Source organism: Paenibacillus sp. UNC451MF, assembly GCF_000686845.1.
Taxonomy (GTDB): domain Bacteria; phylum Bacillota; class Bacilli; order Paenibacillales; family NBRC-103111; genus Paenibacillus_S.
Genome location: NZ_JMLS01000037.1, coordinates 1 through 42,262, shown reverse-complemented (window position 1 = coordinate 42,262; position 42,262 = coordinate 1). Strand labels below are relative to the sequence as shown.

The 42,262-nt window shown below is 46.5% G+C and carries 38 protein-coding genes; 7 read left to right on the top strand and 31 right to left on the bottom strand.

Annotated features, from left to right (window positions below):
- Positions 1-61: 61 nt before the first annotated feature.
- The 3 genes from BP97_RS0128185 to BP97_RS40390 all read right to left on the bottom strand — a co-directional run bounded on the left by BP97_RS0128185 (position 62) and on the right by BP97_RS40390 (position 1,390).
- Complete coding sequence (locus BP97_RS0128185; protein ID WP_028552109.1) at positions 62-343, bottom strand: hypothetical protein; 282 nt, start codon at positions 341-343, stop codon at positions 62-64.
- 224 nt (positions 344-567) lie between these two features.
- The gene (locus BP97_RS39440) at positions 568-1,119 is read right to left on the bottom strand and encodes a GrpB family protein (RefSeq protein WP_064745751.1); all 552 of its coding nucleotides are present in this window, start codon (positions 1,117-1,119) and stop codon (positions 568-570) included.
- Between the two features lie 25 nt (positions 1,120-1,144).
- A complete protein-coding gene (locus tag BP97_RS40390; RefSeq protein ID WP_156043368.1) occupies positions 1,145-1,390 on the bottom strand; it encodes a hypothetical protein in 246 nt (81 codons plus the stop codon).
- Between the two features lie 298 nt (positions 1,391-1,688).
- Here BP97_RS40390 and BP97_RS0128175 point away from each other — a divergent pair, with 298 nt between their 5' ends.
- On the top strand, positions 1,689-2,306 hold the full coding sequence (locus BP97_RS0128175; protein ID WP_028552108.1) for a TVP38/TMEM64 family protein: 618 nt from the start codon (positions 1,689-1,691) through the stop codon (positions 2,304-2,306).
- A 91-nt stretch (positions 2,307-2,397) separates the two neighbouring features.
- Here BP97_RS0128175 and BP97_RS0128170 read toward each other — a convergent pair whose 3' ends face one another.
- The gene (locus BP97_RS0128170) at positions 2,398-3,624 is read right to left on the bottom strand and encodes an oligogalacturonate lyase family protein (RefSeq protein ID WP_028552107.1); all 1,227 of its coding nucleotides are present in this window, start codon (positions 3,622-3,624) and stop codon (positions 2,398-2,400) included.
- A 143-nt stretch (positions 3,625-3,767) separates the two neighbouring features.
- Positions 3,768-5,171, bottom strand: a complete 1,404-nt coding sequence (locus BP97_RS0128165; RefSeq protein ID WP_028552106.1) for a family 4 glycosyl hydrolase — start codon at positions 5,169-5,171, stop codon at positions 3,768-3,770.
- Between the two features lie 221 nt (positions 5,172-5,392).
- Here BP97_RS0128165 and BP97_RS39170 point away from each other — a divergent pair, with 221 nt between their 5' ends.
- Positions 5,393-6,175, top strand: coding sequence for an AraC family transcriptional regulator (locus tag BP97_RS39170; protein WP_197035553.1), 783 nt, complete (start codon positions 5,393-5,395; stop codon positions 6,173-6,175).
- A 167-nt stretch (positions 6,176-6,342) separates the two neighbouring features.
- Here the strand turns inward: BP97_RS39170 and BP97_RS37675 are convergent, their stop codons facing one another.
- On the bottom strand, positions 6,343-9,513 hold the full coding sequence (locus BP97_RS37675) for a chondroitinase family polysaccharide lyase (RefSeq protein WP_051621018.1): 3,171 nt from the start codon (positions 9,511-9,513) through the stop codon (positions 6,343-6,345).
- A gap of 99 nt (positions 9,514-9,612) precedes the next feature.
- Here BP97_RS37675 and BP97_RS41235 point away from each other — a divergent pair, with 99 nt between their 5' ends.
- Complete coding sequence (locus BP97_RS41235) at positions 9,613-10,110, top strand: hypothetical protein (protein ID WP_028552104.1); 498 nt, start codon at positions 9,613-9,615, stop codon at positions 10,108-10,110.
- Entirely contained in the window at positions 10,008-10,694 is a 687-nt protein-coding gene (locus BP97_RS41230; RefSeq protein WP_231506463.1) for an ROK family protein, read from the top strand. The genes BP97_RS41235 and BP97_RS41230 overlap by 103 nt, the downstream gene beginning before the upstream one ends.
- Here BP97_RS41230 and BP97_RS39880 read toward each other — a convergent pair.
- From BP97_RS39880 to BP97_RS0128125, 4 genes are all read right to left on the bottom strand, one after another.
- Positions 10,642-11,463 carry a sulfatase-like hydrolase/transferase gene (locus BP97_RS39880; RefSeq protein ID WP_036746669.1) on the bottom strand — a complete coding sequence of 274 codons (822 nt, stop codon included), beginning with the start codon at positions 11,461-11,463 and terminating at the stop codon, positions 10,642-10,644. The genes BP97_RS41230 and BP97_RS39880 overlap by 53 nt on opposite strands.
- A gap of 156 nt (positions 11,464-11,619) precedes the next feature.
- Positions 11,620-12,237, bottom strand: coding sequence for a 3-keto-disaccharide hydrolase (locus BP97_RS0128135; RefSeq protein ID WP_028552101.1), 618 nt, complete (start codon positions 12,235-12,237; stop codon positions 11,620-11,622).
- 155 nt (positions 12,238-12,392) lie between these two features.
- Positions 12,393-12,668, bottom strand: coding sequence for a hypothetical protein (locus BP97_RS41780; protein WP_156043366.1), 276 nt, complete (start codon positions 12,666-12,668; stop codon positions 12,393-12,395).
- A 520-nt stretch (positions 12,669-13,188) separates the two neighbouring features.
- Complete coding sequence (locus tag BP97_RS0128125; RefSeq protein WP_028552099.1) at positions 13,189-14,928, bottom strand: Rieske (2Fe-2S) protein; 1,740 nt, start codon at positions 14,926-14,928, stop codon at positions 13,189-13,191.
- 306 nt (positions 14,929-15,234) lie between these two features.
- Here BP97_RS0128125 and BP97_RS41225 point away from each other — a divergent pair, with 306 nt between their 5' ends.
- On the top strand, positions 15,235-15,846 hold the full coding sequence (locus BP97_RS41225) for a DUF3892 domain-containing protein (protein WP_051621017.1): 612 nt from the start codon (positions 15,235-15,237) through the stop codon (positions 15,844-15,846).
- 696 nt (positions 15,847-16,542) lie between these two features.
- Here the strand turns inward: BP97_RS41225 and BP97_RS0128115 are convergent.
- Complete coding sequence (locus BP97_RS0128115; RefSeq protein WP_028552097.1) at positions 16,543-17,100, bottom strand: TetR/AcrR family transcriptional regulator; 558 nt, start codon at positions 17,098-17,100, stop codon at positions 16,543-16,545.
- 170 nt (positions 17,101-17,270) lie between these two features.
- Between BP97_RS0128115 and BP97_RS0128110 the strand changes: the two genes are divergently transcribed.
- Positions 17,271-18,755, top strand: coding sequence for a DHA2 family efflux MFS transporter permease subunit (locus BP97_RS0128110; RefSeq protein ID WP_028552096.1), 1,485 nt, complete (start codon positions 17,271-17,273; stop codon positions 18,753-18,755).
- A gap of 241 nt (positions 18,756-18,996) precedes the next feature.
- Here BP97_RS0128110 and BP97_RS37660 read toward each other — a convergent pair whose 3' ends face one another.
- The 9 genes from BP97_RS37660 to BP97_RS0128060 form a co-directional block, all read right to left on the bottom strand.
- Complete coding sequence (locus BP97_RS37660) at positions 18,997-20,436, bottom strand: DUF5050 domain-containing protein (RefSeq protein WP_051621016.1); 1,440 nt, start codon at positions 20,434-20,436, stop codon at positions 18,997-18,999.
- Between the two features lie 333 nt (positions 20,437-20,769).
- A complete protein-coding gene (locus BP97_RS37655; RefSeq protein WP_064745750.1) occupies positions 20,770-21,975 on the bottom strand; it encodes an MFS transporter in 1,206 nt (401 codons plus the stop codon).
- A 1,172-nt stretch (positions 21,976-23,147) separates the two neighbouring features.
- Complete coding sequence (locus BP97_RS0128090; RefSeq protein WP_028552095.1) at positions 23,148-23,441, bottom strand: hypothetical protein; 294 nt, start codon at positions 23,439-23,441, stop codon at positions 23,148-23,150.
- Between the two features lie 101 nt (positions 23,442-23,542).
- Entirely contained in the window at positions 23,543-24,340 is a 798-nt protein-coding gene (locus BP97_RS37650; RefSeq protein ID WP_197035552.1) for a phytanoyl-CoA dioxygenase family protein, read from the bottom strand.
- Positions 24,341-24,495: 155 nt separating this feature from the next.
- Positions 24,496-25,317 carry an AraC family transcriptional regulator gene (locus tag BP97_RS0128080; RefSeq protein ID WP_156043364.1) on the bottom strand — a complete coding sequence of 274 codons (822 nt, stop codon included), beginning with the start codon at positions 25,315-25,317 and terminating at the stop codon, positions 24,496-24,498.
- 503 nt (positions 25,318-25,820) lie between these two features.
- Positions 25,821-25,955 (bottom strand): hypothetical protein, encoded by a 135-nt coding sequence (locus BP97_RS41495; RefSeq protein WP_269321932.1) that lies wholly within the window; start codon positions 25,953-25,955, stop codon positions 25,821-25,823.
- 95 nt (positions 25,956-26,050) lie between these two features.
- Positions 26,051-26,560 (bottom strand): hypothetical protein, encoded by a 510-nt coding sequence (locus BP97_RS0128070; protein ID WP_028552093.1) that lies wholly within the window; start codon positions 26,558-26,560, stop codon positions 26,051-26,053.
- A 50-nt stretch (positions 26,561-26,610) separates the two neighbouring features.
- The gene (locus tag BP97_RS0128065; protein WP_231506461.1) at positions 26,611-27,153 is read right to left on the bottom strand and encodes a hypothetical protein; all 543 of its coding nucleotides are present in this window, start codon (positions 27,151-27,153) and stop codon (positions 26,611-26,613) included.
- A gap of 185 nt (positions 27,154-27,338) precedes the next feature.
- Positions 27,339-28,472: a glycoside hydrolase family 172 protein gene (locus tag BP97_RS0128060; RefSeq protein ID WP_036746667.1), complete on the bottom strand. Its 1,134-nt coding sequence runs from the start codon at positions 28,470-28,472 to the stop codon at positions 27,339-27,341.
- 143 nt (positions 28,473-28,615) lie between these two features.
- Here BP97_RS0128060 and BP97_RS0128055 point away from each other — a divergent pair, with 143 nt between their 5' ends.
- Entirely contained in the window at positions 28,616-29,491 is an 876-nt protein-coding gene (locus tag BP97_RS0128055) for an AraC family transcriptional regulator (protein ID WP_028552090.1), read from the top strand.
- A gap of 679 nt (positions 29,492-30,170) precedes the next feature.
- Here BP97_RS0128055 and BP97_RS0128045 read toward each other — a convergent pair.
- The 11 genes from BP97_RS0128045 to ppsA form a co-directional block, all read right to left on the bottom strand.
- Entirely contained in the window at positions 30,171-30,773 is a 603-nt protein-coding gene (locus BP97_RS0128045; protein WP_028552089.1) for a class I SAM-dependent methyltransferase, read from the bottom strand.
- 239 nt (positions 30,774-31,012) lie between these two features.
- On the bottom strand, positions 31,013-31,963 hold the full coding sequence (locus BP97_RS0128040; RefSeq protein WP_028552088.1) for an AraC family transcriptional regulator: 951 nt from the start codon (positions 31,961-31,963) through the stop codon (positions 31,013-31,015).
- 113 nt (positions 31,964-32,076) lie between these two features.
- The gene (locus tag BP97_RS37640; protein ID WP_197035551.1) at positions 32,077-32,895 is read right to left on the bottom strand and encodes an SDR family NAD(P)-dependent oxidoreductase; all 819 of its coding nucleotides are present in this window, start codon (positions 32,893-32,895) and stop codon (positions 32,077-32,079) included.
- Complete coding sequence (locus BP97_RS37635) at positions 32,834-33,541, bottom strand: SDR family NAD(P)-dependent oxidoreductase (RefSeq protein ID WP_036746665.1); 708 nt, start codon at positions 33,539-33,541, stop codon at positions 32,834-32,836. Before BP97_RS37635 ends, BP97_RS37640 begins: the two co-directional genes overlap by 62 nt.
- Before the next feature lie 13 nt (positions 33,542-33,554).
- Complete coding sequence (locus BP97_RS0128025) at positions 33,555-34,208, bottom strand: ThuA domain-containing protein (protein WP_028552087.1); 654 nt, start codon at positions 34,206-34,208, stop codon at positions 33,555-33,557.
- Positions 34,209-34,241: 33 nt separating this feature from the next.
- A complete protein-coding gene (locus tag BP97_RS0128020; protein ID WP_028552086.1) occupies positions 34,242-35,027 on the bottom strand; it encodes an alpha/beta hydrolase in 786 nt (261 codons plus the stop codon).
- A gap of 30 nt (positions 35,028-35,057) precedes the next feature.
- Entirely contained in the window at positions 35,058-35,819 is a 762-nt protein-coding gene (locus tag BP97_RS0128015; protein ID WP_197035554.1) for a sulfite exporter TauE/SafE family protein, read from the bottom strand.
- 54 nt (positions 35,820-35,873) lie between these two features.
- Positions 35,874-37,196: an ABC transporter substrate-binding protein gene (locus tag BP97_RS0128010; RefSeq protein WP_028552084.1), complete on the bottom strand. Its 1,323-nt coding sequence runs from the start codon at positions 37,194-37,196 to the stop codon at positions 35,874-35,876.
- Between the two features lie 461 nt (positions 37,197-37,657).
- Positions 37,658-38,473, bottom strand: a complete 816-nt coding sequence (locus BP97_RS0128005) for a tetratricopeptide repeat protein (RefSeq protein ID WP_028552083.1) — start codon at positions 38,471-38,473, stop codon at positions 37,658-37,660.
- A 428-nt stretch (positions 38,474-38,901) separates the two neighbouring features.
- Positions 38,902-39,168: a hypothetical protein gene (locus BP97_RS0128000; RefSeq protein WP_028552082.1), complete on the bottom strand. Its 267-nt coding sequence runs from the start codon at positions 39,166-39,168 to the stop codon at positions 38,902-38,904.
- Positions 39,169-39,350: 182 nt separating this feature from the next.
- The gene (gene ppsA, locus BP97_RS0127995; protein WP_028552081.1) at positions 39,351-41,960 is read right to left on the bottom strand and encodes a phosphoenolpyruvate synthase; all 2,610 of its coding nucleotides are present in this window, start codon (positions 41,958-41,960) and stop codon (positions 39,351-39,353) included.
- Positions 41,961-42,262 lie beyond the last annotated feature (302 nt).

The following is a 42,262-nucleotide window of genomic DNA, read 5'->3' as shown; positions in this document are numbered from 1 at the left end:
CATACCGAGGCGCTCCTTTTTTGACAAAGCCCATTTCTTAGGCTATACAGGAATGTTTAGCTTAAAGATCGGGCAGTGATTCAATATGTGCCTCGACTTCAAAAATAAATCCCTCAAGGTGTTCGCAGTCAAACCAATCGCTTTTTTTATTTATCTCATATAACGCATGGTATCCATGATGATTAATCAATAATTTCCAGCCTTCTCTTGAAATCATAGCTTCCAATATCTGGCAGTGATCAAATAACTTTTCAACCGTAGCTCTATTCAACAAATCAGTATAATGATATTCGGTTCCAATTGGCTCAGGATAGATTCGATATGCTAACCATTTCTTTTCCATTTTACACCTCTATGAGTTTCAAACGAATTAATCTAAATTCTATATTCAACGATTTACAAATAGTTTCCTGCACTATCCTGCCAGTTAGTTCAACAAAGACAGCCGATCGTTGTGACCGGCTGCCGTCGTGTCTATATTCAGCTATCATACCCCCATTAGCTTAGCAAAAATAATTGAGTGAGGTGATGTTTTCAGCGATAAAATTTACCCCTGTTTGTCAATGTCTAATGGCCAGAATTATTGTGCCAAACTCGTGCACGTTCTTTCATCTCCTCTACAAAGGAGCGCTTGTAGTTCTGATATCCTAATAAGCTATTGGGTGATATTTGTTCCGCTGCTTTCTTAATTGAAGCATAAAAACAAACTTCCTCGGGATGTGTACGCAGATAATCACGAAATAATATATTATCTCTCCACAAGTCACCATCAAACGGTACAATACTTATGTTAAAATGATTCAGCTCTCTTTTTTGGAAGAAAAATCGACCAGGTCTTCGCCCGTCTTCGCCTAAAAATTCATAGTTTAGCTTTGCAAGAGCTTGAATATGAGCATCTGTATGACGAGCACCAGATTGTGTTCCAACCAGAATATCGACTATAGGCTTAGCATCCAACCCAGGTACTGAAGTGCTACCGAAATGTTCGATTGAGCTAACGATTTCAGAAATTGCATTTCTTATGCTGTATGCTTCTTCGGCAAATAAAACGGTCCATTTAGGGTCATAAGGAATTACTCTGACTTCCGTTTTTTCGACCTTGTTCTGTTTTTTTGACACTCGACATCAATCCCCCTACAAAGTATTATCCCATTACAATTATAATAGAAGCACCAACTACTCCTAAATCAAAAGAATAAAATCCGGTGATTCCCTGTGTTTCGCGGCAAGTCCTATCTATTCTTCTCTTCTCAGCGGTAATTGGAACGCACAGATCGGCAATCGGAACAGATTGTTGACATACAGAATTGACAAGAATTTGTTCCGATAAAATAAAAAAGCCGCAGCTTCTGCGGATTTTTATTGATCTATACTCTTTGATACTCGGCATCTGGGACTCCCTGTCTACCAAGCAGTGTTGCTAGGTTAAATCCGAATAATAATGTTGTAGATTATCCCCATTGAACTATCATTCTTCAATTGTTGAACAGGGCTAATACTTTGCAGTTACAGACTTCCAATAACTACTATGTTTATGTACAATTTCAAACTGTGCTTTGGCTAACCCTATCTCTTCGCACGAACTCGTCGAGCGGACAATATACCAATGAAGAATGTTTGTGTGTTACACTAAGTATGATCAACACGGCCAGAAGAAAGACTCAGACCAAGGGAGACATCTTAGCAAAATGAAGAAATGGTACACCATCGGTATGTATCTCGTGCTCATAATCATTGTCTATGTATTCAAGGATGAAATTTTACATTGGATGCAATTTGGGGATGCGCCCGTTCTGCTTATTTTTGTGGCTGCGCTCGGTTTTATTATCATACCGGTTATCCCCTACAAAATAGTTATCGGCATGCTCGGGTTTATGTACGGTCCATTGCTTGGCGCTTTGATCAGCTGGACTGCTGCTTCCGTTGCGTCTGTCATTGTTTTTTTGGTGGCACGCTACTTGTTTCAAAAGCAGGGCCGTGCTTACTTGTCCAAGTACGAAAAGCTGGAAAAGCTCCAATCCGCGATTGAAAAAAATCCGTTTCTTACTATTTTATTGGCTCGACTGATCCCGGTTATCCCTCAGGCTGTCGTTAATGTCATTCCTGCCATTACTTCTATTCCGGTCGTTACATTCGCCGTTGCGTCCGCATTGGGCAAAATTCCTGCTATGCTCCTGTTTGCGTTTATCGGCAGTAATCTGTTTGCAGGCACCAGCAAGCTCGTTTTGTCCGTCGGCGTGTATGTTCTTTTTTTGGCGTCTGTCTACGTCGTTTACCGCGTCTGGCTCAAGAAGCGATGGCTTTAAGCAGCCGCCTGACATTGATCCAAGAATAGCTCAGTAACATTCCCAATAAGAGATTTTTTGAAGTGACTGTCGTTACCCGCCAGAAGCTTATTTACATATCGTTCAGATCAACGAGGTATAAGTTTCCTTTTGTTCGCTCGTTATGAGCATCCGAAGTAAACAAGACGTATCGGTCGTCATGACTGAAGATCGGATGCGCGTGTACATCCTGAACGGTGAAGCTGCTGTTGTGACGGCAGAGGAGTGTCATATCCAGCCCAAGCCGCTGCCAATCCATTCGGCACAAGTGGATGCTGTAAGCATCAATAATCCCGTCAGTTACGAGCAGCGATTCGTCTGTGCTTGCCGTAAAATGTCCGTAAGCCGTCATCTCCGGCGAAAAGCTCAACTCGGCGCACTGTCCGTCTCTCGTGTCCATGTACCCGACAAAGCTGACGATTTGGCCTTGTTCTCTTGAGCTATCTTTCATCGCCGGGTCGTTTGGTACTCCTCGGGTCCCGTGATAGATGACCGCTTTGCCCACGCCAGCCCACATCTCGTGGCAAATCCATAACGACGGTCCGCCATCCGATTGATCCCTTACTCTGGTGATCGCACCATGGTCATATAGCCAGATGCGCTGCTCCACCATGCCGCCCTCGTGATTAAACAGCACGATGTTCGGATCGTGCGGGTGAAACTGCACATGCGTTACCCAGCCTTGATGACTAAACGAATACAAGATCTCTCCCGTGGTCGTATCGACAACGACAATATGAGAGCTCAACTGCTCTTTCTTCACATTATCCCGAATCAGACCAAACGGATTCCCCTCTCCAACCTCGAACGCATCCGCATCGATATATGGAATGCACGCATATCGGCCGTCGCTGAACAAATGCGTAAATCCGGTCATCACGCGCTCTGGAAGAACGTAAACCACGCGCTCTTCCAGAGAGTTTACGTTCAATAGCCGAACCTCGCTGCCTTGTATATACAGTAGCTTATCCGCAGCAGGGGCAAAGCTGGGGCTCGCTTTAGCTAGGCCGCGATACGGATTGCCATCGTAATAGACGTAGCTTTTCATATAGCCGTCCCGGTTTTCAGTCAATTGAACGGCAGTTCCGTCGTCCAGCGCCAGCTTGAACAGATTGGGGCTGCCCGTCCCCGTATCACTGATATAAAGAATGTGCCGGTTATCTGCGGTGAAGCTGCTGCTCGTAAAATATAGATGATGGTGGTTACCGGGCAGCGATGTGAGCTGTGTAACGGTTCGTCCCGTTATCTCATCCTTGCGTTTCTCCAGCCGGTGCTGCAGCATTTTACTAGACGTATTCATTTGAGCCCTCCCTTTCCGTGAGAAAAACGTCTTTCGACATGTTTCGAAGATAAGCGACCATAAGGTTTGCTTCAGCAAAACTCGCATTGTAAGCATGGAAGTTTTTATCGCGATTAAGAATATAATCAGTTTCCAACCTGAAACTAATTAGTTCTTATGTGGTTAAAAAATCTCGGCAGCCAGCTTCGGTTCGCCCGCAGCAGCGTATCGGCCAGCTCGCCGAGCTCGGAGAAATCGGCTAGCCCGCTTAACGGATCGAGGCTTAACGCTTCAAGCAGCGTTGCCCGGCTTCCTTCCAGTGCAGCCTTCACCGTCAGCTCGTGCACATCGGCATGCAGGCGGCACAAACTGCCGATCGGACCGGGCAGCGCACCCGTTGACCATGGGTGAACCCCGCTCTTGTCAACGGTGGCCAGCGTCTCCACGATGACATCCCGGGGCATGTTTGTGAGCTGGCCCTCGTTCGGAACGTTCACAATGGCGGTTGTTTCGCCTCCGGTGACAATGGCCTTAATGATTTCGGTCATTTCCTCACCGGATCGCTGCCACGATACCTCCTTCGCCCCACTCGCCAGCTGGCGGATGTTATCCAACTGGTGAACTTTGAACATACGTCTTGCTTCAACCGTCGTTTTCAGCACCCCGTATTTCATGCCGTACCCGTTCCTTACATTGCATAGGCTCGGGTAAAACTCAACCAAATGGCGGTCCCCGGCAAGCGGCAAATATCCAAAATGGCGGCACAGGGCAAGCTTCGCCGCACTTTTATTATGGAACGAGTCGTTTGCTTGCCCCTTCGCCAGATCGTCCTCGAGCTCCCAGCGACCCCTGGCGTATTCCCGAATTTGCGGAAGCACATCTTCTCCGCGAAGCTCCGCCTTGGTCAGCCATATGAAATGGTTAACCCCTGCTACCGTATAATGCAAGCCTTGCTCGGGAAGCCAGCGGTATAAGTAATCCGTGACGTTCATCCCTTCCGGCTTGTGCAAGCCGAGCATCGGGCCGAAATATTTCGGAGCCGCATGCAGCTCATGGCACATCCCGACCACTTTGACGGTCTTAGCCGCCATACTCATGGCGCGGGTGACGGCGCTCATCGGATTGGTCACATTGAGCAGCCATGCCCCCGGGCACATCTCCTCCATCTCCTGCACAAGCTCGTAAGCAACCGGCACCGTTCGCAGCGAAGCGGAGATACCGCAGGGCCCTACGGTCATCGATACCGGTTGCCGGATGCCGTATTGGATCGGTAACTCCAAATCGTTCCAGAACGCGTCCATTGCACCGGGACTGAATGTCGTCAGCACGAAATCGGCCCCCTGCAGCGCTTCTTTCTGCTGTTCGACGATACGGATGCGGTATTCCTTGCCCCTCAGCCTGTTGAAGTTGTGCAGCATCGCCGCCACTGCTTCGACATGCTCCCGGTTCGGATCGACCAGCCGGATTTCTCCCCTCTGGATTTCGTCAAGCAAATATACGTCGCGCATGAGGCCCGGCATCCAGTTGACACTGCCGCCGCCGATGACCGTTAATACGATTGAATCCATTTTGTTCGCCTCCCAGGGTGATTCCAACTCCATCAGGACTAAGAGTACCATCCGGAACAAGAAAGCGTCTTCATTTATCTTGTTTTATCACCATAAATTCACCTATCTTGCTATAATATTTATAAGGTATTTTTGACTTTTTAAAGTTGAAGGAGGGGCATTACTGAATATATCCGATATCCCTTATGACCGGACCCCACCCTTTTCCATCAGTTATTCCAATGAACGGGAAACCGGTGATCCACCATTACCACAACGCATTTGAGTTCGATTTCTTTGTAAAAGCAGATCTGGAAATTTTCGTTCGGGACAATAAATATACGATCAGCGACGGAGATTTCTTTTTCATTAACGAATACGATATTCATCGCATCTTTTATCGCCCTAACCGGGCTTATGCAAGATACGTGATTAATTTCAGCAAGGATTTCATTAAAGACGTGCTTCGTGGAACGGGACTTGAGCCCGCTTTGGAGTGGATGGTGACACAAGGGCCACGTAAGGTGGAAACGAAGCCGGAGCAGCGCAGCAAAGTGATCTCTCTTTTCGATCCCCTGGTTAAGGCTTATGACCAAATCCTTCAAACCGGCGATCCTCTAGCTCAAGCTAAGGTGAAATTATATCTGCTGTTGCTGCTTATCCAGTTCAAGGAGCTGGCCGAAGTCCAGCCTCCTCCAGCTGCAGATAACCCGCACATCAAGGGATTGATCCGCTACATCGACGAGAATTACGTGAATCCGATCACACTGGATCAGCTGCAAAAGGAATTCAGACTAAGCAAATACTACATCAGCCATCTGTTTAAGGAGACCACCCATTTTACCGTATTCGAGTACGTCTTGAACCGCAGAATAGTGGAAGCGAAGAAACTGCTGGAGCATACGGAGCTGCCCATCATTCAGGTTGCCATGAGCTGCGGCTTTAACAACCTGCAGCATTTCTATAGAATCTTCCAGCGGTATGTGAATCAGACACCCCTGCAGTACCGTAAGGGATTAAGATGAAAAAACCGTCTATCGACTTACTTTGAGGACGAGCGAACGCATCCCCTAGTACATCAACCTTTTCACAGAATGAAAAAAGGCCCATACCGCGGGCCAGAGTGGGAATCAAAATAATTTCATAAAAAAATTCACATTACCCTTTATCATCTCTTTACCAGGCTCTAGCTCTATATCTCCTCGAGCTCAATCTCAATTGTATGGCCGTTAACGCACTGGATGTCCAACAACGTCTTATCGTCATCCGACGTCACTGCAATAACAGCATGTGGGAGCGGGTTCGAGCGGCATATCCAACGCCCCTCCAGCTCCACCTGCACAATGGTTTTCGTTCCAGCAGTCCAGACGGTTTTTTCATCCATCTGTTGATTTTTCAGTTTCGGAAGACGGAGATCCGGATCGGCCAGACTGAGCAGCAGACGCGAATCACGCCGCTTCTCCATAACGATTACAGGTGTGCTCGACTTCCTGAAGACGCCGAATGTCATCGTGCTCGATTCGTCGAATATCGCATACCCGATCGACTGCTTCTCATGATGGGAAACGACATGAGCAGATGCGTCCTTCTGCAGCACCCTATGGCGAGGCGAGACTGCATAGCGATTCACCTCATCAGGTGTCGTCTGTACGAGAATAGCGTATTCGTAATCGGCATCCTGCGGACGAATGCCATGGTCGATCCAGGCCGTGGTATAGCAGCCTTCCGTCTCCTTCACACCTCTATGGTCGCGCGAATGCTGAACGTTTCGTTCGATAATAAGTCCTCCTGCCTCCTTCACCACATAACCGTTTCCGTACGGATCGAGCATCCAGGTCGATTGTCCGTTTGCACCGTTATGGCGCCATGGCAGCTGAGTGACCTCCGTCCCTTCTAAAAGGAACGGGACAGAACTACTTCCCAAAAATGACTGGAACAGCGTCGTTGTTACACGATTTTCAACATCGTCGCAGCAAATGCCGGACCCTATCACAATAACATCGCCGCCAAAATAAAACACTGACTTGATCGCGCGGAAGCTGGGATCGAACACGGTATCGTGAAGCTTCATAGAGAATACTCCATCCATACCCTCGCTTGTGACGCCTCCTACGAACGTTTCATCTGTAAACGAACGAGTCTTGTCCGTAAAGGATCGAGCTCCCCTGCTCGGTCTACCGGTCTCCAGTTCCTCCAGCACGACATGCTTAGCAGTCGTCCCTGGCCATCTGCACCAGTCCCAGCCCCGATCCAACGAATAACCGCTGCTCTCTGCGCTCGGTGTGGAGTCTCCGGCAAAGATTTGAATCGCCCCGTAACTGATGTATCGCCCATATACGTTCTCCCCAAGCTGTGACTTGTGGGTGGACACTGAAGGCCGCATGCCGTGGGCTTCAAAATCGAAGACATACTGGCTCCATCCTTTTGTGGAAAGCATCCAGTTATCGCGTCTCAGCACCGCCAGAGCAGAGGATGGCTTGATCCAGAAGCCTTCAGGACTGTTTTCGGGTTCAAAGCCTGCAAGAGAAAGCTTCACCGTAAGCTGCAGTCCTCCAAGCGTATCCATATATTCGACGCCTTTACTGTCAGCCTTCGCGAAAAATTGTTTCAAAAATGGCTCTTCTGGATTCCAAAGCCTCATGAACGCTCCGGCCAGTTCACGGTCCACCTGCTCTCCGGAGAACGCCAAGTACGCATAAGCCGACAGCAATTCATGAGTGGAAGGTCCTTTGGATGGGTAGCGTCCGCTTATTCCAGTCGGCACATCGTATTTATTCGTGACGATCCGCAATGTCAGCAATGCTCGCTTCACGTTCTCTACAGATTCCGCTTCCAGAGCGAACGGTGTGCCGTGAAGCAAATACGTCATCAGAGCAGCTGTTTCCAGGGCATTGGGCGCATAGGCACTCATGTAGACGCCTCGATGATGGAATCCCATATAATCGTGCTTGATCGTCCCCGCAAACCCCGGCGCTATTGCAAGCGCATGATTCATCCACAGAAGAAGTCCCCGCATGTGCCGCACTTTCTCAGGTGAATCGTCCATTGCGAGAACGACGAGCAACTTATATACAAACCGTGTGCGCACTTCGTCTGCGGTTGTTTCCGTATAGTCTTTGTCCGGGAAGCCGTATGTTTTACCGAAGTTGATAAACCAGTGCATCGCAGCCTGTTCCCGTTGCAGCCGCCCCGTTTTTCTCAATTCCTCCCGCATGAGGAAAACGGAATGAAAATAGCCGTTGTTGCGGTTCGTCTCATGATCGAGCGTTTCGAGCCCGCTTCCAGCAGCCCAGCCTTGATCGTGAAAATGATCGAATAAGTCCAACGCCTTGAACTTACTCTCGTCATTCCCGTTCAGTTTGTAATCGAGCACAATGGGCAGAAAAATCGTCCTGGCGACGTCCTTTCCAAATTCAGGACCATGAGACGATCGGCTGGAAAACAAAGGAACACCTGTCACATTTCCGTTCTCATCCCGTCGGATGCCCAAAGCGTCATAGCATTCCACCCCTTCGCGAATGAACGATTGAAGCGATTCATAACGAATCCGCAGGGGCTCCAAAGAGAGATCTATGTCATGGCCCAATATCCAGCGCTCATAGCGCTTGGTGATCGTGGCGAACGCGTTTTTCTGCTCCGAAGTGATTTCAGGCTCCTCCGGCAATCCGGGTCGCAGTCTGCTGAAATAAAAGCTACGATCCCATGACCCGCCTTTGCCTCCGTTCGCTTTTTGACGTAGAAACGGCAGCTGCCAGTCAGAAGATCGCGACGCAGGAACCGATTCGACGAATTCAATGACATCGATGAATATCGTGCCGCTTTCTTCTTCTGCAGGCGGAATCATCTCCATCATCATAAGCGGTTCGTATTCATTGAGACCAGCGGTTGGATCATAACCGCCGTCTTCACGAAAATGGATATTAAATCCTCTCCAACCTGTAAATCCGACTCCAATCTCGAAGGAGCACGGGGCTTGCCCCAAGCTAAATCCCCGTTCGGACCCAAACCGGAATGTCAAATTGCCGGATAACGCTCTCTCATTGTAAATCCAAAATTTAATTCCGCCGTTCCTGCTTTGGCATGCATTATCCAGATGGTTCGGCCGGTCAGCAACAAGCTTCGAACCTTGCTCCCACTGCCATTTTAATGAACGAGATCCATGTTTATAGTGTGCGGCTGATAGGGAGAGAAATCCTCCCCCCTCCGCTCGCCATTGCTCAGGCACCGAACTCCCTTCAAAAGACTCCGCATACAGGAATGAACCGTCGTCGCCGTATGATACGCTCCTTCCATGTGCTATGGATTCAACGGAAGGAACACCCAGTTTAACTTGCGCTTGTACTTGTTTCTGCTCTTTCTTCATGTGCTTCACCATCTCCTTATCTTATTGTGCATTAGTTTTGGCTCGGATAATTAACCAAACCTAAACATATGCAAAGAATTAAACTATTACATATTCGGCATGCGCCTGAGGACCGGAGGAAGACCGGCCACCAAGCTGGTCCTCGCTTCACAAACGCACGCAGTGCTAGGAGCCGACCTGAATAACAACCGATGGGTTCTTGGTGCATTCGATTTGCAGGGTTTCCCGCTTCGAACGATTAGCATTCCGATCGCTTCTCCTTCGCCTGAGGCGGCCATTCAGGCGTTAGCGGACCAGCTTCCCAAGTTTGTAGAAAATCTGAACAAACACGTTGTGCCGTTACTTGGGCTGGGCGTTCCCGGGATCGTCGATACGCGGGACGGCATGATACGCAGTTCCGCCGTACTGGGCTGGCAACGCATCCGCTTGGGGGCAATGGCGCATGACGCAATGGGTTGGCCGACTGCCGTTCTTAACCGGAGCTGGCCCGCGGGTTGTCGGAGTGCAGGTACGGTTCAGGAAAGCCGTATAACAACACCATCTACATTGGTGTCGATACAGGCATTGGGGCCGGCATTTACGTTAATCGTGAATTGATACACGGCACCTTGGGCGGGGCCGGGGAAATTGGTCACACAACCGTCTCATTCGACGGACCCTTATGCCCTTGCGGCAACATGGGATGCCTCCAAATGCATTCTTCCTCTTCCGCTATCGAACAAGAAGCACGGCGCATACTCAGACAAGGAACCCATTCATCGCTGCTTGGCTTCTCAGCCAGTGACATTCAGATGTTGAATGCCGAGATGATTTGCCAGGCCGCCAACGATGGCGACGAACTGGCCGTTCAGGTGATAGTGAAGGCTGCGTCATATCTCGGGCTGGCAACGGCTAACCTCGTAAATGTGCTGAATCCGGACGCTATTATACTGGGAGGCTGGATTCCAATGAAATGTCCGCTCTACCTGCAAACCACAGAGAAAGTAATGAGACAGCGGGCTGTAAGTCAATTAGCCGCAGCTGTTGTTGTTCATCCGGGTACGTTCGATGAAACAGGTAGCGCGCTCGGAGCGGCTAATTATGTGCTAGATCGTCATCTTTCTTTCTCTCATCTGTATACCGAGCCGGTTAATGCGTATCTACACTTGGATAAGATAATTTTCCGAAACAGGTGCGAATAAGCGTCAATCGAACGGCCCCGTTATTCGCCCTGCCTGATATCCTTTGCTCTCTCGACCGGCGCTTTATCAGTGACGCCATCGTTGACTTTGTGAATCTTATGCTAATTGGATGGGTTGGCGTGTTCGGATAGATTTTTCGGCCGTCCAGGCCAAATCCAGAATCGCAAGCGTATCTTCCAGGCAAGCCCCGAAAGAACATCCCGATTGAAAACGTGCAATCGCATCTGTGAAAGAATTGCATCGTCCTGCAGCGATCGACGGAAGCCAAAGGTTCTGGAGCGGTTAAATCCGATGCAAAACGTTGCTTGACCGTGATTGATCTCGCTTTCGTGCTATCGTAGCGGATAATTCCGCCATTACCAGCAATTTCAATCGTTTGTGACGACTCTTCTGATTCCCCCCAATATCCGAGCAGCTGTGCGATGGCCCCGATTTGAAGATCGATATGATGAATATTCCCATAGTATCCAATCCTAGCTCTACGGATTTCTTCATTGCTTCGCTGTCCTCTCCATGCATCCGGTTTAGCGGAATCCTTCTTCACATCGTGCATAGTGGACCATTCACCGATGTGCGGTTGCGGAATTTCTTTCTTTTCATATATATCATAGTAAAAGGCGGGAGCGTCGTAAGGTGAATGAGGTCGGGCGAATGATGTCTTTAAGAAAAACGGCTTGTTCGGATCCCGGTTGCGAAGAAACTGACGGGATTCATTGATTGTCCAGTTGGTCGGATGCAGAAATTCCGGCGCGTGGTAGGGACGAGACATCCACGAGATCCAGTCGATTCCGTGATCATTGAAGCCGAAATCGCCTGTTTTGTTTTTTTCAAACCATCTTCGCTATTTCTTTTGTCAATATATGAATTAAGTGGTTCATTTACACCATCACATAATAGGATTTATGTAAGCGGTGCACGGCCACAGTCATGATATTGATATAACTTTTATATTTCTAAATTCAACGTAGCCACCGTGATCTTGCAGTCCTATATGCCCTAAGCGCTGTTGATCCCTCCAAGCATATTTGAATTTATTATCGGTACCGTCCGGGTTTTTACCAGCAACCGACCATTGATTAATATCGGCTTTGACGACCACTTCCCTGTTAAGTATTATTTCAATATAATTGCGATTACATGAAACTCTCAATTGATTCCATTCTCCAGCCTTACGAACTGCATTCTTGGAGGGAGCAACCAGATCATATAAAGCGCCTGAGCTATTCTTGACCAACTTATCCTGATCGTAGGTATCGAGTATTTGCGCTTCAAGACCCGTATTTACTGGATCCTGAAGATCGGACCACCTGAAGAAAACGCCGCTGTTGACCTTTGGTGCTGTTTTATATTCAAGGATGAGAACAAAATTTTCAAACCGATCAATGGTATACAAATATCCGCTTCTTTCACCCTTGCACACAATGCTCCCATTTTGCACAATCCATCCGTCGAGGTTGAGCGTTGAAGCCCAGCCATTCAGTGATTCCCCGTCGAATAAAAGCCGATAACCCTTTTGTACTTCTTCATTGGTTAAATCGTTCATTCTGTTACCCTCCTAAATTAAATTACTACTCTCCCCATTCTTATTTGATAAAAATATGTCAGTCCACTCGCAATAGTTCAAAAACAAACTATTGATTGTGGTATATCGCCTATTATAACCTGATCATACCATACTTAAGTATAAATATGAACTAACTAAAATAATATCTTCGATTTTTTCTCTATCCTAACCGGATGTTGCCAACGAGAATTAAAAACGGGCAAAACAGGGTTCAGCATAAATTCCCAACGACAGTATTGATTCCAGGTCAAATATACGAGTAGACAGACATATTTACTAACGGGGGTGATTCCTAACTCACTGAGTATATGGTGATACAGCGCAGACACTTTCACGGTTCCTTTTAGAAGTGCATTGATGACTAGGTTTATCTCATAAGTCAAAAGCGCAAACTCTCCCGTGACCACCATTGTACTCCTCACTTCTTAAAAGTTTGTACTGACAAAATAACATTTAATGAGTTGCGGGACACATTCTACACTCAAAAAATTGAATATGTAAATGAACAAGGAGTTAAGTGCATGGTATCCGCGCTTAACTCCTTTATAACGTCCACTGCCGCTTTCTTCGGTAGGTTGTGGGCAGGCAGAAGCCACACGGCTTCATCCTGTCTGTTCATTTTGAGGTGATATCCTTCTTCTTGACTAGTTTACGACGGTATCAGCAGCAGGACCTACCGGACAGAAAGATAAAGTCCCCTTCTTCTTAAATTGTTCTTGCAGCTGTGTGTGTTCCTACGAAATGACCGTACGGACAGAAATATATCATGACCCCAAGTGCAACAAAGCTGCCGAATCATTCGCGGCAGCTTTGTTATCGGGTAAATAATTGAGCTATCGTATCCTGTTACGTTATGGACAACGGCGGGATTTAGTAACAACCGCTTATACCTCTACTATGCAATAATTGCTTCGGCTTGCCTCTCTCACTTTATTCTTCTTCGAATAATTTCTCGCCTCGATGGAGCCGCCATGCTATTTTCGCCGTATGGGGCCTCTCGCGGGAAGTCGGAGCATGCGCCGCCAAATAACGGGTAACCGCAAGGATCAGCGTTTCGCGGGCTTTCTCTGCGAACGGTCCCGACTCGGAAGCCCAGCGGTCATATTCCGCCACGGCCGCCTCGTACATCTGGAAGGAGTGGAATTCCGCATCCTCTCGAAGCAGCGCATGACCCAATACGTTGAATAAAGGTTCCGGCTTTCCGCCGCTGCGCAGATAGCGAATCACCCATGCCGCCGCCGGCGCTACCTGCTGCTGCTTGTCGAGAATCTCAAGCAGCTCCGTGGGCTGCGGCACGTCCCCAGCCTCGCCAGTCACAGCCGGTCTCGGGGCAGCGGGGATGTTCAAAAACCGGTCGAGGTATATTGTAGCCGCCGAATGGAAAATTCCGCGAACCAGCCATGGATCGGCGGAACGGATCAAACCTTCGTGAACGGCGTGAGCATGCGTAAACGTGTGTAGCACCGAAATCCAGTCCCCGAAATCGTTCTGCGTATGGAAACGGACTACCCGTTCCGCTGCAGCCAATGCAGCAATTTGCGAAATGCGTACCGGAGAGGCGCCGCCGAGCAAAGATTCTTTCAGCACTCGAACCGTCCGTAGCGGATCGTCTCCAAGCAGTGATTGGAGCAGCTCCTCGTCGTCAATACAGGAGCCTCCCCCTCTAGATGAAACGCCTTTATTGGATAGCTCCTCGAACGCTTCCATCAACGGCTGAACCAAATTGACCGGAGACTGCCAGCTGTGCAGCTCTTCACTGCGTGACGCGTCTCCAAACATCGGTACGAGCGAAGCGAGGACATAATTGCGCTGCTCGTCCCCCACATACTTCAAGCTTTCGAATGCTTTATTATGGAAATCCAGCGTATGGCCTCCATTAATATAGAAATGGTCCGTCACCGCCATGCTCATCATTGAGAATAATCTAATTTCATCCGCCCCCGCCTGCACGGCGGTCAGCAGCACCCGTTCTGCGCCGCGCGTATCCCGAACCTCGATGCAGTCACAGTACCATTCCGTCAGCCGTTCTTTGGTGACGCTCGTATTAGGGAGCGGATTGAGCAAGAAACGCGTTCCGCTTCCGGCTGAGTCGCGCGCAGTGTGCAGCAATCCTTGAAACAACGCAAGGATCCGACCTTGTTTATCAAGCTTGGGCAGGACGTTGGCCATCGCAGTCAGAATCGTTAATCCGGATCCCCACCCTTGCCTACGCTGTTTGACCCCGAATTCGACCCCAAGCGCTGCGATTTCCGTCTCGGGAACGCCTGCCTCCATTAAACCGACTACGGCTTTGGCTATGACAAGACCGATATTTTGCTCAATGCCACTCAGAAGCCGGTCTTTATACAGCTGAACTTGATTGCCATTCCGGGAAATCGGGTTGACCCAAATTACTCCGTCTTGAACGGTTATGTCGTGTACCGGAACATCGTCCGCCCAAGGGTCGAGTGTTCCACCGCTGCATACGTCAAACCGCGCATGATGCCAATGGCATGTCAAAATTCCGTCGCATAAACTCCCCATGTGGAGCGGAAAACCGAGGTGAGGGCACCGGTTGTCAAGCGCATGCACTGCATCCTCGTGATAAAAAACTACGATGCCCCCCTTGATCAGCTTCGGTCCTTGCTCTTGAAGCTCGTCTACCCTACCCGCTTGAATCCAACGGTCCATGAAAACGCCTCCAATTCCCAATGTGATTTGCTTTCCTTATTTATACAGTATCATACTTTAAATACATTTTAAATATGTATATTTACAAAGTTGATATTTTTTCTACACAGGTATTTCTTCTGAATGCGCGTCATGTTCAAATCGTCCGGAATCGGGGTGCCGGCCAACAAATGGTGGCAGTTGTCACTGTTAGGTGGAAAGTGTTTTCGAGCTGCGTGGATCACTATTTGAAGAGTATAATTTTTAGCAGTTTGGCAAATGATAATCCCACATTTTTTATTATTTTGTGAAGGAGCTAGTATCCTAATGCCCAGACGTAGAAAATGGCAACAAATTAGTCAAAATCAGCCTAACCCATCTTATGAAAATTCTGTTCCCACGACTCACAATGAAAACTTTGCTTGGAATGGAACACCAATTCCTCACTTTGAACAAATTAGTTCACTGGAAAATGCGAATTCCTTAGAACAGGGAAACACACAGATATTCCAAGGTGGTATGCCTGTGCCAGGAGCATCCGGCGACCCTAATGCTGATTATGGGCAACGAAATACCGGAATTAATAACGCCGATGCTCGTAATGTAGGTTACCAGGGTGGATATACCGGATATAACAACAAAGGTCAACCGGTACAGTACGGTACTTTTATGCGGGACGGGACGCAATATGGTAAGGGTCCTCATACAATTGACCCTAACAAAGCGATAATCCAAGCAGTTCGTTATGAAAATGGCGGTATAAGTGCAGTTCAGTTTCAGGATGGTTCCGTCGCGGACATTGCTTCAGCTATTGCATTGGCAGAAATGGGTCTAATTGAAGATGTTAACACAGGTAAAAACCGGGAGGGACAAAAAACCCTAAGATCTTATCCGGATGGCAACCCGGACAATAACCTTTCAAATCTGCCACGTTTTTAAAAACCGGTTGCATCCTTCAATAAAATTTTCAAATAAGCACCACGCGTAAATTTAGTATCGAGTGGTGTTGCGTTGCATAAAGTTTGTCACATAATTGATGAGTGGCATTTACACAAGCGCTGATAGGACCCGAAATCAGCAGAGCCTCGAGCACTTCGGCCATGGGGGTCCTTTCTTTTTCGTCAGGTTGGAGAGCGTTACTCCTCCTTGTAAAGATGATCCCCCTATACTTCTGAGATTGCTCTTTCTCTTATGCTTTTATGTAACTAAAATGAAAGAATCTCACTAATCCTAGTGCTCAACTCTCAGAAAAAATCGTTTAAAACGTAAATTACGCGAAATACTTCTTTCGCGTAATTTTTTTTTGATGCTTTCATGACATTTATTTTTTTATTTTTCGGTTTTCCGCGCAGTCTGTAACGGGAAGTTTAAAGGCCATCCTTTACGGGTGGCCCTTTTTTGATCTCACTATCTCAATAGTCTTAAATCTACTAACGGGATAATTTCCGCCAGTATATTATGTTTCTCTCCGCTTCATCTTTCAACCAAGCCTGATATGCTTCTACTTCAAGCAACCCTCCCCTACCATGAATACTTTTCCGTACTTATCGGTTAGTTCTGTATAATCTGTAATTTACATTCCGTTAAAATCTCAGGGGTTTTCATATTGAGTATTTCGTCTTTGGCTCATATATTTCATTCAAATGGTAACCGCTTGTAAAGTAAAGCGACTTGATTGGCGATGTATTCCGAGCTGAAATTGATCCCATCCTTCATCCACCACGTCAATACACCAAGTATCGACGAGGTTAAAATATCAATGGACACGTAATTAGTTGGTATTAGATCTAACTTCTTGTTTCGTCGAGCTTCGATAAGATTTCTTATAAGAACGAATAATTTCGTTTCAGAGCCTTTGTGTTCAAACAAAACAGAAATAAGCCTTCGATTTGTATAGATATGGTCTAAAAAAAGTGTAAATTGTTCTCGATCCTCTTTGATTTCATCATGTGTAAGAGGATTTAACTTGTTAGACAGTTCGTCGAAAAAATCATTTGATATTTGGTCCATCAAATCGTCAACATCTTGAAAGTGAAGATAAAATGTGGCTCTGTTTAATTCGGCTCTATCAGCGATTCTCTGCACAGTTATTTGGTGAGGGGGAGCTTCTTCGTTCAAAATCGAGAGCATGGCCTTCTTGAAGGTTTGTTTGGACCTTACCGCTCGCGGATCCTCTTTTCTAGTTATAGACATTTCAATACTCCTTTATCGATAATACACCATTTTATTGACATCGGGATTTAAACTGCCGATTAATCGACATTTAAAAAGAATCTGTAAATGGGAAATTAATTATACATGTGTTAAGATCTATTTTATTGATATTATGTCTATAAAGCAACAATTGGGAGGAATATGTTGTAATGGAAAAAGAGAGAGACAACATTAAGGTAGGAGTCTTATTGTTTGTTATGATTTTGGGTTGCTTTTTGTCCACCTTGAATCAAACATTGTTGAATGTTGCCCTACCGAATTTAATGGATGTATTCCATGTATCGGCTACCACCGCACAATGGCTTTCAACCGGATTTATGCTCGTGAATGGAGTCCTGATCCCCATAACGGCATTTTTAATGAAACGTTTTACGACAAGACAATTATTCTTAAGTTCCATGATTTTCTTATTAGTAGGCAGCCTTATCTGCGCAATGTCATCTAATTTCGAAGTGTTACTAGTTGGTCGTATGGTTCAAGCAGCCGGTACGGGAATCATTACACCTCTAATGATGAGCGTTATTCTAATGATTATCCCAACCGAAAAACGAGGAAGCGTGATGGGACTTATCGGATTTGCCGTTATCTTTGCTCCAGCCATAGCGCCTACTCTATCTGGTTTCATTATTGAGTATGTATCGTGGAGGTGGTTATTTATCGGTATAGTTCCGTTTACGATCATCGTTATTTTGCTGGCATTAAAAAATTTAGTCAATGTATCGGAAACTGTAAAGGCCAAACTGGATGTATTTAGTGTTGTTTTATCAACGATTGGTTTTGGCTTTGTTTTATTTGGTTTTAGCGCAGCGGGCAAGAAAGGTTGGGACTCCCCTGTTGTTATTTGTTCCTTGATCATTGGAGTTCTGTTCACGTTTATTTTTTGCCTCCGTCAAATAAAATCTAAGGATCCGTTGTTGAATTTATCTGTATTTAAATACAAAATATTTTCTTTAACCTCCATAATTAACGTTCTGGTAACTATGATGATGTATGCAGATATGATCCTGCTACCGATTTACCTTCAGACTGGTCGAGGTTATACCGCCTTTGAAGCTGGTCTGTTGTTACTGCCAGGTGCCGTTATCAATGCATTGTTATCTCCTTACACGGGTAAGCTATACGATAAATTGGGTCCGAAGCCCTTATTTATTACCGGACTTTTATTCATTATTCCTGCTATGTGGGCGGTTACTGACTTATCTGATTCCACCAGTTATTTTTATCTGCTGATTCGTACCATTTGCTTACGAATAGGCTTAAGCTGCATTACGATGCCGCTCAATACGGCTGGATTAAATGCGTTGCCTAGACATCTTGGCACTCATGGCTCCGCTGTTAACAATACGGTTCGACAAATCGCAGGAGCGATTGGAACGGCTGTCGTGGTTACTGTATTTACTTCTCAAACAGCCCATCATGCCACCGAAATCGCAAAAGAGAACGTCGGATTGTCGCCTCAACAAATAGCCAGTCACTCTTCGATCATGGGCTCAAGCGATTCTTACATGTTCATGACGATATTAGCGGTTGCCGCAATTCTTCTGACGCTATTTATGCCCAAAAAACTAGCTTTAAAAAATGAAATTGAAAAATCTGTTGAACAAGTGAGAGCTGCTAAATCACCTTCAAACTAAAGAAAGGTTGGGGAACGGTATCCCCAACCTTTTTCATTCATAAACGGCAAGCCGTAAATGAGCTTAGATGCTTATTCTTTCTCATCTCAATATTCGATATCCTCCATTCCTTGCTTGTCTTAATCAAAGTTACAATTATGTCTGCTTTATTGTCATGGTTACCATTATCTAAAGAATGAAATCCATCATTATACTGACCAAGGGTGTTTTTTTTCAGTTATCTGGATCAGCATAAAAAAGATTACTCGACGTCCATGTGCTCGAAGTAATAATTTCCTACTCCTCCCAACTTAGTGTCATTAGGGAAATATAGCGTTTTACCAGCAAAATAAAGACTCCAAGCTCGTGCCTCCGTAAGTTTCTCAAAATCCGATCCATCTACCCGGATTCTCTCGATCGTTGCAGCCCCTTGGATGCCGAAAGAACCCCTTACCAAGTAAATCCATCCGTCACGATAACTCAATGCTATAATATTTTTTTCGGCGGTGTATACGGGAATGACGACGGAATCGTCAAGGCTCATCTTGTTGAGTTGATACGAATTGTTTTGCACCATATAAATCCAGCCGTCAATGACCGTCATCCGTGACACATCTGCCTGCAGTCTCACCTGCTCGGAGCCATCAAGATTCATGGCGTACAGATTATTTGTTGCCTCACCCTCCATAAGATAATAAATTTTGTTGCCATTCAGTGCCATGTAGTAATTGATTTTGCCACTAACGAGCAACTGGTCTCCCGTACCGTCGATGTTTATCTTGTAGATGCCGTTGTGTCGATCATTGCCACCCATTGTGCCTTCTCGAACCTGAAACAATTGATGAACATAGTAGATTGAATTGTCCTTCACCCATATTGTATTTAGGGCATGCGGTGCGTCAACTATCTGGCTGCGCTGCGTTCCATCTGTTTTGATTTTGTAAATACCGTCATTGGCCACAGCATAGTACAGCCACTCTCCGACGACATTGATCGATCTGGCATTATCGCCCGTGAGCTTAATTTCTTCTCCTCCGTTTTTGTTGACTTTAACGAGCTTCTTTCCATCCGGGTTCATATAAATCCAGTCGCCCTGAACAGCAACAAGACCGCCATTGGTTACATTGAAAAAGCTATTCTGTTGCTCAGGCTTATGGGTTTTCTCTTCACACGATTCGATGCTCAATCCTCGAGTTGTGTTCCAACTTGTCTTCCAGCCAAACTCATCGTGAGTGAATCGCCACGTCATCGGAAAATACGTGATGTTACGGAAAAGCAGGATCGGATACATCTCTTTCACATTATCAACTGATTTTCCGTTGACTTGGACGGAAAAAGGCGTCAATTCTGCTGTTTGGATGGTATCATATTCATATGAAATTGTTTGCGGTACCAAATCTTGCTCTAGGGGCGTGCATGCGTCTTTCTTCTGCAGCGATAACCCCCCTACTGCATCCCAAGAGACCGACAACCCAAGCGCCGAGGTATTCTTCCAAGTCATCGGGGAGTAAGTGACGTCTTTGTAAAGTAGAGGAGGATATTCATTATGATTCACGTCCATGTACGTCCCGTTAACGGCAATGGGGAACGTTGGGATACTAACCTGTACTTGCACAGCATTTGCCTGTACATCCAGTACTTGACTTGAACTGCTTAAACCGATCAGCAGCATTCCAAAAAACACAATTGTTTTCTTCCACATAATGGGACATCACCTCCATCATTAAGACGAGGTGGATACATGAAAAGTTATGGTAAAAAAATGACCTATCACCTAATTTTTTTATATTGATCTACGGTTCTCGTTAAATAAAGTATTAGATTGGTGTGTTTGGGGATATTAGAACACCTATCATGGTTGTTTCGAGTGCTAGCAGCGGACGACAAAAAAAGGAGTCAAGCACAAAGCTGCTTAAACTCCCCTTTCATTCAAATGCTCACTTGTTCTAACAATCAGGTAGTCCTCTACACATTCCCTTTCTCTGTCCCATATTAAACAATGGAATGACGGGTAAAGCGTACTACAGTAACAACATCATTTCGTCAGTGCGTCGGGCGCGCGAGGAGGTACAGTCGTTCCGGCCCTTGCCCTACTCAGCAGTAGGTAAGCCAGTATGGAAGTGACACAGCCGAGAGCGCCTACCATCAGGAAGCCGTTCTCTAAGGATAGCCAATCTCCTGCGGCTCCCATGAATAAGGGGCCTCCGAACATCCCTAAGCCGTAAATTGCCTGATAGAAACCCATCGCAGTGGCACGTTTTCCGGTTTCCATATGCTTTATGCTCAATGACATCAGCACCGGTGAAGTAAAGCCTCTTCCAAAACCGGCCAAAGCTTGTGTCAGCATGAGCACCCAGAGTGTTGATGTGAAAGGAATTGCCACAGTAAAAACCCCGCTGATGATAAAACCGATAATGATCGTGTTCCGCTCTCCCAGCTTTTGCGCCAAATGCCTTCCCCCGAACCAGGCGGCTAACGCGGTAGGGAACGTGGAAAAGAAGGTCAGCAGCCCCATATCAAGCTTAGTGGCTTCTAGCGACTGGGCAAACACTGGTGTGAAGCCAAACACAGTGGCGAAGGTTAGTACTTGAAACAAAATGGATAAAAAGGAAACAGTAAGCAGCGTTCGGTCCTTCGCAACTTCTAGAACACCATCGAAGGTAATTTTTTGCGCGTGCTTATCCACCTTTTCAACCAGATACAATGCACCGACGAGCCCTATCGCTCCTACCGCCGCACCGATGATAAACGAGGACTCCCATCCGAAACGGTCCGCAAACCATCCGCCGAGAAGAATACCGAGCATTTGTCCCATCGAATTGTAAAAGGACAGCGTTCCCAACGCTTTGGTTGTTTCTTCTTTCTTGAAGTAGCTGACGAACAAAATGGTAAAATCGACCCAAGTGGCTGCCGCAGCACCCGCAAGTGCCCTCAGGATGAGAATCCAGGTGATCTCCTGGCTGATCAGAATGCCCAGTCCGGCCAGTACAGAGAATAGCAGACCGAACAAGATAAACAATTTGCGCTTGTGATAGCGGTCTGAAAGCACTCCAACGGGAATCCGCAACAGCATCTGGCTTAGCCCGTACATACCGACAATAAAGCCGGCCATTTGGTGGGAAGCGCCTAGATACTCCACATACGAGGCCAAAATCGGAACGCAAGTATACATGGAAAACCAGAACAGCAAGGTCACGATACAAAAAAGAGGGATTCGATAACTTGCCTCAGCGTTAGCCAAAGTGATCACTCCGCCCTATGTTAATTATATCCAATATCATAGTAAATAAGGGGGAGCATGACAAGGACTGTATTGAAATCCATTTAATAACCTTGAGGTAAGTAATGAACTGTTCAAGACAGTAAACTACAATGTATAAATCCCTAGACTTTGATGATTATGATTACGTTAAACTGTCCGTTCGTATTATGAAGTCAGCCAGTTTTTACTGGTTGACCTCTTTGCATTTAAGAGGTTTAGTAAACGGTAGCCGGGGTCGAACGCAACTGTCCGTGGGACCTTGATCTCGTCAGCTAAACTGTTCACCCCCTACTTGTAGAAACATGTTTGAGGTTGGTTGAGACTATGATCTCGAATAACAAGCGAAGCTATGACATGCAGAAATGAATCCAGTAGTCGGACTGGATATTGCTAAAGGAGAAAGTCAGGGCCAGGCGTTCTTAGACAAAGGAACGCCCTACGCTACCGACATGACATGCAGAAATGAATCCAGTAGTCGGACTGGATATTGCTAAAGGAGAAAGTCAGGGCCAGGCGTTCTTAGACAAAGGAACGCCCTACGGTAAGAGTTTTTCAATCATTCATACACATGAGGGATTACTGCTTTTCCATCAGCTTTTAAGGAATCTTGAAGCCATCACTGGTAAAAATCCTTCAGAGACTTATTCCGATAAAAAACACAATCCAACTTTATCTAAAAAGCACTCCGTCAATAGACGACACAATGAAATATGCTACAGCAGCTGCCCTTCCGATCACATTGACCCAATCATTTCCGGATATCCCTCACGAAAAAAACCGCCCTATTCGGCGGTTTTTACTCCTTTATTGCTTCGTTTTGCCATTGGATCCAGCTACCTCGGAGTCCTGGTTATTTCCAGGTTGAGATTTTTTGCCGTTATTGTTCGCATTATTGCGAGACATCCTTCCTACCTCCCTTTATCGGTATGAGCAGTACGATAAAAGTATGCCACTCCTTGGATTCCATATTCATATCCGGCGGAGCAAGTTCTCAGAATGAGTTTCCTCCTCTTCTTAATTCTTTTTTAGCGCTTCAGCATGCCGACCACCCTTAATGAAACTTCTTTATTCATGTGGAACCACCTTAAGTTTGCTTGTCTTCAGTACATATATCTATCTGTCGATCGTCTCGGATAGTTGAATTGCATGCATTATGTAGTTATCCAATCGTATTCATTAACGTTATGGCTTAGTTTAGTACTCGCCACTGCATCTTCTAGCGTATCGAAATCAAAATCTCCAATGACTTCCCAATTCGTATCACAAGAAAAAAGATAATACTTATTACTTCCTTCGTACTGACAAATTGCCATTGCAGTAATGCGAAGTTGGTCTATAATTTCTTGGCTATCATTCAATATTCCAACTACCCCATAGTGGTTTGCCATAGAATTTGATGTGTGTTGAATTACCTTCGCACCATCCAATTCAGTCGGAATCATCATTATCAGTCCCTCCCAACTTATTGCGCTAACCTGTCCGTTTCTTCAATGAAAACAGGAACTGCTGCCGCGGCAACTGCTCCTGCTGTTGTTCAAACTTCGACTTAAGCCCGCGCGAGTAATGGAAACAGACCGCCGCGGATCGGCTCACCCACGGCAAGACCTAGGCCGTTCGTAATCGTATGGGACTTGCCGCTGTACGTCGTGCCGTCGGTCATGTAGATGATGGCGAGCACCCGGCGCGGCTTGTCGGTGACGTTCGAATGGGCGTAGTGGAACGTCAGTCCGTCGTGGAAAGTGCAGCTTCCCGCCTTCATGCGGACGATGACCGGCTTCGTATGCTCGTGCTCGGTCCCTTTCGTATATTCGAAGATGTCCTGCGGATCGACGAGACTGATCGGGCTCAGCTTGCCGATGCTGCGTGAGCCCGGCACGAACATCATGCAGCCGTTGCGCTCGTCCACGTCATCGAGCGTAATCCAGATCGACAGCGCTCCGGTTTCGTTCATCGGCCAATACGTCAAGTCCTGGTGCCAAGGGGTTGGCTTCGAATCACCGGGCATTTTCAGTAGGGCGTGATCATGAAACAGCCTGATCCCGCTTGCGCCGACCAATTGCCTGGCCATTTCCGCAAAGCGCGAATGCGCTGTATATTTGGCCATGCCGGCATGATCCCGCCAAATATTAACCCGCTGATTCAGCACACGGTAGTAGGCTCCCCCTTTTTGATCCGTCTGAGTGGACATACCTTGGGCAGAATTCATCGCTTCGTCCATGTAGTCGCGCAATTCCTCCAGCTCGTCAGCCGTGAGTACGTTGTGGATTTGAACGAAGCCGTTTTTGCGGTAAAACTCGATTTTTTCCTGCGGAAGCAGGCTATTCGGTTCAAGTGTGTTATACATCGGAATCACTCCTTTCGTTTGATACCAATGTACAATGCGGAAGTGCAGCGCATCTTGGCTCATTTACCAAAAAAACAGGCCGATCCGCCATCCCGTGGGCAACTTCTCCTGAAGAGGCAGTACCGGAACGTGGGGGCCTTGACGTCGCCAGCCGATTAGCCGCCGTTTCTGCCTCCTGCTTTCGCCCCCCTGCGAAATTGCCCAGGTGTAACGCCTACCAGCTGCTTGAACACTTTGTTGAAAAAGCTCAGGTCGTCGAAGCCGACCTGCCCGGCGATATGTAAAATACTGGCGTCTGAGGCGAGCAGCAGCTTTTTCGCCATGGCGATGCGCGCTTCGTTGCGGTATTCGATGAACGTTTTGCCGATATGCTGCTTGAATTTGGCGGTGAACGACGACTGGCTCATGCCGCACAACCTACTGACCTGATCGAGCGATAGCGGTCGGGCATGATGCATGTCGATGAATTCGGCCATCCGCTTCATAACTTCCCGATCGGGAGCGAGCGCCGTCATCGGACGGTGCAGCGACCGGTCGTAGCAGCGGCTCAGGAAAACGAACAACTCGATCAACCGCGTTTTGACGAGAAGCCGGTAGCCCGGCTTTTTTTCTTTGTACTCGGAAAGGATTCGATCCAGCAAATGCTTTATTTCCAGCTGATCGTGCGGCTCCATATTCAGGTGGGACTGAAAGTGAACCGACTGCCGCAGAAACGGCTCCACATAAAAGAAGTCGACGAACGAATCCACGGTAGATAACATCTGCAGCTCATTCGATAAAATCGACGGTGTGAACAGCACATTGTATACCGTCAGGTTCGGATCCTTCCCGCCTTTATAGGAATGCTCGGCATCCGGCTCGATGACGAAAACGTCGCCTTCGTAGATCCGATATGAGTCGCCGCGGTAATCGTGCCGGCCCGACCCTTCCACTACATAGACTAGCTCGACGAATTCATGAGAGTGTGGCTCCACCATCTCCTCTGCTCGAAACGGATACTGAGTGATATGGAACGGAAAGTTGGCGCTCTCGAAATACCGGGAATTGCTGATCCTTGTCACCTCGGTGCCCCCCAATGCCACGTACTTATTTTATCGATAATGATCCGATGGTTGCCGAGAACGGAATATTGCATACTTGTATGATAGAACATTTCTCTTTTTCGGGGAAGCGGGAGTGATATGTGAAAAAACAAAGCAGCCTTTGTCCGGCAAACTGTGATTCGGATCAAGGCTGTTTTGTTTTTTTCGTGGTTAGCGGAAATGCCGCCTGCTGATGCCCTTGACTTGACTCCGCAGCACCGCCGCAACGCTGTGAAGTAAGCGTCAGCCCAAGAAACGGTATCTTTCATCCGATTCGAAGGCACCGTTGCTCCAGTACGGCTTTCATGTAACAAAGGCGTTTGTTCGAATAGAAAAAAAACAAGCCGAGACGAAACGTATCGTCATCAGCCTGCTTGTAACGTGCTTTTTACATTATCTTACTTTGCAGCAGCCACAGCTGTAGTCGAAGAAGCTGAAGTTCTCAGCTGCTCACTAGCCTGAAGCAGAACTTCAAACCTTCCAAAGCCGGATCCTTTTTTAATATCTTTAATATCACCACGTGGTGGAAACATACGAGCACCTCCTTAATTAATGGAATTAAGTTTACATTATCATCCAGAGCAAAGGAGGGTCAATCCTTATTTCGCAATTCGTGTCAAATTTCACGTTACAGCCGGTTCAAATAGCGCAAAAGCTCGGAAATCTCCGTTGAGTAAACGTTATCCACCCCATACTCGCCCTCACGACTTCCAATAATCCGGGCAAATTTGGAGTACAGCCGGTTCAAATACGTGTTATTCTGACGGGCATGGAATCGAAAATGCCGCACATTGCTATTTTCCTCGGCAATCTGATTCACCATATGATGGAAGCCTTGCCAAAAGATACGGCTGCTGCGGCAAGCCTCTTTCAAAATGACCGAATAAACGAAAGCAATCTCTCCATCAGGTTTCTTTTCATTATTTTCGTCTACATAGCAGTAGTGCCCCCAGCCAATCATATGCTGCCTATCGTCTTCAATCATAATAATATGGGAATCGCGGACATATTCCAAAACATGAATAATGGTATCGTTTAAAGTAAAATCATTGGAAAAATCTTTCCGATTTTGAATAAAATACAGCGTAAACCGCGCCAAATCCTCGTCGCCTTCACACCGTCTGAATCGAACAAGCATCGGCTGCAACACCTCCTATATCTACACTTGATGCTTCATGACTTTAGCGGTCAAAAATACTCTAAATGCCGAAACTTCGCCGCATAATCCTGCCAGTCCGCTAACGTTCCACGATATTCGTCCAACGTTCCGAAAGCGGTCTCGTGCGATGCGGTCCTTTCAGCCAGCTTGCCGAACAAATTCCGCAATGTGCCATCAGCCGGGGCCCAGAAGCGCAGCTCACTTACCCCTTCGTCTAGATGAGCTAAATATTGCGTTACAAACTGGAGTCCTTCGAGGAACATGCGGGTTCTGCGGTGCTCCTTCACAATGTAAGCAATCTGAATTTGTACGATATGGGTGTCTTGATATTGATTTTCACCGGTTCCAAAAATCAAGCCGACGGCGCCGACAATGTCTTCGTTCTCCTCATCAAAGCATAAAATGGCTTCCTTGTTCATAAGCACCGGGCTTGCAATAAAGCTGAGGGATAAGGGGAAAGAGTATGGAAGCTGCAATTGACCGTAATGCTCGAGTAGAAATTCGATAAATTTCTCCTGATACCTCTCCATGGAGCATATTGAAAAATAATAACCCATGACGCCGATTTCCAACCTCCATTACGATAGCTTTTTGGTGAATTATACCATGACACAGCTAGAAGAAGCATCCACTTTGTGAAAAAAGCAAGCTTGTACCGGACGGATCGCAATAAAAAAAGATCACCCTTAACCCTGCCCATTAGGCTAAGCGTCAAGTGATCTTGTAATGGGAACACATTAAAAATATTCCTATCGGATTACTCTTGTTTTGGCTTCCTTTCATTGCCCCACAAGTTTTTTGCCCCGCCCATAGCGAGTCTCCACTCGTGCCGCCAGCGATGGACGTCCTGAACGTTGATCTCCGGCATGTTTGCCCTGCGCTCCTTTGGAGGTATTGCAGGAAACGGCTTATGCGGCTCCGCTTGGTACCAATAGGAGACAGTGCTAATATCGAGCGCGAGGTTGTTATTGTGTCCGTGCTCTATGCTGGCCCTAAGCGACTTATCGAAGTGGATCGGATCTTCAAGGAAAAAACGGTAGCAATGCGTCCGTCCCATCCATCCCAGCTTATCGGGAATCCGCGCATAACCGAAGTAAGGGTGCAGATACAATTCGTTTGGGCACCACGAGCTGTTGAAGAAATCTTCCGTCCCCGTACCGTGAAGGGATCCCGGCCAATCCTCGCCATCAATCAACCACATATCGTCCCCTTCTCCATACCACATTGGCCCCGGGCTATCGACATAATAGTTAATGCCGACAAAATGCCCTTTTCCCTCAATATCGGCAAATAAATAATTGTGCTTATCCGATACGTTCATCCCTTGGGGAGCAATGACATCCCATTCCGTTTCTCCCTCCTCCGGATGTACCTCCGTAACCTCCCGATTCCACCATGCATGAAAACGTCCCATATGGTCAGGCATCGAATCGTGTGCTTCATAGTCAATGTAATAGTATAACGATGACAGCTCATGCTCGGAGTCGTTCTCAATCGTAATCTTAGCCCCGTGGCCGAAAGGCATGGGAAAATAACTGTTTAGAGCTCTCCCCTGCGCCGGTGCAGCTGCCAATGGAAGTGACTGGAAGTTATATTCCTCGCCCCACCCTTGACCGAAAAAATCACCTAACGGCGATTCGACGCTCGGCTTGTCTTCCCCGTCCCAATACATGCGTATAATGGCGTTGCGCCGAATGAAACGATCTTTGGTGCTGAGCGTCATCCAAATGTGCTTAATAATCCCCGCTCCTTGAATGGCAGCCAGCTCCGCCGTCTCACCGGGAGCAATGGTAATCTTGTCTTTATTCCCGCCTGTCCGATCATAACTGGAGATACGCTTCGTCCTTACCTTTTCTTGTAACAAGGCAATGTTGGCTAATGGTCCTTGCATCCTGCATCCTCCTCCGAACTTTGAGATCATTTCATTCATTTCTGCTATAAGTATAGCCGAAGACAGCTGTCCATGAATTTAGCGCAAACCGTTGTTCATTTATCAATTATTGCTATAATGGCACTAAAGGAGGGTTCATTGCTATGTCCGAAACGGTATTGTCTCCTTATGTCCGGCGGGCTTGGGATCATTCTGCCTCTAGTCCCTGGTCCGTTCGTCCCCGTACGTTATGGGACTACGAGCTGCTATATATCAAGGAAGGCCACCTGCTTATTACCATAGAAGACATTGCCTACGAGGGCATCCCCGGTGACTTGTTTTTGTTCAAGCCCAGGCAGAGGCATTCCATCCGCTCTAACAGCTCCCTTAGAGTCAGGCAGCCACACATTCACTTCGATCTGGTGGAACAGGTCGATAGCCCGCAGATCCCGGTATCTTTTATTACGGAAAATGAAATGAACGAACAGGAGCTTACTTGGTTTCGCCCTGATTTGCTATCAGCGGGACCGTTCGCTCTGCCCAATCGGATCCGGCTCACACATCCCGCCGTAATGGAACAAATGCTATTCGATCTGATCCATGAATATCATCTCCGGCTTCCTTATTTCCACCTTCAAATGAAGAGTCAGCTACTTAAGCTGCTGACCTACCTTATCAGGGAACGGCACTGGTCCGAGACTCCGCAAATCCATGCTCATCAATCTTTGCTAATGAGTGTGCGACAATACATAACCGAACATTCTCATACCGATATTTCGCTCGACGAATTGTCAACCCGATTTCATATCAGCAAATATTATTTGACTAGACTGTTCCGGGATGCCTTCCATATGAGTCCGATTCAATACCATCAGACGGTCCGGGTCGAAAAGGCGAAGCAACTGATCCAATTCACCGGGCTAACGATTCAAAGTATAGCCGATCAGCTCGGCTACGCGAATATCCATGCCTTCAGCCGTGCTTTCAAAAACAAGGAAGGCGTTGCTCCATCGAATTATCGTTTGCATGAAGGAAAATGAACGCTGATTACGCGTTTCTTGGAAATGGTCATCCACAACCTTTGAAGCTTAACCGGAATACCCACTGTGTACGCCACACATACCAAAAAAAGGAGGGGATCGTCCCCTCCTTGAGCTTTTCGAGAAATTCTTGATAAATCATTAACGATGTTAACCAGTGTATGGCTTTCTGTTGGCGTTGCGTTGCTCCATCCTTGCTCCGATGCAAAGAAGTCCACACCGTGGAATGGGTGCTGCCAGTAACTTGAAGATAGTGCCTGCATTCGCTCCGATATGTATGTAGCTGCCGGCCCATACGGTAATATTACACCCTTCTCAAAATGTATAAAATTAGAAAATCGCCTTCCTGTACCTCAAAGTTGATGCACGAGTAAAAAGTAGTTCAAAAACTTGCCCGAGCCTGGCTGACGGACAAATTCTCGCTTTATTAGGGGGATGACTCAAACGTTTTCACGACTTCATACATACCCGGATCGAACGTGGCGATCGTCAACGCCTCTTGAAAATACTGCAGCGGCTTCGGATCTTCTCGCATCGCCATGTAATGCTCCTTGCTTAACCACGCATACCAGCTGATGACACAGCTTAGAACCCATTTCCTTGATGATTCCTTGATTCTGACCATCGACTACCATTGAAATCATGATCTTTGATGAATTATGTGTATCTGCCATAAAGTTTATTTTTGAGAATCAAGAATAAACATAGATGCATCTTGTCCCATGAATATTTTACTTCCATTATAAAAAGTTTTGGATTGAATATTACTGTACCCTATATTAGCCATAATGTCAGTTAGCTTTACTTGATTAAATCCGTTATGAACTATATCTGAAACTACTTTTTCATTTTTATTATAATCTACGATTAATAAATGTCCGCCTTCATTTAGAACATCAAATAATCTTGATAAAACTAATTCAACATCATTAATATGGAGGAGAACCTGAGCCATAAAAACATAGTCAGCATGTAAATCCGATAGACCTTCCTTTTCAAAATCAAAGCATAATGTATCTGCATTCTGAATATTAGAATCAGAAATTTTTTGCTTGATTTGATTAATCATGTTTTGTGAAGTATCCAGAAAAAGCATTGAATTAAAATCGTTTAACAAGTTCATTCCGACAAGACCTGTTCCACACCCAAAATCAATAGCATTCTTACTATTAGCGTCAACTAAATATTCACGAATGGCATCCGAAGATACCTTTGCAATTTGAATTCTTTCAGAAGTGTCATATGTATTAGCTATCATTTCAAACTTATCCGTATTTCCCATAATTACCTCTCCAATCTCAATCTGCCTTAATGAAATCCTGAAAACAACAATATAGAATGATAATCTATCGCTTAGAACCTACATATATCATATTCATGACCTAGAGCCAAGTCCTTTTTTAACAGGTCATTTTCTTTTTCAGGAGGCTCCTAACATCCTCCACAGCCGGTCACAGCTATGCGTTCAATTAAAGCTCTTGTGAATGCGCTAACATTTCTTCTTTTTATTCAATATTCCCCCTAATCGATTTGGTTAATCAAACGGGTATGAGAGGATATAATCTCTTCCAGTCTCCTGATGATTTCCGGATTAAACACTTCCGTATCCATCGGCTCCATCTTGTTCTCAACAGCAAGCTGTCCTTTTTTATAATGATACGGAGTGAAATGATATTTGTTCTTAAATGTCCTATTAAACGATTTCACATTCGGAAAACCGACAGAAAGAGCAATGTCCATCATGCTAGCCGATTTGTCGGACATCAGCAGCTCCAGAGCTTTTTGGATGCGTATTTGGTTCAAGCACTCTGAGAAGGTAATTCCGACCTTTCTTTTGAAAAAATGACTTAAATAATACACATTCAGAAATTCTTCATTGGCAAAATCCTTAAGTGATATCGCATGTTTATAATTATCGTTCATGTATTTCAGCACGCGGTTCAACCGTTGAAAATCGGATTCCGACAATGCTTCCGAGTTCTCATGGCGATGAGTGTAGGGCAGATTGCGCAGCAGACGGCTTATGAACCTATGAATATGCGCCATCACTTCATTATGGTAGCCCGCCTTCTGATAATACAATTCAAGAATCATTTGCAGGGTAAGCTGTTTCAGCTCGGCAAGGATCGGATTCGGCCCTCCTTTATCGTGCAAATGGGCCGGATCGAAATAAAGCTGGGTGAAATCGTACCCGAACTGCTTGCAAAAAGATAAATCAATTTGGATAATCAAGGCCAAATTGTTGGACCCGGCATATTCGGAGGCGTGAATTTCGTTGCAATTCATAATAAGCATTTCCTGTTTCTCCAAATGATAATGCTGCTTCGTCGTTCTAATATGAATGGAGCCCTCCAGCACCAGGAAAATCTCCAGCTCTTTGTGCCAATGGTAGCTATAGCTCGATTTGCGATGCATGACTAGGCGAATGGGCAAGCTTTTTTGCAGCGGGATGACTTTATAAGTATATTCCATGTTCCTCCACTTCCCTTATACTCTATGATAGGTATACAAGGTGCGACCCTAACCACGGTATAAGCTAAAAAGCAGCCGATACCGGTTCATACCGATAAAAAGCTGCCTCTTCCTTACCATGGCCAGTCATTGCCCTTCCAATCACGCATCGTTAGTGTCCCTTCATTCACTTCGCCTGTATCGTTCGCGAGCCGGGGATGTAAGAAGTAAGACAGAGCGGAAGCGGCGACGTCGTCTGGCTCCAATTCGGCGATTGTGTTTTTATGTCCGGACATGTAAGTTTTCATCCATCCGGGATGAAATAACCGAAACGTGTAGCCTTGCGGTTGAAGTATATTGAACAGCAGCTTGACGCCCATATTTAAAGCAGCTTTGGACATGCAATAACCGTACCATGACTCGCGCCGGCTGCGGCTGATACTTCCTGCTTCGGATGAGACGATGCACAGCCGTTTCAGCTCCCCTGCGTTCGTCAGCGGAAGAAAAGCGCTCGTGACCCTTAGCATGCCGACCGCATTCACATTATACACACGCAGCATGTCGTCGTAGTCCGGATTTTGCTTAATGGTTCTGTCATTCAACGGGCTGGAAACCCCAGCATTATGGATAACCGCATCCAGATGGGCTGCATGCAGCTTCACCTTACCCAAGGCTTGTTGGACGGATTCATCGGATGCGATGTCCAAATTTACGATGGTTATGCTGTCACCATATAGAGCTGACAGCTCTGTAAGCTCCGGCCAATCGGGAAGGTAGCTTCCGGCGAATACGCGCCAGCCCCGCTCGGCAAGCTGCTTCGTCAGCGAAAGACCAAGCCCGCGATCGGCACCTGTAACTAATGCGGTTTGCACAGCAATGCCCCCTTTTTCATTAGGATGATAAGGTACGTTGTTTCCCTGTACTATCAACGACAGCAAAGCTTGAATCGCCATTCCCGCGATCCTTGAAGAAGCGACATACCGCATCAATATTCTCCAGCGAAGCGGAGTGCTCCAGAAGCGACCGTCCGGCTTGCAGGTACACCCGGAACGAGTAGCCCTCCTTGCCCAGAAGATTGGCCATATTTTGGATTGCCATATGCAAGGCGGTTCTGGACATGCTGTACCCGAAACTGTCGGCATGAGAAGCAGTCTCAATGCTGCCCGATAGGCTGGAGACAATCCCGATCCGTTTGGATCCCTTCTCAGTTAAGGGCAGGAAAGCCTCGATAAAACGAATGGGACCTAAAGCATTCGTATCAAAGCTGTTCAAGACGGATTCGAAGTCGAGACCCTCCATGAAGGAATCCGCCTCCAGCCTATCGATGCTGCTGATAAGCAAATCAATGGAATCCGCTTCTTCGGCAACGACAGACGCTGCAGTCAGGAGAGACTGGATGGACGAAGGGTCCATGGATACTGTGCGGTAATGATTCGGATAGGCTGAGATAAGTTTGTTTGAATCCTCCACGGAATCGTCTGCAGATGGGTCTCCTGGCGTCACCCCTGCGATGACCTTCCATTCTTGTTCCAGTAAATTGCGGCATAGCGAAGCGCCAAGCGGATTGTCTCCTCCTAGAATAACTGCAACTTTTTCCATCCGCTCACCTCCTTTAATCCGTAATTTTCTCGATTTCACCGGCACACCAGCTAATGCCCTGCTGCAGGATGCTCCTATAAAAAGGACTCTGCCAGACATCGACGTAATGCCCTGGAGTCGCTACGCATATTCTTCCGTTGCCTTGTCGACGAGTCCACCCGGCCGGCTGCCGACCATGGATGGATTCAGAGGTCATAAACACCTCTGCTTGTTTGTCATCCAGCTCTATGAAATAATGCTCGTCTATCAGCGTCATTGTCCGTGATTCTGCATTTAGATGAAAGCTTGAGCTAGGCTCCAGCTGAAGCGTTACCTCGCCTGAGGGAGGATGATGAGTAAAGACACCGCCTACAAGCTGTCGAAACAATGGATCATTCGCGTACCCCACAGTACCCGAGTGAATAACGAACAGGCCGCCGCCCCATTCGACATAGTTTACGAACGATTGCTGAACGTCCTCCGTAAGCCATGGGCTCGGATCGCTTGCCGATCGGCAATTTGACTTGGTGAGAATGGTGACGGGATACTCGTTCATCCTATCAGCGGACCATGCCGTATCCTCCGTCATATAGTTGAATGTCATACCGGACAATTCAAGCGCTTTCAAACCTTGCCGGACCGTTTCTGCTGGATGCCAGCGGTCATCGCACACAACGCCAATTCGCATCTTTTCGTCCTCCTCTATCAACGCTATGAGATATTAAGTACTTCGTATCGGCAGCCACTGTAATACTTGCTGAATCGATTCGTCCCAAAAGCCCCATTCATGTCCGCGATCCGGCGCTTCTATGTAGGTTACATCCATCCGATCCCGGAATTGCTCATAAAACCGCTTATTAATCTCGTAATTATGATCGAGTGTACCGCAGGCTTGATACAATTTGGGCAGCTGAACGCCGTCGGCAAGATGACCTTCCAGCACATGAGCCAAATCATTCTCGCTTCGATCGTACTCCTCCAAGGACCCAAAGGTGTGCTTGGCCATCTGGAGCATAATGGAGTTGGCTATCACCGGTTCCCCTGTGAGTCGGCTGCGTTGGTCGAGGCTTCCCGACAAGCTTGCCACAGCGGCATACCGGTCGGGGCATACGATGCCAAGCTTGAACGCGCCGTAACCGCCCATGGATAATCCGGCAGCGAACGTGTCCTCCCGTTGATCCGATACATGGAAAAATTGTTGTACTAATCGCGGCAGCTCCTCCGATAAGAACGTAAAATACTTTAATCCGTATTTCTGATCGGAATAAAAGCTGTAATGTACGGCAGGCATCACGACAACCAGGCCCAGGCCGGACACATACCTTTCTATGGCTGTGTTCCTCTGCCAATTGGAATGATTGTCAGAGCCGCCATGCAGTAGATACAATACCGGATATGGCGGCTTGAACCGCCCCGGTTGCCTTTGGATTTGCTGCGGAATAATGACATCCATAGAGCTGGACAATCCTAATACTTCCGAAAAATACTCCACATGGACTAATGCCACACCTTTCCCTCCTTCTTAAGACCGGCCGCTTTAGAATAACAGCAATGCTGCTCCGACGAACGGAGTAGCTACCATAGCCGTCTTCAAATAAACAAGCGGCAGCCGTTTCGTAAATTTGGCTCCGATATAAGACCCGGTCATAATACCGGCCAATACTTCCGCCAGCAGCAGTAGATCCAGATGACCCGAGCCATAATAGCCCGCTCCTCCTGCAACCGCGATCGGAATGATGATCAGCATCGTTGTTCCCGCCGCTTGACTTATCGGCATTCTGAGCAGCGTGATGAGACCAATTTGGATAAATGGCGTCGATCCAATCCCGAACAAGCCTGATAAGGCTCCGCATACGATGCCGATAGCGCAAGCTCGAAACCAGAACGCTGCACCGGCTGTTAAGGCGGCAGGCCCAGGTTGAGACAGGTTCCTTTTGGCTGCGAGCCCCATTCTTATCCATAGCACGACGGCTGACAAGAACAGCATCCCTGCCGTCATCCATTGGAGCTTCGTTTCGTCGATTCCTACCGATAATTGCGAACAAATCCATGCACCGAAAGCCCCGGACAATCCGACGACAATGCCGGTACGAGGTGTAATGTTCCCTTCGCGGTAATGACTTACCGTACCGGAAGCCGAGGAGAACAGCATGGCTGCCAGCGCCGTGCCCAGCGCGGTATGGATCGGGAAGCCGAACACGGTGGACAGGATGGAAATAATGAACCCGGAGCCGCCTGCTCCGACGAAGCCCAGAATGAGACCAGCAGCGAACATAACCAAAATAATATGAGTGGACAAAACCATGTAGAACCCTTCTTTCATCATTCCATTCCTAATCCGAAACTTCAAGTACTATTTCTGCTTCGTCTCTATTTCTTTATTAGCTTCCTCCTCCGCCTTGCGAAGAGCTGTGTTGATATCCATTTTCCCTGCCAAATGATCCGCGAACGCCGCTCTTAATTTGGAGCGGACGATATCATCAAACTTGTGGGCCTTGTGCGGCTGTCTTGGCGTGCTTTTAAAAACTCCAGCTATATTTTTCGTTTGTAAGAGCGGATATTCCGAGCCGAACTGCTTCAACATATTATCGTTCTTAATAGATGGCAACGCACGTCCCAGCTTGACAAAATTTCCTTGCAGCTCCTCCGAGGAGGTCAAATATTGGATGACCTGGAACGCTTCCTCCTGATGCTTGCTCGTCTTGGACAAGGCGAATACATGAGCATCAACTTCCGCCGATTGGCCCGGAGATTCCGAGAAGCTAGGGAAGGATACGACATCCCAATTAAAGTTCAAGTCGGCATTGCTTCTCACCAGCGTTTGTAGTCTGGAGCCGAACCAGGGCATCATGGCGACATTCTTATCTTTCATAAAATCATCCGCGCCCTTCCAGATGTTCAGAGGGTCCTTAGGTTCGTTGCCGGGAATCGTATTCATCTCGCTAGCCATTTCGAAGGCACGCTTCCATTCGTCGGTCGTTACTTTGGCCTTCCCTGTTTTGTCGTCAATAAAGGATAGCGACATGGCAAGACCGAATGTATCTACCGTATCGATCGGTTGAATGCCCTTATACGTGATTCCGTCCTCTACCCGGGTCAGCTTCATAGCAAGAGCTTTAACCTGCTCCCAAGTCATTTGATCGGTAGGATAAGGAATGGAGAACTTATCGAAAATATCTTTGTTGTAGGCCATCATGTAATAATTTTCATAAAAGGGAAGCGCATACAATTCACCTTTAGAACCGTATCCCTGAATAGCGTCAACGGCTTCTTTTCGGTATCGGGTCAGATCCAGCTTGTGCTTGGCAGCGAACTCCCGGAGATCGACAGTAACATCTAATTCTTGGAATGTTATCAAGGCCCGTAATCCGGTCATAATGATATCTGGCATAGCCCCCGCCGTTAATAGCTCCGTCGGCCCCGATCCTTCTCCCGGAACGATGTATTCCAATGTCACGTTGGGAAATTTGCTTTTAACTGGTGCAGCGATATACTTCTCGAAATCCTCCTTTCCTAAAGCCCCGTTGTAAGCATAAGCTTTAAGAGTTATGGCTTCTTGCTTCGGGCTGTCTTGAAGGCCTGTCGGTGACTCCTGACTTGCTGCACCAGTGCAGCCAGCTATAACCGATATCGCGGTTAAAGTCGAAAGCTTGGATGCCCACTTAGGTTTGCCCATACTTCTTCCCCCCATAATAAGAAAACTTAATTGTTTCGCATGTTACGCGCTTTCATGATTAGATTAGCATGATTTCGTTGAAAAAGTAGGGCGATAATTGCTCTCCTTTTATGACTTAATTGCTTGATTGAAATGTCACACCCTTGCTCCCAACCTCCTCCAACCAAGTAGGGTCCGCCGAGTGCCTGCTCCTTACGCAGTAACGTTACAAGTTACTTTCTGCCGGAAAGGTCATATATTGCTGCTGTAGTAAAAAAAACGCCGCTCCATTATGGAACCGCGCTAAATCCAACTGATTATTAAAAATCCATTTTTCTGAATAGCCTGCGGGGATTCCAAAGCACTATAATTGTGTCCCCCGGACCTAAATGTAAACTACAGCCAAAAATATGAGCGAGTGCGCCTAAAACCAGCGCAGCAATGTATTCAATACGGTGGAAGTGCGCAATGCCGAGTATCGGCTATTTTTCTGTGTTCATCTCTTTGGCTGCTTCGTCAATTTCGATGCGTGTCACGGTTGTCAGGAAGGACAATTCTTTGGTAAGCGCCTGCTTAATCTGTTCGGCGGCCTCCTCTTTCTTCCCGAGCTTTTTAAGGGTCAGCGCGTAGTAATAGTAAGGCTCGGCGCGTTTCGGCGATTTGGACATCAGCTTCTCGAACATCTCCTCTGCCTCCGTCATTTTGCCAAGCATATAATAGTTCAATGCGCAGTTGTCCAGAATCGTCTTGTCGTCGCTGTTGAACGCATACGCTGCGAGATTGAACTCCAGCGATTCGTTCAGGTCGCCGTGCATCAGCTTGAAATAGCCCAGATTGCCGTAGATCAGCGTGTTTTTGTAATGCTCGAAAACGCCCTCCAGCTCTTTGACGCCTTCGTCCCGCTTCCCTTGCAGCCAGTATGCGGTAGCCAGATTGCAGCGAGCCTGCATCCTAATCTCGTGATTCGCGGTACGGCTAAGCACCTTCTGCAGCACAGCCTCCGCTTGCTCCGACTCGCCTGTCCTCATCAGCATATAGGCGTAGCCGATCTGATGCTTCTCCGGACACGGCTTGCTGGCATATGCTTTCTGGTACCAGGCAAGAGCCAGCTCGAACTGGTCTGCCGCGAATGCCGTGCTGCCGCGAATGGCATAGTAGCTCGATCTGGAGATATATCCCATCACCCCAATCAGCACGATAAAAAGTCCCCACCCGAGCAACGTATGTAAGCGAAATGCGATAATCATAATCAATACAAGTGCGGCGCAGGTAAGCGCCAGTTTGATAAGCAACTTCATTGAACCATCCCCTTTTTCTGCACTAGTACTATAATAGCCGGAAGCAGAGATTTAGCCAAATGGTGTCTTAAAATGAATAGGTTGTTGCTACTAAACTTACTACCAAAAACCCTGAGCCTATAAGATTCCAGCCAGTGGCAAAGTTTCTATGTTCCAGCTAGGCGGTACTTTTACGAAAAAGGAAGCAACCGTGGTAGCGGTATGCTTCCTAGTCATTGCACTATCGTGTCCCGTTTGTTCAAAAAAAGTTTGAATCTCCTCCGTTATTCAATCCCAAGAAGTGTAACCATGAAGCTTATAGCCTTTGTGTTTAGTGGTTATAGTCAATGAAAGGCATTTCAAGATTCCCTTCCCCCCACTATGAAATGTAGTGCCTAATAAGGGGAGTACCAGCGTTGCTGGCATCACACACAAATGTATGTGTTTGTTTACTTCTTCGCCGGGGGAGTCATCCCCTCGCCGTCGGCCGTTAGCTGTTGTTGCTGCCGGATCTCCTTAACCCGCTGTTCGTACCTCTCGCGGATCTTCGGTATTGCCTTCTCGCGTGCCTTTTCGATCCTCTCCTCAGCCAGTCGATCGAGCTTCTCTTTCTGCTCAGGGCTGACCTTGTACACATTTGTCGTTATGACCTCGGTTGTTTCAAATACCATTTTCGCTTTTTCCAAAGCTTTTTTCTCATTGTCCAAATTCGACACGTCTCCCGCCTCCGTCGTTTTGGTTAACTTTTGTGTCCTTTTTGTATCATGAGTTTACTAACTTCTGCCCGTTAATGTAACGCGGCCACCGATCCATGCCTGCAGCCGTGGTGGTCTGCGACATTAAACTAAATTTAATGCCGCCTATTATGACAGAGGTTCTTACATGACGTATCCAACCATTACAATATTTCAATGTACCCTTCTGTTCCATTCACGCGAATTCGTTGCCCGTCTTTTATCAGCTTGGTAGCATTATCCACTCCGACAACTGCTGGCAAGCCATATTCACGAGCGATAACGGCTCCATGGGTCATCAGTCCGCCAACTTCGGTGACCAGGCCTTTAATGGATACAAACAATGATGTCCAGCCAGGGTCAGTAAAGGCGGTGACTAATATATCTCCAGCTTCCAGCTCAGAATCTTCCATGTTTAAGATGACACGTGCTCGTCCCTCTATAACTCCGGTAGAGACAGGCAGACCTACAATCGCTTTGTCTGGCAGATTTTCTCGGTTGTACTCGCCCGCAATGATTTCACCATCAGACGTGATTACACGTGGGGGAGTTAGTTTTTCAAAAAATTTGTAATCGTCTTTTCGTTTACGGATGATCTGATAATCCAGTTTATTTGTGCGTACGACTTCGTGAAGTTCTTCAAAAGTGAGATAGTATATATCTTCTTTTTCATGAATAACGCTAGCTTGTACGAGTTGTTCGGCTTCTTTCAGTAAAGCCTGCTTATAAACGAAGTAGCGGTTAATCATGCCGTATTTTGGATATTCACGATAACCGATGAAATTCCGGATTAAGCTGATCACTCGTTTTGTCTCTTCAGCTTTTTGTTCGCCATCCGGTAATTGCTTCAATCGATCTAATAACTCTTGTTCTTTCTCTAAAGCTTCTTGCCGCCCTTGCTCAAATTTCCGCTTGCCAGCATTAGGCTCAAAGTTTTTGATATTACTGAGAATCATGGGGACAAGTGTAATTGGTTTTTCACTCCAACGAGTTCTCGAAATATCGATTTCACCGGCACATCGCATTCCGTATTTGTTGAGATAAGCATAGATAGCGTCATGAGTTTCCTGCCCACCATCAAACTTAACCAGTTCATCCAAAAAATTATCATCTATTACATGTTGTAAATAATCAATTACTTCCGGATAAGGACGAATCACATCTGCGACATCCAATAGCGCCAGACCCATTTCCGAAGTAATGTTGTTTGGTACAGATTGAGAAAGCGTATCTGCTGCGTTTTTTTCACCTAACCACTCGTACATTTTTTCATTGATCCATGACGAAGCATTCATAGCAGTCATAAAAACCTTTGAACTTTGTGGGTCAAATAAGATCTTCTTTAATTCCTGGAGATCTTCCAGAATAAAATCAAGTAAATCTGCTCTTGATTTCGTTTGGATGTTTTGCTTTAATTCTTCTATCGATGTTTGACTGTTCTTAATCAAATCAGAAACGATTGCCGGATCGTTTTCGATTTGTGCTTGAAAACCTGCAGACGACCTACCTTTACTGCTATTACCGGGACTCAGATCTTTTCTATCATCTGGTAACGATTTTATAAAATCTCGCTCTATTATGGTCGTGAGTGCGCCTTTTATGAGCGGATCGGATCCCATGGTATTTAATAAAGTTTCCCGGCCGACAGGTGTAGCCAGCCTAGGTGCAACATCAACAAACAACCTCCCACCGGCTTTACGCATAGGTGCAGGAGTAATTAACAGGTAAAAAGACAATCCCAATGGTTTTATGGGATCTGTCATCATTTGTTGATGACCAACAGATAGATAGACGTGATTTTCTTGATCAACCGCTTCTGGGATCGGGTATAAAGTCGTGATTGGCCGACTCTGGACAATATAAAATGTATCATCAGCCAAACACCATTCGATATCTTGCGGGCAACCAAAATAAGCTTCGATCTGTCTTCCGATGTGTGCCAGCTGTAAAATTTGTTGCTCAGTGAGTGTTTGAGACATCTGCTGATCAGGATCGATCTGCTTTGTCTCTGTTCCGCCTTCTTTTCGGCCATAGATAGCCAATTTTTTAGTTGCTATCCTCTTATCGACGATTTCCCCTTCCTGTACTTTATAGCAATCGGCAGATACCAAGCCAGAGACCAGTGCTTCTCCAAGTCCAAAACTGGCATCGATGGATAATAACTTTCGGTTGGAGGTAATTGGATCAGCGGTAAATAAAATCCCCGAAGCCTGTGGGAAAACCATCCTTTGAATGATAACGGATAAATATACTTGACTGTGGTCGAATCCATTTTGCATACGGTAGATTACTGCGCGATCCGTAAATAAGGAAGCCCAACATTTGCTGATATGCTGCAAGATGGCTTCTTTGCCGATGATATTTAAATAGGTGTCTTGTTGACCGGCAAAAGAGGCATGTGGTAAATCTTCAGCAGTCGCACTAGAACGCACTGCATAAGCATGTTCCTCACCATATTGGGAAAGATAGTAAGTAACTGCTTTCACAACATCGGAAGGAATTTCTACTTCCATAAGGATTTGTCGAATCTTCCTGCTGATTTCACCAATTTGATCGCGATTTTCTACTTTTAGCATGGCTAATTGATCCAACAAAGCACGATACGTTTCGTTATGTTCGAGGGCTTTTTGATATCCCACTGTTGTAACACAAAATCCTTCTGGTACTTGTATTCCTTGAATTTTTGATAATTCCCCTAAATTTAACCCTTTTCCGCCAACGAGCAAAAGCTGCGTTTTTTCAATTTCCTGGAAGCCGAGAACCAAAGAACTCATTCAACATCTCTCCTAACTGTTAGATTGAGAAAAAACATTTGACAAGAGTTTACCGGAACGATATAATTAAGATATAAGATGAACTAATTTTGACCATTTACCAAAAATGGTCGTTAACTGATTATATCATCATGTTTGTTTATGTGCAATATTAAAGAACCTGATACAAATGTACAGGTTTTTTTTTGATCCCATCAGAAAGTTTAACTTTACTAAAGCACTCAAGCATTGAACTTTCTTATTGGCAGGACTATGTTCTTGTCGTACGATACCCCTCAAATCAAAAAATCTAAACCTCCCTG

What these genes read in the sequence shown, in the direction of transcription:
- BP97_RS0128185 (WP_028552109.1), bottom strand. Translation starts at nt 343, where the DNA reads ATGGAAAAGAAATGGTTAGCATATCGAATCTATCCTGAGCCAATTGGA.
- BP97_RS40390 (WP_156043368.1), bottom strand. Translation starts at nt 1,390, where the DNA reads ATGCCGAGTATCAAAGAGTATAGATCAATAAAAATCCGCAGAAGCTGC.
- BP97_RS0128175 (WP_028552108.1), top strand. Translation starts at nt 1,689, where the DNA reads ATGAAGAAATGGTACACCATCGGTATGTATCTCGTGCTCATAATCATT.
- BP97_RS0128170 (WP_028552107.1), bottom strand. Translation starts at nt 3,624, where the DNA reads ATGAATACGTCTAGTAAAATGCTGCAGCACCGGCTGGAGAAACGCAAG.
- BP97_RS0128165 (WP_028552106.1), bottom strand. Translation starts at nt 5,171, where the DNA reads ATGGATTCAATCGTATTAACGGTCATCGGCGGCGGCAGTGTCAACTGG.
- BP97_RS39170 (WP_197035553.1), top strand. Translation starts at nt 5,393, where the DNA reads ATGAACGGGAAACCGGTGATCCACCATTACCACAACGCATTTGAGTTC.
- BP97_RS37675 (WP_051621018.1), bottom strand. Translation starts at nt 9,513, where the DNA reads ATGAAGAAAGAGCAGAAACAAGTACAAGCGCAAGTTAAACTGGGTGTT.
- BP97_RS41235 (WP_028552104.1), top strand. Translation starts at nt 9,613, where the DNA reads ATGCGCCTGAGGACCGGAGGAAGACCGGCCACCAAGCTGGTCCTCGCT.
- BP97_RS39880 (WP_036746669.1), bottom strand. Translation starts at nt 11,463, where the DNA reads ATGTCTCGTCCCTACCACGCGCCGGAATTTCTGCATCCGACCAACTGG.
- BP97_RS0128135 (WP_028552101.1), bottom strand. Translation starts at nt 12,237, where the DNA reads ATGAACGATTTAACCAATGAAGAAGTACAAAAGGGTTATCGGCTTTTA.
- BP97_RS41780 (WP_156043366.1), bottom strand. Translation starts at nt 12,668, where the DNA reads ATGGTGGTCACGGGAGAGTTTGCGCTTTTGACTTATGAGATAAACCTA.
- BP97_RS0128125 (WP_028552099.1), bottom strand. Translation starts at nt 14,928, where the DNA reads ATGGACCGTTGGATTCAAGCGGGTAGGGTAGACGAGCTTCAAGAGCAA.
- BP97_RS41225 (WP_051621017.1), top strand. Translation starts at nt 15,235, where the DNA reads ATGCCCAGACGTAGAAAATGGCAACAAATTAGTCAAAATCAGCCTAAC.
- BP97_RS0128115 (WP_028552097.1), bottom strand. Translation starts at nt 17,100, where the DNA reads ATGTCTATAACTAGAAAAGAGGATCCGCGAGCGGTAAGGTCCAAACAA.
- BP97_RS0128110 (WP_028552096.1), top strand. Translation starts at nt 17,271, where the DNA reads ATGGAAAAAGAGAGAGACAACATTAAGGTAGGAGTCTTATTGTTTGTT.
- BP97_RS37660 (WP_051621016.1), bottom strand. Translation starts at nt 20,436, where the DNA reads ATGTGGAAGAAAACAATTGTGTTTTTTGGAATGCTGCTGATCGGTTTA.
- BP97_RS0128090 (WP_028552095.1), bottom strand. Translation starts at nt 23,441, where the DNA reads ATGATGATTCCGACTGAATTGGATGGTGCGAAGGTAATTCAACACACA.
- BP97_RS37650 (WP_197035552.1), bottom strand. Translation starts at nt 24,340, where the DNA reads ATGTATAACACACTTGAACCGAATAGCCTGCTTCCGCAGGAAAAAATC.
- BP97_RS0128080 (WP_156043364.1), bottom strand. Translation starts at nt 25,317, where the DNA reads ATGGTGGAGCCACACTCTCATGAATTCGTCGAGCTAGTCTATGTAGTG.
- BP97_RS41495 (WP_269321932.1), bottom strand. Translation starts at nt 25,955, where the DNA reads ATGTTTCCACCACGTGGTGATATTAAAGATATTAAAAAAGGATCCGGC.
- BP97_RS0128070 (WP_028552093.1), bottom strand. Translation starts at nt 26,560, where the DNA reads ATGCTTGTTCGATTCAGACGGTGTGAAGGCGACGAGGATTTGGCGCGG.
- BP97_RS0128060 (WP_036746667.1), bottom strand. Translation starts at nt 28,472, where the DNA reads ATGCAAGGACCATTAGCCAACATTGCCTTGTTACAAGAAAAGGTAAGG.
- BP97_RS0128055 (WP_028552090.1), top strand. Translation starts at nt 28,616, where the DNA reads ATGTCCGAAACGGTATTGTCTCCTTATGTCCGGCGGGCTTGGGATCAT.
- BP97_RS0128045 (WP_028552089.1), bottom strand. Translation starts at nt 30,773, where the DNA reads ATGGGAAATACGGATAAGTTTGAAATGATAGCTAATACATATGACACT.
- BP97_RS0128040 (WP_028552088.1), bottom strand. Translation starts at nt 31,963, where the DNA reads ATGGAATATACTTATAAAGTCATCCCGCTGCAAAAAAGCTTGCCCATT.
- BP97_RS37640 (WP_197035551.1), bottom strand. Translation starts at nt 32,895, where the DNA reads ATGGCGATTCAAGCTTTGCTGTCGTTGATAGTACAGGGAAACAACGTA.
- BP97_RS37635 (WP_036746665.1), bottom strand. Translation starts at nt 33,541, where the DNA reads ATGGAAAAAGTTGCAGTTATTCTAGGAGGAGACAATCCGCTTGGCGCT.
- BP97_RS0128025 (WP_028552087.1), bottom strand. Translation starts at nt 34,208, where the DNA reads ATGCGAATTGGCGTTGTGTGCGATGACCGCTGGCATCCAGCAGAAACG.
- BP97_RS0128010 (WP_028552084.1), bottom strand. Translation starts at nt 37,196, where the DNA reads ATGGGCAAACCTAAGTGGGCATCCAAGCTTTCGACTTTAACCGCGATA.
- BP97_RS0128005 (WP_028552083.1), bottom strand. Translation starts at nt 38,473, where the DNA reads ATGAAGTTGCTTATCAAACTGGCGCTTACCTGCGCCGCACTTGTATTG.
- ppsA (WP_028552081.1), bottom strand. Translation starts at nt 41,960, where the DNA reads ATGAGTTCTTTGGTTCTCGGCTTCCAGGAAATTGAAAAAACGCAGCTT.